The following is a 55,378-nucleotide window of genomic DNA, read 5'->3' as shown; positions in this document are numbered from 1 at the left end:
CATTGAATGTCCTTCTTTCGCTGCGTGTGGCGGACTCGGCGCGGCCGGGCGCGCGGTGGCGGCGCCGGGGCCGGACTCGTCGGCCCGTACGTGTCCTCATCTTAGTGGGGGCGGTGGCCGGATCGCACGCGCCCGATGTTCCGGCGGGGCGTGTCCGGAGCGGGCGGGCTTGTCACATGTGTGCACAGTGTGAGCTTTCGCTTCACAGGAGGCAGCGAGAGCGCTATGTTGGATGCGTGAGCCGGGTAACGATTCAAACTCCTCGGGGGGTGTCCCTGTCCGGGACCTTCACGCGCCCCGTGGACTGCCGCGACGCCGCGGTGATCTTTTCTCACACGTTTCTGTCGGATCGGCACGCGTCGGGCATGTTTGACATGCTGGGGCGCGCGCTGCGCCGCGCGGGGTACGCCACTCTCTCCTGTGATTTCTCGGGCCACGGCGAATCCGGGGACGAGATCATCGCGTTTGAGCCGCTGATCGAGGACTTCCGTTCGGCCTCGGGGTGGCTGGCCGACCAGGGGTTTGAGCGCCAGGTGTGCGTGGGCCACGAGTTTGGTGCCACCGTCGCCTTGCGTGCGTGCCCTCCAGCAGTCCAGACCTTCATCCTGGTCTCGCCGGTCCTGGGGCCCCTGTCCTACGACTGGAGCGTCGTGTTCTCCGAGGTGCAGCTGTCGGATCTGGAGCTTCACGGAACCACGAACGTCCCCGACGACTCACAGTCCGTGCGCCGCCAGTTCACCATCTCGAAGCGCACGCTGGCCGACATGTCGATGGTCTCGGCCGAGGAGGTGCTCAGTGGCCTCGACGTTCCCGTCCTCATCACGCACGACTCCTTTGATTCGGAGACCGGCCTGCTGGATCGCACGCGCGACGCGTTCCACATGCTGCCCGACGGGTCGGTCGTCGAGATGATCGCCGTGCCGGACTCCGTCGTTGATGGGTACACGCCGCCCGAAGGGGTGCCCGTCGCGGGCGAGGTCGTGGAACGGGCGCTGCATGCCTCCGACTCCGCGAACTTGCCCGACCTGCGTGACGTTGCCTCCCGGTGGGCGAGCCGCTGGGTGCCTGTCGGCAGGTAGGTCTCGCCGCGCCGGGTCCCGAGCCGCATCGTGATCGCGCGGGGCCGACTGGCCTGACGCGGGGCCCGTCGCCGCTACCAGCCGCGCACCAGCTCCTCCAGCTCCGGGGAAGCACGCCACCGCCTCGTCCCGAAGGAGGACACCGACACCCCGGCGACCGCCGAGGCGAAACGGATGATGGCCTCCGGGTCGGCGTCACCGGCGCGCTCGATGGCCCACGCGAAGGCCCCGTGGAACGCGTCGCCCGCGCCCAGCGTCGAGGAATCTTCGACGCGTCGGACCGGAACCTCCCCGCGCGCCCCGTCCCACCAGTACTGCACCGAACGCTCCCCGCGGGTGCGCACCGTCCGCGTGATGCCGAACCCGCGCAGGAAATCGGCGACCTGTTCCCCGTTCGGGCGCGCCATCACGGGCGGGCAGAAGTCTTCGGATACGACGGCAATGTCGACCAGGCCAAGGAGCGAGGTGAGCCAGTCCTTCCAGGAGCCGCCGTCGAGGATGCGCGGGTGGGGCACTTCCGCCTCAAGGAGCGCAAAGGGGGCGTCCTCTTCCACCCGCTCCATGCCGAGGGTCAGGGCCTCGTGCGCCAGGGAGGGATTGTGCCCGTCGACGAGGACCACCCCGACGCGTGTGGGAAGGAGCGGAGCGATGCGTGCGGCCTCCACGTCGAGCCGCGCGTTCGTGGAGGCCACCATCCGCCCCTCGGGATGCTCGATGATCGACGACACGGCGGGGACTCGCGCCGACGACGAGGCCGCAGCGGTGCCCTCGTCGTTCCCGTCCGAGGACGGCTGCGCGCGTGCGGTGGCATCCGCGACGCGCACCCCGGCGCAGGCAAGATCGGCGGCGAGAAAGGCAGCCACGGGTCCCTCCCCGAGCGCCGTGAGGAGAAGCGGCGCGTCGCCCGATTCCGCGCCTCGTTCGACACTCGGTTCGCTGGCGCGCGAGCCGGGCGCGACGCTTGAGGAGGGGCGCTCGGCAGAGGCGGCGGCGCGGCGGGATGCCGCACACAGCGCGGCGTAGGTGACCGCCGCGTTGGTCGCCGGCCCGCCCGCAGCCATCGTGAATCCGGTGGACGTCACCTTGACGGTCGGGTCGGGAGCGTGGTCGAGTCGATGCAGGACGTCCAGGGTCGTGAGTCCGGCGAAGAGAGCGGTCATGGGCCCATTGTCGCACCCGCACGCACTCCCTGAGGGCGGGCAAGAGATTGGCGTCTCATACCAGGATCAACGCTGTACCATGGTGAAGAACGACACCCATCGACCTCTTCGGACCGCCATGCACCCGCTAGACGCCTTGAACGATTCTCTGCCCGAGATATTTCGAGCTATTGACCTGATGGGCGTCCTCCTCAACGGCATCCTCGGGGGCAAGGTCGCGCGCGAACGCAACTTTGACGCCGTCGGCTTCTGCATCCTCGCGATCATGACGGCGCTCGCCGGTGGCATGATTCGCGACCTCCTCCTCGCCACGCGCTCCGGCGCCCCCGTGGCCATCACCGACCCGTACTACCTGGGATTTGCGATCGTCGGCGCCCTCGTTGCGATGGCCTTCCGCATGGATTCGCGCGCCTGGTCGGTGCTCCTGGTCATCGCTGACGGCATGGTGCTCGGCTGCTGGAGCGCGACCGGCGCGATCAAGACCCTCGACGCGGGCTTCGCGGTCATGCCCGCGATCCTCCTGGGCATGATGACCGCCATCGGCGGGGGCATGGTGCGTGACATCTCCGCCGGGCTGGTCCCCCGCGTCTTCGGGGGCAATAACCTGTACGCCACCCCGGCCTTCGCGTGCTCGGTCGTGACCGTCGGATTCTGGTTCCTCGGCCAGCCGGTGCTCGGCATGGGCGCCTCCATCATCGTGGGACTCGTGTTCACCGCCATGGCGCACTGGCGACGCTGGAGGCTCCCGCAGACCCGCGAGTGGACGATCACTCTCACGTACTCACAGCTCAAGGCCCTGCGTCGGGGCAGACGATAAAATGGCCGCGTGAATCCTGAGTCAACACCAGCCTCGTCGGTCGGCGTCGCACCCGTTGCGGTCGGCGAACGCAAGCCCTTCAAAACGTGGCATCTGTCCATGATGGCCCTCGGCCTCGCGATCGGGGCCGGTTTCTTCCTGGGGACGGGATCGGCGATCCACCAGGCGGGACCCGCGGTCATCGTGTCCTACCTCCTGGCTGCCGCCATCGTCGTGTCCGTGATGCTGGCCCTGGCCGAGCTCGCGTCCTCGCTGCCGACGACCGGTTCTTTCTCCTCCTACGCCGAGGCCGGGATCGGCCGGTGGGCGGGATTCACGATCGGGTGGCTGTACTGGGTCATGCTCATCATGGTGACCGGCATCGAGGTCACGGGCGCCGCGACGATCTTCGTCGACTGGTTTCCCGCCGTGCCCCAGTGGGTCGTTGCCCTGGTGATCGTCGTCGTCATCGGCGGCATTAACCTGCTGTCGGCCGGGCAATACGGTGAGATTGAGGCATGGCTGTCGATGGTGAAGATCGCGGCGATCGTCGCCTTCCTGTGCGTGGGGGTGTGGCTTGTCGCCCGAAGCGCCGTCGTCGGCCCGTCGCCCGGTCACGCGGGCATCTGGCACAATATCGTCGGCAACGGTGGTTTTGCTCCCAACGGCATCCCCGGCATCGCGGTCGGCTTGCTCGCGGTCATCACCTCTTTCGGTGGCCTCGAGATCGTGACGATCGCGGCGGCCGAGGCCGAGGACCCCAGGGAGGCGATGACCAGCGCGATTCGTTCGGTCATCACCCGCATCCTCGTGTTCTACGTCGGCTCGGTGGTCCTGTTGATCGCCCTGCTTCCCTGGGACAGCGACGAGATGAAGACAAACGCCTTCGCGGCCGTCCTGTCGATGGCGGGCGTGCCGGCCGTGGGAACCATCATGAACGTCATCATCTTCATGGCCCTCATCTCGGCGTTCTCCGCGAACATCTACGCCTCCTCCCGCATGGCCTACTCCCTGTCCGCGCGCGACATGGGGTGGCGCTGGCTCCTGGGGGCCGAGGCCTCGCAGTCCGGCCGCCTGGGTCCCTCCGCCCAGGCCGTCCTGCGGGGAGACGAAGAGGGCCTGGGCGCGGAGATGGTCGGCGACATGGAGGCTGGACGCACGCCGACACGCGCGGTCGGGCTGGTGGTGGTCCTCGCGCTGCTCGCGGTCCTGGGCAACTGGTTCCTTCCCGGGGCGATCCTCACGATTCTCATCAACGCGATCGGCATGGTGCTGCTCATCGTGTGGACGTTCATCATCATTTCGCTCATGCGCCTGCACCCGTCGCTGGAGCGGTCCGGGAACCTGGCGATCCGCATGCCCGGCTGGCCGTGGTTGCCGTGGGTCGTCCTCTCGGGGCTCGGAGGCATCGGGGTCCTCATGCTCATGAGCGACGAGGGGCGCGCTCAGCTGGTGTCGATGGGTGCGCTGACGCTCATCATCGTGTGCGCGTACTTCGTCCGTCAGCTCGTGCGTGCGCGCTCGCGCTCCTAGCCTCTGTCCACAGGCTACCCGTCGGCGGACGCCAGATGCGGGCGCCCCGGCGCATCATGGGAGAGGCCGGGAACGAGGCGCAGCGCCGCGGCCCGACGTGAGGGAGGAGGAAGCCGCGTGAGTCGTCGACGTCGCTGGAGCGTGGGAGACGCGATGGGTGTGGTCATCATCGTTGCCGCCCTGGTGTGGGCGTTCGCGCCCGGTGTGGGATGGGATCTGCTGGGCCTGCGTTCGCGCCTGGGGTGGCCGCCGCAGCGCAGCGGCGAGGCCCTGTCCTCGCTCCCCGACGGCGAGGCGGCCCGTCAGCTGCGCGCTCTGACGGTGCGCGACCACGACGTGGAGAGCGAGACCCCCGACTACGATCGCGGCGAGTTCGGCCAGCGGTGGGCCGACACGGACCACAACGGGTGCGACACGCGCAACGACATTCTTGCCCGCGATCTCGCGCGCCCCACGTTCAAGGACGGCACCCGAGGATGCGTGGTTCTCAGCGGCACGCTGGCCGAACCCTACACCGGCAAGACGATCGAGTTCCGCAGGGGGGAGAAGACCTCGTCCCTGGTCCAGATCGACCACGTGGTCGCCCTGGCGGACGCGTGGCGCTCGGGTGCGTGGCAGTGGGAGGCGGGGCGACGCCAGGAGTTCGCGAACGACCCGGACAATCTCCTGGCCGTCGACGGGGACGCCAACGAGGATAAGTCGGCCTCCGCGGCCGACCGGTGGCTGCCGCCCAACGCCGCTTTCCGGTGCGACTACGTCAAGCGCCAGATCTCGGTCAAGAGCAGATACGGGCTGAGTGTGACCCGCTCCGAGCAAGACGCGATGGCGCAGCAACTGTCAATCTGTCCAGGCTGAGCCCGCCCGGTTTCTTCGCGTGCACCTGCGGCACCGGATGTGGAAAAGTGACCAACCGTAACCGGGTGATTTTCGGGCACACTCTCGCAGTGTGTCCATCGGCTGTGGGACTCCCCGCATGGGCGTGACTCGACCTGGAATTGGCGGTATTGTTCCCCTCAGCGAGGGGGATGACATGTACACGGCAATGAACTGGGCGTGGGACCTGGGGCTCTACGCCACCGTCTGCGCGATCACCTGCGCGCTGTGGTGGATGCTCGGGCGTCGCGGGAACCCCAGTGTCACCGCGGGGCGTGCCGAGGCCTCGACCGACTCCGCCCAGAGCGCCGGGCGGGTGAGCCGCGCACGCCTGACCGTCGCTCAAGCACTGCCACTCATCTACCGGCGCTCGAAGCGCACGGGTGCGCTCCTGCCTCGCGAGGAGCACCCGGACACACCGACGACGGCGGAGATCCCCGTGGTCACGGCCCCCTCCTCGTCGAGGTGGAGGCTCCCGCGCGCCCTGCCTCTCGCCTGGATCCTGTATCTCGCGGGCCTGCTGATTTTCACGCTGCTGCCGCTGCCCTCCGACCCGGTGGCTGCGTGCGCCGGGATCATCCACTGGGACAACTACACGCCGTTCGGGTCCTTCGTGGCCGTCGCCGACCAGTTCCGCGACGGGGAGAACCTGCGCGGGACCCTGTACGCTCTGTCGATCCTGCTGAATATTGCTCTGTTTGTGCCGCTGGGTGCCCTCGCGGAGACCACCTGGCGTATCCGGCGCATGCGCCGCGCACCCGAGGGTGCGCCCGCCGACGGGTCTCGCCTGGCCCCCTCGATCCCGCACCGGCGCGTCCTGGCGTGGGTGGTGATCGGCTGCGCTGTCTCCTGCCTTATCGAGGCGACCCAGTACACGGGCCTGTTCGGTGTCGTTCCCTGCACCTACCGTGTCGTCGACATCGACGACGTCATCATGAACACGCTGGGCACCTACGTGGGCGTGCGGCTCCTGCCTCGCGTGGCGCGCAGGTCGTGGTTCATGCGCGCGTAGGCGTCCATTCCGACAGCGTGGCGCAGACTTGTTCAAGCGTCACGTCAGAGGAGGCGACGGCGATAACGAGCTCGTACACGTCATCGTTGGAGACCGACTCGTTGATGACGGCTGCGTTGAGGGACAGGAAAACGGAACAGGCCGCCCATGCAAGGCGCTTGTTTCCGTCGACCAGCGCGTGGTTTTTCGTGAGCGATTCGAGTAAAGCTGCGGCCTTAGCGGCGGTGGACGGATAGGCGTCCTGGCCCATCAGCGATGTTTGGGGGCGTAGTGCTGCTGCATTGAGGAGGCCGAGATCCCGGACGGGACCGATTTTCAGTGCGGATACGATATCCAGGAGGTCCTCAAGTGAGAGAAACTCGCACGGCATGGTGTTACTGGCCGAGTCGCTCAAGTGCGTCCCCCCAGCGCTCAACGGTTTGGTTGAGTGCGTCGGTGACGCGCTGACGGTGGGTCATGCGGTTGAATTTCTCATCGATGGCGCGCAGCACTGCATCGTGTTTTGACGTGCCGGAACGCCGGGCGAGCTCGTCGAGCTTGCGTGCGTGTTCCTCGTCGAGTCGGAGTGTCATAGCCATATCGGCATGGTATCACTCTGATACTACTCACGTGCCCGTCTACAGCCAGCCGGCCGACCGCGCCAGGGATGCCGCCTCGGCGCGCGTGCGCGCATCCATCTTCAGCATCGCCGAGGACACGTGATTGCGGACCGTCCCCTGGCTCAGGGTCAGCGCGTGGGCGATGTCGGCGATCGTGCCACCCCCCTCGACCTCGCGCAGCACGTCGGTTTCACGCGCGGTGAGCGGGGAGGCCCCCGCGGACAGCGCGTCGATCGCCAGGCTCTGGTCGATCGTGCGGCCACCGGCGGCGACCGTTCGCACGCCGTCCACGAGATCTTCAACCGGCGCATCCTTCACCATGAAGCCGGAGGCTCCCGCCGCCAGCGCCCGCTGGAGGTAGCCCGGGCGCCCGAAGGTCGTGACCACGAGGACACGCACGCTCGGGAAGCGCGTGCGGATCGCCTCCGTCGCCGTGATTCCATCCATGCGCGGCATCTCGACATCGATGATGGCAACGTCCACGGGCGTGCGGGTGCGCGGCGTGGTTTCCTCGACGGACAGGCGCGCCAGCTCGTCGAGGGCCTCGACGCCGTTGGCGGCCTGCGCGACGACCTCGATGTCGGTCTCGAGATCCAACAGGCCCGCCAGGGCGCCTCGAATCATGGCCTGGTCGTCGATCACCATGACGCGGATCGTCACATCGCCCTCCCGTCCGTACGCATCTCGGACATAAGGGTAGCGCAGGTGCCGCGCCATGACCGGCAGCGGCGGACGGGCGACGCGCTCACCGGGGCTTGTTTGCCTCGGGAATCTCGTCAGGCGCGGCGGCCGCGTCGGCCTCGGGGAAGGACAGGGCGAGCGTCCACTCCTTGCCCTCGGGTCCCCACGACAGCTCGCCCTCGTCGCCGACCAGCTCGGCGAGGCCGTGGAGGCCCGACCCCGATCCGGCGGTGGACGCCGCGTAGTCGGGGGAGTAGCCGTCGCTGAGGACCCGCACGCCCGCAGGGGACAGGGTGATGCTCACGCGCGTGGGCTTGGAGTGCAGGAGCGCGTTGGTCACGCCCTCGCGGATCACGTGGGCGGCGGCACTGGAGCGCGGCCCCGAAGGTGGCTCGCCCTCGTTCGTGATGTCGGCGTCAATGCGCGCGATCTCGAGCAGCGAGCGCGCCTCGTCGAGCTCCTCCGCGGGGGACAGGGCCCGCGTGGCCGCCACGATGCGGCGGACGTCGGCCAGGGCCTCCTGCGACTGGGCTGTGATCGCCTGGATCTGCTGGCGCGCCTCCGCGGTGCGTCCCGCGTCCAGGAGGCGGCCCGCCAGCTCCGAGAGCATCGAGATCCCCGTGAGCGAGTGCCCGAGGATGTCGTGCAGGTCCGTGCTCAGGCGCGCTCTCTCGCCGACCTTCGCGCGCTGGATCGCCTCCTGGCGGCGCAGTCGCTCGCGCACCGAACGCTCCATGCCTGCGCGTGCCCCGCCGACGAGGACCCCCAGCAGTGCCAGGTACGCGAGCATCCACAGCGGGGTTTCTTCCGCGAGCGCGGTGACGGCCGCGAGGACGCCGATCGGGACGATGCCCGGGAGCAGGTAGCGCAGGGGGGCTTGGAAGATCCACGCGACCAGCAGGTAGGAGAACATCATGTAGGCGTAGGGGAGCCCGATCCGCCAGGCGTAGAGGGCGTAGATCACGGAGACGGCGGCCAGGCACGCGTGAGAGATCACGAACGGCCTCGTGAAGGAGTTGCGTCCCGGAGGGGGATTCGTCAGCCACGTGGCCGCGTTGGCCACCGCGAGGAGCAGACACGCGCCGATGACGCCCGCGCCCTCAAGCCTGTTGGGCATGTCAAGGGCCGAGGAGATAGGGAACCCCATGAAGAGCATCCACGGGGCCGCCCACGCCAGGGAGATCAGTCGCTCTTTCATAGCCGCACCCTAGCGGTTCGTGTCGTGCGAGGCACCCCACCAGGCGATGAGCGCCGGGATGAGCGTCCATGCCGCGAGGTTGAGCCAGGCGGCGGTGCTCATCGGGTTCCCTCCGCTGACCGCGTAGACGGCCTGCACCACACCGTAGAAGGGCGTGAAGGGGGCGACGTGGGCGACGAAGGACGGCATCTGGTCGAGGGGCATGAACATGCCCGACGCGAAGGCGCTGAATACCATGATGAACGCCGAGGCGCTGTAGGCGTTCTCGCCCTTGATCGTGTAGCCGCAGGCCAGTCCGATGAGGGCTCCGAGCGCGGATAGCCCGATCACGACGGCGGCGCTTTCGGCCCAGATGGCGGCCGCCATGCGGGCCCCTGTGGCGATCCCGAAGCCGAAGGCGATGGCCGTGATGAACGCGCTCAGGACCATGAGGGCGCCGAGCCGGGCCAGGAGGATCACCCACGGTTGGATGGGGGTGAGGGCGTACATGCGTGAGATGCCGGTTGTGCGCTCCACGGACACGGTGGCTCCCAGCGATCCGCCCACCAGGAGGACGCCGTAGGTGGTCATCATGACGATCATCGCGGCGGCGACGTTGCCGCGCGCGGTGAGCGTGTTTCGGGCGGTGTCGGTCATGCCGAACATGGCGTACATGAAGAGGGGAAGAACCAGCGCGAAGGCCATGTTCCACGGGTTGAGGATGTGGGAGCGGAAGGTGGTGAACCACAGTCGTCCCGCGCCCTTGAAGGGGCCGGGGATGACGTGGTTGGTTGTGCGTGCGGGTGTGGCTTGAGCGGTCATGATTCCTTCTGTGGGTCTGGGGGCGAGGAGGTGGCCTCGTCCGGGGGTGCCTCGCGCGGTGGGACGCGTTGAGGTGAGCGGGGTGGGGGCAGTCGCGGCGTCACTCGGCGTCGGAGTGCGACGCGATGCGTTCGAAGACGTCCTCAAGGTCCTCGCCTTGGGCGACGACCTCCTCGGTGGGGGCGTCCAGGACGATGTGCCCCTCGTCGATGATGATGATGCGGTCGGCTTCCTTGCGCGCCTCGGTCAGGTAGTGGGTGGCGAAGAGGAGCGTGCGCCCGGAGGCGGTCTCTTCGCGCATCGTGTCCCAGAACTTGCGGCGGGCTAGGGCATCCATGCCGGCGGTGGGCTCGTCGAGGATGATGAAGTCGGGGTTTCCCGCCAGGGCGAGGGCCAGGCGCACGCGCTGGAGTTCGCCGCCGGAGAGCTTGGAGAGGCTGCGGGTGGCGAGTTTTGTCAGGTCTGTCCGCTCCAGGAGATCATCCGGGGGAACGGGGTTGGCGTGCATCGAGGCGACCAGGGCGATGGTGGAGCGAACGCTGCCGTCGCGGGGTAGTGACCCGGACTGGAGCATCGCGCCCACGAGCGAGCGGCGCACGGCCTCTCGCGGGCTCATCCCGTAGACGCTGACGTCCCCCGAGGTGGGGCGTGCCAGGCCGAGGATGATGTCCAGGAGCGTGCTCTTGCCCGCGCCGTTGACGCCCAGGAGGGCGACGATCTCGCCGGGGACGAGGGTGAGGCTGACGTCGCGGAGGGCGTCAACCGTGCCGAATGACTGGTGGAGGGAGTGTGCCTGTACGGCGGGTGTTGTCGTGTTCATGACATCAGTGTGCCCCCCGCCCCGCGCGCGCAGAAGTGCCCTTTGAGGCAGGGGGGTGGGTGACAAATGTCAGGGGTGCGTGTGGGGTGGTCTGTTGTCCGGGTAGGCTCGCTCGCGCATGCAATTCCCACGAGCTAGTTCTCTATGGTGTCCGAAAACGTTGGAATTGCAACGATGTGACTTCAATGTGTGAAAGGTTAACAGGGGAATTGCATGCGAAATTGCTTCGGTTGGTGGCTGTCGCTGTGGCTGTCCGCGTGCCCGTCACTGCGCACGTTGGCCCGATAGGTGGCGGCCTGGGCCCTTTGATGCGCACCTGGGCCCGATGACATGCACGTGGGCCCTCTCACCCGCACGTTAACCCGACGACATGCGCGTCGCACGCTCACGCAACTCCATCGAATACTTACGCTGGCCAGACATCCCAAACCTCCAATCCGGCCTAAGACACTCTCCACAATACCTGGGACACATCAGGGCCCACCTAAAAGCATGCACACCGTGCCAGACACCAATGTGCCCAAAACGCAGACCACCTCGCCAACAACACCCCGTTTTCACCGGTTTTTGCCGAGGTGGTCTGCACTCTGGCGAGCACATCGCCTCACGTCGTGGCCGCACTGCCGCCGCTCGGGGGGGAATTGCACTACATGAGCGTCCGACACGCCGGTGACACGCCCCCAGAGGGCTTCATGTAGTGCGATACCCCCATTGCTGCCCCGATCGGCAGCTATGCGTGACAAACGTCGTCAAACCAGCGCGATTTCAATCGCCTTGCGCGGACTCCTGTTACAAACGTCGTCAATCTGCGCCAAAAAACCTGTATTTTCAGCGAATAAGCCGTTGGATTGACGACGTTTGTAACAACCACACAGGAATCCACACAAAAACGCCTTGGATTGACGACGTTTGTAACAACGCACAGCCGAACATCCCGTCATCACTGCAACCACCCATCAGCACATCAGGCCCCACAGGTACGGAGGGCGCCGGAAGGCCAAGAGGGCCTGGCTGCGGTGCCCGTGGGCGGGGCCAGGAGTAAGGCTCCAAACAGCGACCCGGCCCCACTGGTGTGGAGGGACCGGAGGGCGCAAGAGGGCCTGGCTGCGGTGCCCGTGGGCGGTGGCGGGGCCTGGCCGGGCTTCGAGGCGACGCGCCGAGCGAAGCTCGCTGCGCGGACGGCTCGCGGGCGGGCCGCCGCCCAAGGCGCAGCCTGGCCCAGCGGGGCCACAAGCAAAGCCTGGAACAAAGACACAACAAACAGCGTGGGGCCCGAAGCGCCTCAGCGCCTCGGACCCCTTCCGTGTCAGTGGCTCACAGGTTGAGCTGAATGCCGCGACCGGGGACGGCCTCGATCAGCTCCCGCGTGTAGTCCTGAACGGGGTTGTGGAAGAGCTCGTCCGTCGTGTTGGCCTCGACGAGCTTGCCCTTCTCCATGACGATCACGTCGTCGGCGATCTGGCGGACGACCGCCAGATCGTGCGTGATGAACAGGTAGGACAGTCCCAGCTGAGCCTGCAGGTCGTTGAGCAGGTAGAGAATCTGGTTCTGGACCAGCACGTCCAGCGCGGAGACGGCCTCGTCCAGGACGATGACCTCCGGGTTGAGCGCGAGGGCACGGGCGACGGCCACGCGCTGACGCTGACCGCCCGAGAGCTCGTTGGGGTAGCGGCGCATGGCGCTGCGTGGCAGCGCCACCATGTCGAGGAGCTCCGAGGCGCGCGCGATGCTCAGCTTCTTGGGATTGAACTCGCGCTTCTCGGCGGCGCTCAGGGAACGCTTGGCGTCGGCTGCCTCAACCAGGACGCTCATCCATTCTTCGGGCTCGCGTCCCGTGGCCTCGGCGCGCTTGATCTCGGCCCGCGCGTAGTCCAGGGTCCCATATCCGTGGATCTTCAGGGGTTCCTCGATCAGGCGGTAGATCGAGAACATGGGGTCCAGGGAGCCGTAGGGGTTCTGGAAGACCGCCTGGAGGCGCCTGCGCAGTCGGAAGAGCTCCGCCTCGCTCATCGTCGAGGTGTCCTGCCCGTCGAAGTACACGGTGCCCTTCGTGGGGGTCAGCAGGTGCAGCACCATGTTGGCCGCCGTGGACTTGCCCGAGCCGGACTCGCCGACGACCGCGAGGGTCGTGCCGCGACGCAGCTCGAAGGAAACGTCGTCGACGGCGAGGAAGGTGTCGTTGCCCTTCTTGGCGCCGCGGATGTCGAACTCCTTGGTGAGGTGCTCGGCCCGGATGATGGCCTCCTTGGAGGTCGCGCCCTTTCCGGCTCCCGTGAGCTCCTCCTCGGTGACCTCGATGCCGCGCTTGTGCGCGGACTCGATGCGGGCCGAGGCCAGGGACGGCGCGGCGGCCACGAGGCGCTTCGTGTAGGGGTGGCACGGGTGCTGGAGGATCTCCAGGGCGGGGCCGGATTCCACGATGCGTCCGCGGTGCATGACGACCAGCTGCTCGGCGCGCTCGGCTGCCAGGCCGAGGTCGTGCGTGATGAACAGAACGGCGGTGCCCATCTCGCTCGTGAGCTTGCCGAGGTGGTCCAGGATGCGGCGCTGAACGGTGACGTCCAGGGCGGAGGTGGGTTCGTCGGCGATCAGCAGCTTGGGGTGCGCGGCCATGCCGATGGCGATGAGGGCGCGCTGGCGCATGCCGCCGGAGAACTCGTGCGGGAACTGCTTGGCGCGGCGCTCCGCGTCGGGCAGCCCGGCCTCCTCCAGGAGCTGGGTGACGCGCGCTCCCACCTCAGAGTGCGGCACGACGTTGTTGGCCCTGAGGGCTTCCTTCACCTGCGTGCCCACGCGGAGCACGGGGTTGAGGTTGCTCATCGGATCCTGGGGGACCAGGCCGATGCCGGAGCCGCGCAGCTCCACCCACTGCCTGTTGGTCAGGTGGGTGATGTCGCGGCCGTCGAACTCGATGGTGCCGCCCGCGACCTTACCCGTTCCAGGGAGCAGGCCGATGACCGCGGCGGCGGTCGTGGACTTGCCGGAGCCGGACTCGCCGACGATGGCGACGGTCTGACCGGGGTAGATGGTCAGGTTCGCGCCGCGTACGGCGGGGACGATCCCCGTGGAGGAGGTGAAGGTGACCTCCAGGTCCGTGATCTTGAGGAGGGGCTGGGCGTCCTCGGGGTGGATGTCGGTCGCGGCCGGGGCCGCGCTGGGGGCGACGGCCCGCTCGACGACCTCTTCCATCTGAGTGTCGGAGAGCTGGGGGGTGTTGGTTTCGCTCACTTGCGTGCCTTCGGGTCGAGGGCTTCGCGCACGGCGTCACCCATCATGATGAAGCTGAGAACGGTCAGGGCCAGGGCCGAGGCCGGGTAGAACAGGACCATCGGGTTGGTGCGCAGGGCTGTCTGGGCGGCGGAGATGTCGGCGCCCCAGGAGACCACCGACGGCGGCAGGCCGATGCCCATGAAGGACAGGGAGGCCTCGGAGACGATGAAGGTACCCAGCGCCACGGTCGCGTACACGATGATCGGCGCCATCGAGTTCGGGATGATGTGGGTCATGAGGATGCGTGCCCGCGACGCACCGGTTGCGCGTGCGGCGGTCACAAACTCCTCGTTCTTGGCGGACAGGACCGAGCCGCGAGTGATGCGGGCGATGGACGTCCACCCGAACATCGACAGGACGACGACAACCATGGCGATGGAGCGCGAACCCTTGAACATCTGCATGAAGACGATGGCGGCCAGCAGCAGCGGGATCGCGAAGAAGACGTCGGTGATGCGCGAGAGGAGGGCGTCGAACCATCCTCCGAAGTATCCGGCGAGGGCTCCGATGGTTCCGCCGATGAGGGAGACGGCGATCGTGGTGAGGATGCCGACCGAGACGGAGGCGCGTGCACCGTAGACGACGCGCGCGTAGATGTCGCAGCCCTGCTTGTCGAAGCCGAAGGGGTGGCCGGAGGTGGGGCCCGCCAGGGAGGAGGACAGCTCGCAGAACTTCGGGTCGGTGGAGGTGAAGAGCCACGGGAATATCGCCAGGAGGGCCGCGCAGGTGATGATGAATGCTGCGATCCAGAAGATCGGGCGGCGGCGCAGGCGCTTCCACGCCTCACCCCACACGGACGAGGGGGCGCCCTCGTCGGCGACGGCGTCGACCGCGCCGAGACCCGTCTCGTCGATGTCGGAGACGTAGTGGTCCTGCCCCGCGCGGGTCCGGGCGATGTTAGCGGAAGGAATCTGGTCACTCATAGCGGATCCTCGGGTCGAGCACGGCGTACAGGAGGTCGACGATCAGGTTCGCGATGATGTAGACCAGCACGAGCACTGTTGTCACCGACACGACGGTCTGGGGTTCGCCCTTGATGATGGCGCTCCACAGGGTGCCGCCGACGCCGTGGATGTTGAAGATGCCCTCGGTGATGATGGCGCCGCCCATGAGGGCGCCGAGGTCGCCGCCGATGAAGGTGGCGACGGGGATGAGGGAGTTACGAAGAATGTGGCGCGTCATCACGACGCCGCCGGATAGGCCCTTGGCGCGCGCGGTTCGCACGTAGTCGGCCGAGACGTTCTCCGACACGGACTGGCGGGTGAGTCGGATGACGTAGGCCAGGGAAACGCCGCCGAGCACCATGGCGGGCATCGTGAGGCTCCGTATGTCGACCACCTGCGAGGCGGTGGTGGGCAGGAGGGCCAGCTGGACGCCCAGGACGTACTGGAGGACGAAGCCCAGAACGAAGGTGGGGACCGAGATGAGGAGCAGGGAGACGACGAGGATCGTCGAGTCGAACCACTTTCCTCGGCGCATGCCCGCGATGACGCCCAGGGTGATGCCAAGGATGGTCTCGATGGCGAGGGCGTAGATGGCCAGCTTCGCGGTCGTGGGGAAGGCGTTGGCCATGATGGACGTGACCTTCTGACCGTTGAACGCGGTGCCGAAGTCGAGGGTGAAGACTCCCTTGAGGTACAGCAGATACTGCATCCAGAAGGGCTTGTCCAGGTTGTACTGGGCGCGGATCTGCGCGGCGGCGGCCTCGGAGAGGCCGCGGTCGCCGCCGAGTGCGGCGACGGGGTCACCTGGCATCAGGTAGACCATCGCGAAGATCAGAAAGGTGGCTCCGAAGAAGACCGGGATGGTCTGGAGGAGTCGCCGTCCGATGTAGCGGAGCATGGACAATCCTTTAGTGTTCGTGTCTGGGGATGGGGGGTCCCGATCCCGTGGGGCGCCTCCAGCGGGAGGCGGACTATGAGTTCATCATAGGGTAAAGATTGGGCAAATGGCGCGCGAGCGTCTCGATTTGTCTGTCGAACCGATGGCCACCGTTTGGTGCGGAGGCACGTTCTGCGGGAGAACCGCCTGATGGAGGTCCTTGCTGACGCCGATGAACGCCTGGAATGTGCGGGGGGCGGGCGGCTCGTGCCGCCCGCCCCCCGACGAGAGGTGAGAGTCTAACAACTCACTTCTTGGTGATCTGGTAGGCGACGGGCTGTCCCTTCCAGTCGAAGTTCACGTTGCTGACCTTCGTGGACCATGCGCCGTTGGCGTTGGTGTACCACAGCGGGACGACGGGCATGTCCTGGAGCAGGATGGTCTGGGCCTGTTGGAGGATCTTGTTCGCCTCGTCGGAGGAGGTCGCGGAGGACGCCTGGGTCAGCAGGGAGTCGAACTCCGGGTTGGAGTAGTGACCCTTGTTGGAGGAGCCGCCCGTGATGAACTGCGGCTGCAGGAAGTTGTACAGGGCAGGGTAGTCACCCATCCAGCCGTTGCGGAAGGCGCCGGTCATGGAGTCGGAGTCTTCGGCGTTGAGGAGGGACTTGAAGTCGGCGAAGGGGTTGCCTTCGGCCGCAATACCCAGCGTGTTCTTGATGGAGTTGGCCGCGGCGTCCACCCATTCCTTGTGCCCGCCATCGGCGTTGTAGGCGATGGTGAAGGTGCCGTCCCAGGGGGAGATGGCGTCAGCCTGTGCCCACAGCTCCTTGGCCTTGTCGGGGTTGTAGGTCAGGACGTCGTTGCCGGAGATGTTCGCGTCGTAGCCGGCCAGCGTCGGGGCGGTGAAGTCCTTGGCGGGGGTGCGGGTGCCGTTGAAGATGGTCTTCGTGATGGTCTCGCGGTCCACGGCCATGGAGATGGCCTGGCGGCGCAGGCGGCCTTCCTCGCCGCTGAAGTGATCCAGGTACTGCGGGATCGTGAAGTACTGCGAGCCGGCGTAGGGCTGGTTCACCGTGCGGCCCGAGAGTTCGGACTCGTAGGTGGCGAACACGGATGCCGGGACGGCGTCGAGGACGTCCACGGAGTCGGAGGAGAGGTCCTGGTAGGCGGCGTCGAGGCTGGAGTAGAAGATGAAGGTCACGCCTTCGTTCTGGGGCTTCTCGTCGCCGACGTAGTTCTCGTTGGGAATCAGGGAGATCTTGACGTTGTGCTCCCACGCGTCGGCCGAGGCGAGCTTGTAGGGGCCGTTGCCGACGGGCAGCTGGCCGCCGGCCTCCGGGTCGCTCAGCGTGGAGTCGGGAAGCGGGGCGTAGGCGGTGTATCCGAGGCGGGAGATGAAGTCCGAGGTGGGGTTCTTCAGCTTGGCGGTGAAGGTGTAGTCGTCGACCTCGGTCAGGCCGGTGATCTCACCGTTGCCCTCGTCGTCGGTGCCTTCGAAGAAGTCGAAGAACGTCGCCTGCGGCTGGTTGGCGGAGGTGACCAGGTTCCAGGCCTTGGTGAAGTTGTGGGCCTTCACGGGAGAGCCGTCGGAGAACTTGCGGTCATTGTGGAGCTTGATTGTCCACTCGGTGGCATCGCTGTTGGGCTCAATGGACTCGGCGACGTCGAGGACAGCCTTGCCGTCGTTCTCGTAGCGCACGAGCTCGCTGAAGACAGCGGTGAGGATCTTGCCGCCGCCGTTCTCGTTGGTCATGCCGGGCAGCAGCGGGTTCTGGGGCTCGGAGCCGTTGAGGGTGACGATCTTGTCGCCGGAGCCGGTTGACGTGCCGGTGCCACCGCAGGCGGTCAGGGCGAGTGCGGCGGCCGCGGGGATGACGAGCCATGCCTTCTTCAGGTTCATGGATTCTTCCTTCTGGTCGATGGTTGATCTGGGGGCGACGCCCTCAGCTATGGTCCGAGCCTAACCCGGTGCGCATGAAAGACTCCAAGGATGTCCATCATGTGCGCATTACATTTTGGTTACAAATGTAAAATGTAGGTCAAATGATGGTGTGTGTCACACAAAGTGGGTGGCTTGTGTGTCCGCCTCGAGACGCGGCGAAGCCGCCGGCGGGCGCGGGCGAGGCCAGCGGCCCTGCGCGCACCCGCCGAGGCGTCCAGGCGTCGTCAGGACGCGAATCCCTCCGAAGTCAGCCAATCCCGAGCGATCTGCGAGGCGGACTTCTGCTCCTGGGTCGAGGCCCTGTTCATCTCGATGAGATCCGACGCGTCCAATGCCGCGCTCACGGAGTTCAGCACGGAAGCGGCCTCGGCGCTCACTCGCGAGGACGCCAGAGGGACGACGTGTGAGGAGAGGAACAGCCCGGCCGGATCGGCCAGGACCGTCAGGTCCCCGTTCGCGAGCGAAGGATCCGAGGAATAGATGTTGGCCAGCTGGATCGTTCCGTCGGTCAGGGCCTTCACGGTCAGGGGGCCGCCGGAATCCTCAATCGGGGTGAAGGAGACCGTCACCCCGTAGGTCTGTTGGAGCCCGGTCGGGCCGTAGGGGCGCGTCTGCAGCTCCGAGTTGCCGCCCAGGACCAGGGGAGTGACGCCCGCGAGGTCGCCGATCGAGGCCACGGAGTGCTCGGAGGCGAAGGCGGTGGTCACCACGTAGGAATCCTGGTCGGTGGCCGCGGCCTGATCCAGGGCGCGCAGCCCGGAGGGGAGCGCGGCGGACAGGTCTCGGTACACGTCCTCGGAGGTCCTCGCCTGCGCGTCGGGCTGCAGGTACTGCAGCAGGTTGCCCGTGTACTCGGGGAACACGTCGATCGATCCGGCCGACAGCTCGGGCATGTAGACCTCGCGCTGGCCGATCCGCAGCTGGCGTTCGACCGTGAATCCGGCGCCCTCGAGCGCCTGGGCGTAGACCTCGGCCAGGATCTCGTTCGAGTAGTAGTCCTGCGATCCCACCACGATCGTGGTCGAGTCTGGGCTCCCTCCCTCCAGCGTGTTGGACGAGCCGCAGGCGGCTAACGCCAGTGCGGCGGCGCCGACGGCGGCCATCGTCATCATTGAGCGTTTCATTGGGACTCCTTTGGTGAGTGTTCCCCCGATTCGGGGAGAGAATGGGTGCGCGCCCGCAGCGCGCGGGTCAGGGTCGCCAGCGCCGCGTCGACCGCCAGAGCGAGCGCAACCACGACGATCGCGCCGCCGATCATCTGCGCGTAGTCGCGAGTCTTGAGGCCCGCGTAGAGGAAGCGCCCGAGCCCGTAGTCGGCCGTGTAGGCGGCGAGGGTGGCCGTCGCGATGACCTGCAGGGTCGCCGAGCGCACGCCGGCTGCCACGAGTCCGGCCGCGTGAGGGGCCTCGACACGCGTGAGGACCTGCGCCTCGGTCAATCCGATCGCGCGGGCCGCATCCACGGTTGCGCGCGGCGTCGAGGCGATGCCCGAGTAGGTGGCCGACAGCAGGGGAGGAATCGCCAGGACCAGGAGGGCGAGCGTGGGAGCGGCCAGCCCGATCCCCAGCCACAGGCCGACGAGGGTCAGTACGCCCAGGGTGGGAACCGCTCGCGCACCGCCCGCTGCGCTCACCAGCCACCGTCCTCGTCCCATGTGTCCGATCCACGTGCCTGCGGGGATCGCGACTAGTGCCGCGAGCGCCACGACGAGGGCGGTCAGGCCCAGGTGCTCCAGCGTGCGCGCGCCGATGCCCGCGGGACCCCACCAATTCGACGGGGTCGCCAGCCACGCGAGCGCGGTCATCAGGATGGTCATGCTCGGCCCCTTCCTACCCACGGGGTGAGAAGCCAGCCGATGCCTGCGATCGCCGCGTCGACGGCGAGCGCCAGGAGAACCGTCGCGGCCAGGCCGGCCACGACCTCGGCGACGATCCCCCGCTGAAACCCGTCCGTGAAGAGGGTGCCGAGCGACCGCACCCCGATGAATGCGCCCACCGTGACCAGCGAGACGGTCGATGTTGCCACGACGCGCGTTCCGGCCGCGATCACCGGTGTCGCGAGCGGGAGCTCAACCTCGGCGAAGCGCCGAAGGGCCGAGTAGCCGCACGCGCTCGCCGCCCTCAGGGTCGCGCGCGGGATCGCCCGGAACCCCTCCGACGCATGGCGCACGAGGACGGCGACCCCGTAGAGGGTCAGCACCACGATCATGTTCACGGGGGAACGCATGGCCGATCCGATGAGAACGGGGACGACCACCAGGAGCGGCAGCGACGGAATCGCGTAGAGCGCAGACAGGGCGGAGAGCACCCAGCCGCCTCGGCGCGAGAACGCCGCCCAGCGCGCGATGGGCACCGAGATGAGGACGGACAGGGCGACGGCTGGCAGGGCGATCCACAGGTGCGTGGCCGCGAGCTCGCCGATGAGGCCCCAGTTGGAACTCAGCCAGGTCACGACGCCGTCCCCTCGCCCCCGGAGCCGGGCGTCAGCGTCCCCACGGGGGTGCCTTCCTCGTCGACCAGGAGAGAACCCGAACCCGCCAGGCGAACGGGCCTGGCAGCGCGGGAAGCCCCGACGAAGTCCGCGACGAACTCCGAGGCGGGGGACGAGAGGAGGTCCGAGGGTGCCCCCACCTGTTCGATGCGCCCGCCGCGCGAAAGGACGGCCACCTGGTCGCCCAGGGTGAAGGCCTCGTCCACGTCGTGGGTGACGAAGAGGATCGTCGCCCCCAGCGCCGCCTGGATCTCCTTCAGCTCGCGCTGAAGGTCGGCTCGGACCAGCGGATCCAGCGCCCCGAAAGGCTCATCCATCAGCAGTATGTCAGCTCGGTTGGCGAGCGCCCTGGCCACGCCCACGCGCTGGCGCTGGCCGCCCGAGAGCTGGGCGGGGTAGCGCCTCGCCAGGTCCGGCTCCAGTCCGACGAGGTCCAGGAGCTCGCGGGCGCGCTCGCGGGCCTCGCGCGCGGGTGTGCCCTCCAGGCGGGGCACGGTCGCCATGTTGTCGGCGACCGTGCGGTGTGGGAAGAGGCCTCCCTCCTGCAGGACATAGCCGATAGAGCGGCGCAGGTGCACGGGATTCTCGCCGGCGACGTCGCGGCCGCGCACGAAGACCGTTCCCGAGGTCGGGGTGACCATCGCGTTGACCATCCGCATGAGCGTCGTCTTGCCGCAGCCGGAGGTGCCCAGAAAGACGGTCGTCGAGCCGCGTTCGACGGTGAGGGAAAAGTCCTCGACGGCGCGCGTGCCGCCCGGGTAGGTTTTGGAGACGTGGTCGAAGCGGATCATGCGTGAACCCCCTCGCTGGCCGAGGCGTAACGCCACACGGGGTCCCCCGACTGGCCGACGCTGGGCAGCATGAGTGCCAGCTGTTCTCGCTGGGGTGCGGAGAGCGCGGAGAAGGCGGTCTTCTGCGCGGCCTCGACGATCTGCGCGGCCGCCTCGAGGTGGGCCAGGCCCACGTCGGTGACCGTCAGGATCGTCGCTCGCCGGTCGTGCGTGCACCGGGTGCGGGTGAGCAGGCCGTCGCGGTGCAGGCGGTCCACGAGGCGCGACGCGGCGCCCAGCGTGATTCCCTGGCTGGAGGCCACCTCTTGAATCCGGCACGCGGGGGTGTCTCTGACCGTGCGTAGAACGAGAAACCTGCCCAGGGTCAGTGGGTTTCCCGCCCGGCTCAGGGCAGTCTCGACCGAGTTCCAGGCGCGTACTTCCGCGCGGATCAGAGCCGTAAAGAGCGAGGATGCTGACGTTGCCATGCGGATAGTGTCACACGACAATAGTTTCCATGTGAAGGGGATGTGAGGTGTCCCTCGCTGGGCTTCTTGACAACGGTGCGTCGCTGCTCGTGTCGTCCCGAGTGTTCGGGAGTAGTGTCAGGAGCACGCATGTCAAGACCATCGAGAGGAGCTGTTGTGCTCACTGTTGGAACGATCACGGCCCTCCTGGCGGCGGCCCTCCACGCCTCTGTCCTCCTTGATGCCTCCGCGCGCGTGCGCGCCCCGGGGCAGCGAGTGCGCATCGAGGAGGGGTGACGCGCGTGCGTGAACGTCTCTACTCCCTGGTGAACGGCGAGGAGGGGGAGGCGATGTGGTGCGGTCGCGTGATGACCGTGCTCATCGTGGCCAGCCTCGTTCCCCTGTGCTTCAAGGACAGCAATGCCGCGCTCGAGGCGGTCGAGTATGCGTGCGTCGTCGTGTTCATCCTCGATTACCTCGCCCGATGGGTGACGGCCGACCTCAAGCTGGGCAAGGGGGCACTGTCCTTCGTCATCTACCCCTTCACGCCCATGGCCATCATCGACCTCCTGTCGATACTGCCCGTTTTCCTCGCCCTCAACGACGCGTTCCGTACGCTGCGGGTGCTCCGCCTGTTCCGGGCGGCGCGGGCATTCAAGCTCATTCGCTACTCCAGGAGCGCCTCTGCCATCTCCGCCGTTTTCGAAAAGCAGCGGCAGGCCCTGCTCGCCGTCCTCTGTTTCGCCATCGCCTACATCCTCGTGAGCGCCCTCGTCGTCTTCAACGTCGAGCCGGACACCTTTCACACGTTCTTCGATGCGGTGTACTGGGCGGTCGTCTCCCTCACGACGGTCGGCTACGGCGACCTGTATCCCTCGACCGATGTCGGGCGCGCCATCGCCATGATCTCCTCGCTCATGGGCGTCGCGGTCGTCGCCCTGCCCTCGGGCATCATTACGGCAGGCATGCTCGATGAACTGCGCGGCGGCGAAAGTGAGGATGACTGATTGTGCGGGTTTCCCGTGTCCTTGCGGCGCCTGTGAGGCAAAACTCGTTCAGTCTTTGACGATCGTGCCGCAGCGTCCATGTTGGTCTGCGCCTATCGAGAGTAGGTTGGAATGCATTCAGTCGACTGTTTGCGAAAGATAACCCTGTGCTGATCCTCGGAATGATCGCAGCCCTCCTGGCCGCCGTCCTCCACGTCTTCATCTTCTACATCGAGTCCTTCGCGTGGACGACGCGCGCCCTGTCCGTCTTCGGCATGGACCGTGAGTCCGCCGAGGCCACCAAGGAAATGGCCTACAATCAGGGCTTCTACAACTTCTTCCTCGCCATTGAGGCATGTGCGGGTATCGCCGTCTACTTCCTGGCATCGCCGACTGTCGGCCTGGCCCTCGCTCTCTTTGGTACCGGCTCCATGCTCGCTGCCGCCCTCCTGCTCTTCGTCACGTGCCCCGACAAGCGCTCCGCCGCTATCAAGCAGGGCGCTCTTCCCCTCATCGCTGTCGCTGCTCTGGGAGTCAGCGCCCTCCTCTCACAACTCGCACGTAGTTCTCATCCGGTCACTTTGTGGGTGAGCCTATAATCCCTGGAATTCCAGGCATTGTGTTGATGAGATGTGTCAGGTGCCCGGGAATGACGTGCGGAATTCAGAGAGATAAACGAGGTCGGGACCTGACCCACCCCTCACCGTGCGATGAGCGAGTGGCCGGGCCCCGGCCTCGTCTATGAATGTGTTAGATTAAGCGCCAGTAGGTGTCACGCGTGCACTCAGGGCGGAAATGCGAGCAAGATATGTCGGTTCGGTGACCTCGGAAAACTCAGTTGGCTCAAATAGGCAAAGATTGAAGCCACTCGGGCAGAGAGTGCTATCATAGATCAATCCATGAACACCTTTAATTTTGAAATATTCACAGAATATCTGAGTGTGAATGTACCCGACTGGGTCATGGGAAGCAACAGGGCGGGCGAGAATTTCACTAATGTACTTAAAAACGGCAATCTTTTGAAGGTGTAGTTGAATAAAATGACGGTCCGGATAATATTCAAAATCGACAAAACTCAAAATCTTGGATGTTCGAAGATCGAGCATTAATGGATCGTTGCAAAGAGATACGTGTGCAATTGTGAAAAGATCCGCCGGTGTGGCGCGAACTTCTAAGGCGGCAGTTTCTTCGTTGCTGGCGAGATATAAAAATGAAAAGCCTGGGGGGTTGATACGCCCCCCTTTGCATAAATGACTCGGTGCTTCGCGCATTTGGGAGGCTGGAAATGGGATTGGATTACCGTACTTGTCCTGTTCTGAGCCGATCCGTGCGCGATATAGGTGCAAATCATGATTCATCAACTCTGGAATGATACTTGCGGGCGTAGCGGCTCCAATTAGCGAGTCCAGCATTTCGAAGATGAAGCCGAAATGATCATGTTTGTTGAAGAAATATCTCCGCCTACTCTTGAGTTCCTCGTGAAACTCGTCGATCCTATTCCTGTAGTTGACATCGTGCTTAAGTTGGAAATTTTGATGTGAGTCGAGCCCAAAAATGGATTGAATGATTTCCTTCTTGTCGTCCGGATTGTGGATATGAGACAAGAAATGAAAATCCCTACTCAAGCAATCTTGAAGCCTCTCACCTTGGGGTTCAAAGTCGTAGAATTCGAGAAAGGTGTCGGCTATTGACGAAATGATGTCGGCGTTGAGCACGATACCATCGCTGCCGGAATCTCGTGGGCATGGCGAAGGGATGAGAGGTTCGGAATCAAAAAATTCCGAAAATACATACCTAGCTTGGTCAATTGGTATTCCAAGACAATTAGAGCAAATGTGTTGGAGCATGGTTAGTGCCTTTAGAATGTTGCTTTCGTAATGTTAGGAATAGCTGTTCGAGCTTGGTCTAAGATGAAGTGTGCGCACTGGCCATTACGCAAAGATGGTGCCACATGGATAGCTTTTTAAGCATCCCAAGTCCTGGGTAGTGATTTGTTGAAAAATAATTGAGTAAGTGATTTAGTGCAGCTGTGCTTGGGAGGGGATGTGGGGTGGTTGAAAAGTAGTCATTGTGGAGCTTAGCAAGCGCTTCGTAGGTCTTTCCGCCGGGATCGTATGGTGAGTCATTACTGTCGGAGACATAGTGTCGTATCCATACGGCGTTGTCATCGTCTTTGTTAAGGTAGGTGAGATGTATGGCGACCGCATATGCAGGTCCGCCGCCCTCCCGGAATTGCTCACCTATCGTGAGATAGTCACCGAAGTGATCGTATCCAAGTGTTGCGTGACTAAAATGCAGATCCGAAAAAAACTCAAGCGGTGGATAGTCTCGATTGCGCATTTGTTGGAAGCCGTCTTCAATTATGACGCTATTGGCATTAAATTTGTGCCGGTATCGAGTTCCGGGATTCGTGAGAAAGATGTTGTATTTTGGTTGTATGGTTCGGGTATTCAGTTCTTGCTCTAGGAATGCGTGATCTTGATAGCCATTATGGATCAGTGCGAAGTGTCTATTTTGTGTATTATTGAAGAAATCGATGATGGCTGTGTTAGTGGTGTCAAAGTCGAGCTTAAAGCCGATGACTGTGTTGCTACCTGCGGGTATTTCATTTAGATACTCTAAGAGTACCGAGTAGTCCTCTGCATGATCTCCGGCAGAAGGGTTCGCTATGACGATATGTTCACTGCTAGCTTCGTTGAGTGCTTCAACGGTTCTTTTTAGTTGTTTGATATCTCTTCGCACTGGCGCAATTACTGGAATTTGGCGCTCACTTGCAAAAAATTCTGCTTGTTCACGTAGGAGGATTAGCTCAAACTGTTTTCCGCGAAAGTAAGGGAAATACATGGTGTTACAGACCTTCCTTGCTCTGAGTGGGTGTTGTTCCAAGTCGTTGTAATATCATTGTGAGTTCATCTGCTTTTTGCAAATGCGACACGGCAAATGATCTGAGTGGTCGAGGCACGCGGGTGATATTAGCTTGCGTTACTCTCGGCTTGCGGCTGATTTTCACTGTCGAAATAAAGGCTCGTGAACAGATTTGTGCCCCAAGTCCTTTGAATGTTTCATCGAGGGCGCGCCGAATAAGCATGTTCGGGACATTTGGTGCGGGGATGTCGAGATGTTCAAGTGCAGCGCAAGCTTCTGGGATTGTCATTGTGCGAGAAATTGCGATGGGGTCGATCAAATCCCAGTCAGTGGTTGCTTCGCGGACAGTCTGGAGTGTGTAGTCGCGTGACAGTGTTATGATGCCAACGTGCTCGGGTAGATCGCGTTCTAGACCTTGTGCTTTAGAGGCTGACGTTACAACGTATGTTCGTTCAAACACCTTTGCATAGTTCTTAATTTGCGATGCTAGACGCCTGAGTGTATCTCGTTCTGACTTGATTTCGTAGACAGTTGAAGTGCCGTTGAGTACAACGAGGTCTGCGAGTGATGATCCGACGCGGAACTCCTGAATTGGTGTTGCGGTGTTTATCGAGTGCCTGCCTATAACAACCTTATCTATGATCGCGTTTCTGTAAACGTAATCAGTTCTATTACCTTCGCGACGTAATATACTGTAGGTCTTATTGATTGTTTCGGAAAGAGTGCTGCTGGTAGATAGGTCTAGTTCGACTCGTAGTGCTTCGATCAGCTTTTCGTGAGGGGCTGGTGTGTCGTTATATAAGACCGACTTAAGTGTTGAAGGAGCAAAGAGCGCGGCCGCCATGTTTGCGACGTTCATGGGCCTTTCTCCTCTCCCAGGGTAACTAGGACAAGATTAGCAACCTATGAAATAGTTTGTGGTCGCACGCGCGGCGAGGGTCGCGTCGTTTGAAACGAAGCCGGGGCCCGACCCACCCCTCACCGTGCGGTTAGCGAGTGGCCGGGCCCCGGCCTCGTCAGTGAATGCGTCGGATCAGGCGTCGGCCTGCGTCGCCGGAGCGCGATGACGCGTCGAGTACGCCTCGCCCTCCAGCTCCGAACCCGACGGCGCGGACGCGGGCGACGCCGCCTCCAGGTTCGTGCCGCGCAGCTTCGAGATCAGGCGCATCCCGTGGTAGATGAGCAGCGCCGCCGCGGTGCCCAGCGCGATCCCGCCGAAGGTCATGTCGCCGATGACCCACGTGAAGTTCGCGATCGCGACGATGAGGGCGACCGCGGCGGTGTTCAGGTTCACCGGGTTGGAGAAGTCCACGCGGTTCTGCACCCAGATGCGCACGCCCAGCATGCCGATCATGCCGTACAGGACCGTGCCCGCGCCGCCGAGGACGGCGTGGGGGATCGCCTCGATGAGGGCACCGAACTTTGGCAGCATCGACAGGGTGAACGCGACGCACGCCGCGACCACGTAGGCCGCCGTCGAGTAGACGCGGGTCGCCGCCATGACGCCGATGTTCTCGGCGTAGGTCGTCGTGCCCGAGCCGCCGCCGCTGCCGGCCAGCATCGTGGACAGGCCATCCGCCATGAGCGCGCGGCCGGTGACGTCGTCCAGGTTCTCGCCTGTCATGGCGGACACGGACTTCACGTGGCCGACGTTCTCGGCGACCAGAACGAACACGACCGGCAGGAACAGGCCGAGGGTTGAGATGGAGAAGGCGGGGGCGTGGAACTCGGGGAAGCCAAACCAGGCGGCCTTGCCGACGCCGGAGAAGTCGACCTCGCCCTGGATGACCGCGGCCACGTAGCCGATCAGCACGCCGATGAGGATCGAGAGGCGGCCGAGAATGCCCTTGAAGAGGACCGTCACCAGGCAGATCGACACGATCGTCACGACGGCCGTGATCGGCCCCTCCTTGACCCAGTTCCACGCGTCAGGGGCCAGGTTCAGGCCGATGAGCGCGACGATTGCGCCGGTCACGACCGGAGGCATCGCCGCGTCAATCCAGCGCACGCCCGCGAAGTGGACGATCAGGCCGACGAGCGTCAGCGTTGCGCCCGTGGCGATGATGCCGCCGAGCGCGTAGGAGGATCCCAGAGTGGCCGACACCGCGGTGATCGGCGCGATCAGCGCGAACGAGGAACCCAGGTACGAGGGCAGGCGGCCTGCCGTGATCAGGAAGAACAGCAGGGTGCCGATCGCGGTGAAAAAAAGCGTTGTTGACGGGGGAAAACCTGTCAACAACGGAACGAGGAAGGTCGCGCCACACATCGCGACCACGTGTTGGGCGCCAATGCCGATGGTGCGCGGCCACGAGAGCCTCTCGCCGGGTAGGACGACGTCGCCGGGATTAATGGATGTGCCGTTGCCGTGAAGCTTCCAACGGAACAGCGAGGTCTTCGTTTCGCTCATAAGCGTCAAAATCCGATCAGTTGATGGGCGTGATTGGCCGTACCGGTCGGAACAACAGGGTAGCGCGTCCGGGCGTGGGAGCGGCGTCTTCGCCACGCGAAAAACGCACTTACGCACAAAGTGTGGTGGATGCCCCTTTCGCTGTGGGATAGTTGGGGCATGAGTGTGCCCGCGCCAAACCTCGCCCCCGCGCCCAGCGGCGCCCCGTCGGGCAGCCCGGCGGCCTACCCCGCCGCCCCCGGCTTCGTGGATCCGGGCGACCCATACTCCGGCGTCGCCGGTGACCGCTTCGGGTACGCGCCCGTTGCTCCCTCCGCCTCACCCAACGCCGAGAGGGCCTTCTTTCCGGGAACCGAATACGTCGACGTGGGTGCCATCTTCTCCGGGGGCCGCTACAACTCTCCCGATCCGATCACCAATCCGATCGCGAAGGTGGCGCTGTGGCTCGCCGTCGCCGGCGTGTTCCTCATTCCCATCCCGGTCAGCGTTGTCCTGGCGATCATCGGCCTCGTGCGCGCCCAGGACCTTCCGGATCGGATTGGCACCCACGAGGCGGTCGCGGCCCTGATCTTTGATGGGATACTCGTCGCCGTCGTGGGGATCATCTACGCCCTCGGCCTGTGAGCGTCGGCGGGCAGGTGCACGGTGTGTCGCCGTCGTGGGGATCATCTACGCCCTCGGCCTGTGACCTGCCCCATTGGGTTGGATTGGCGCGCGGGACGCGTCGTCGCTTATGATTGACGGGCACAGTGTGCACGGAGGATTCGCCTAGTGGCCTATGGCGCACGCTTGGAAAGCGTGTTGGGTGCAAGCCCTCGGGGGTTCGAATCCCCCATCCTCCGCCACGTCACCCCGGGACCGCCTCAGGTTCCGGGGTTTTCTTTGTGTTTGCAGGGAAAAGTCGGCTCGGTCTCGTGGCGAGCTGGCGCAATCCGCGCCTCGTTCGCGGCCTAGACCCCGAGGCCCTCGATGATCTCCGCGCCCGGAAGAGACGCCAGGACCTCGCCCGTCACGAAGAGCTTGGAGCGGCGTAGGCCGGAGCCGATGCAGTTCCAACCCGAGGCGCACGCAGAGTCGATGAGAAGCCTCCACGAGGCGGGCACCCCGACCGGGGTGATGCCGCCGTACTCCATGCCCGAGGCCTCGACCGCGCGCTGCTGTGGCCAGAAGCTTGCCTTGCGAACGTCCAGAAGCTTCTTGACGACGTGGTTGACGTCGGCGTTGGTCGTCGCGCGCACGACGCACGCGGCGATCCTCTCCTCTCCCGAACGCTTGCCTGCGACCAGGATGCAGTTTGACGAGAGTGACAACTCCATGCCGAACGCCTTCGTCATCTCCTCTGTGTCCGCGAGGCTGGGATCGATGGCGGCAACCAGGGCGGACGAAACGGTTGCGACCCCCCGCTCGGCGAGGGCGGATAGCGCCTGTGCGACAGGGGGAGCGAGGAGTTCCGGGTGGTCCAGTGCTGGACGTGGCTCCAGCGAGCCGACGCCGGGGATGGTGAGAGTGCTCATCCTCTCAGGGTAGATGTCGTTCGGTGGGAGGGAGAGAGCTGGTCGATGGGTAGACGCGTGTAACGGATGCGGCGGCGTTGCCCGCGGGCGGCTGTAGCCGAGTGGAGCGTCCCACATGGTGGGGACCGACGTGCTGGCGTTGCCCGCGGGCGGCTGAGAGGCCTGGCCGCTGCGCGTGAGAGCGGGAAGCGTGTATGCTGGGTTTCGGTCCTCCGCGTGACGGTATCATCCGAACCTCCCCAGGGCAGGAATGCAGCAAGGATAAGGGTGCGCTGCCGGGTGCGCGGAGGATCTCCGTATATGCTTCTCGGTCCTGGTCGAGAGCGAGACGCACCCCTTCTAAGTGGTTCACGTCACGCCGTTTGATTTTGTGTCTCGTCGCAGAGCGTGTAAGCTTGTACCCAGCCAAACGGCGTTGCGCCCGTAGCTCAATGGATAGAGCATCTGATTACGGTTCAGAAGGTTGGGGGTTCGAGTCCCTTCGGGCGCGCAGCGGCCCCCCTCGGTGCGATCCACCGGTGGGGGTTCTGCATTTATGGACAGCACCCCTGCGGGGGTGCTTTTCCATTGCCCGCCCGGCGCTTGCCGTCGTGCCCCGCCTGCTCGGTCCTGCCGCGTTCGACGCCGGTGCGCTGTCACATTCCGGGCTGGTGGGCTGGCTGGCGAAGCGGGCTGGTTGATGCGAGCGACGCGGAAGTCATCCACGTAGGTGAAACCTGGGCCGCCCGTGCCTTCCGAAATTGCCCTTCAAGCGGCGTGTGCCCTGCAGCGGGTCTGGTTTGGGTTTCAGCGGGGGGCGCGGGCGTGAAACCGGAGGCGCCCGTGCCTGGGTTGTTGTGGGCGTGTGTGAAACCGGAAGCGCCCGTGCCTTCCGAAATTGCCCTTCAGGCGGCGTGTGCCCTGCAGCGGGGGTGGTCTAGGTTTCAGCGGGCGCGGGCGCACCGCAGCCAGGGTGGTCTGGGTTTCGCGGGCTTCACCAACCGCGCCTTCCGTCCGAGCCAACCGCGCCCCCCGGTCGCTCACGGCTCCACCCGGATCAGGCCTGCCGCCCGATGGGCGGAGTCACCACCCACGGGTCGGTGGGCAGGGCGCGCAGGCCCTCGATCCCCAGCGCCCGCGCGATGTCACTCGCGCACCGGGCGCCCGAGACGCCCAGAGACTCGCCGATGAAGGCGACGACATCCGAGGCGGACCACCCCAGGTCTCGCAGGTCGCGCAGAGTCACCGCCCCGTCACGCTTGGCCAGGCGAGCACCCGAGCGGGAGAGCGCGAGGGGAACATGGGCGTACGTCGGCACGGGGGCACCCAGCAGGTGGGCCAGCTGTGCCTGAGCCGGTGCCTGGGAGAGCAGGTCGCAGCCTCGCACAACCTGATCGACGCCCTGGAAGGCGTCGTCCACCACGGCCGCCAGGTTGTAGGCGGGAACCCCGTCGGCGCGGCGAACGACGAAGTGGTCGACCGGCCCCGTGTAGTCGCCGTAAAGCTCATCGGTGACGGTCCAGGTCGGGCAGGGGGCAGCCAGGCGCAGCGCGGGTGCGCGACCGAGGGCCGCCAACGCCTCGCGCCGGGCGCGGCGTTCCTCCTCGCTCAGGGACAGGCATGTCCCCGGGTAGTGGCCGGGCGGCACGTGGGGCGCCGAGGCCGCCTCGCGGATGTCGTGACGGGAGCAGTAGCACTCGAAGAGCAGGCCGCGCGCGGCCAGCTCCTCCAGGGCGGCCTCGTGAGCGTCGGCCCGCGTCGTCTGCACGAGCGGATCCCCGTCCCAGTCGATTCCGATGGCCTCCAGGTCGGCTATCTGCCGGTCGGCGGAACCCGCGCGCGCCCGATCAATGTCTTCGATGCGCAGGACGAAGCGCCGTCCGCTCACGCGCGCCCACGCCCAGGCCAGGATGGCGGTACGCAGATTGCCCAGGTGAAAATCGCCCGTCGGGGAGGGCGCGAAGCGTCCGGTATTCGTCATGCCTGCCAGTGTAGGAGCCCCGCATCCCAGAAGTCGCTCGCTCAGGGCGTACAGTGGCGCCATGAGACGCACACGGATACCCGACTCTGTCGTGGTCGGAGCGGGCGGGGTCGCGGGTAGCGCCGCCCGCGCCGCGTTGGACCAGGTCGCGGCCATGTACCCGGCGCGAGGCCTTTTTCTTCCGTGGTCGACGCTGGCGGTCAACGCGCTGGGCGCGTTCGGCCTGGGGCTGCTCGGCGCGTGGGTCGCGGGCAGGATCGCGAGCGGAGCGGGGGATCCGTCGTCGCTGCGCCGCCTCAGGCTCCTGGCCGGAACGGGCTTCGCCGGGGCGTTTACCACCTACGGAACCTACATCATCGCCTCGGTGGGCTACGCCTCTCTCAACGGAGTCGCCGAGGCCGTCGCACAGTCCCTGGGCCTGCTGGCCCTGGGCGGGGCGTGCGCGTGGGCGGGCACGGAGGCTGGGCAACGGCTGGGCGATACCGGGCGCGCGGCAGCTGCACGGAGGGCAGGGGGCGATCAAGCGTGAACGCCGCCGTGTACGCGGCCGTCGCCCTGGCGGGAGGCGCGGGGGCGTGCGCGAGGTTCTGGCTGGACCGCGCGACGCAGCGGGGCCTGTCGGCCTGGGGTGATCCGGCGGCAGGGCGCCTGGGAATACTGGTCGTCAACGTCCTGGGTTGCTTCCTCGCCGGGGTGGCCACCCAGGCGGTGCCCGCCGAGATAATGCCGATCGTGTCAACGGGGTTCCTGGGCGGCTTCACGACGTTCTCAACCGCCGTCGTGGACTCGGTCACCCTGTGGGCGGACGGCTTCCGGGGGCGTAGCCTGGCGCTCGCGTTCGGCACCTGGGCGGCATCGTGGGCGGCCGCCGTGGCGGGCATCGCCCTCGCCGGGTGAGCGGGGCCTCGGCCGTGCGTCGCGCGTGGGACTGCCTCGGTGAGCGGGGCCTCGCCCGGGGAACAGCTGGGCGAGCGCGGCGCTGGGGTGCGTGCGGCGCCTCGCCCGGGTTTCGATGGTGCGAGGGCGGTGTACCGACCCCGCGAATGCGCGGCGTTACGAGGTATGTGCACTGATCGGTGAGGGTTTAGCCACGATACGAAGTTTTGTAACGGCATGCATGGCGCTCGCGTATCCGCCCCCCATATGCTGAACGTGCGGGCCGACCGGCCCAGTAACGGAGAAGCATATGATTGACCTCACCGGGGTGTCCAAGGTCTACCCCGTGAAAAACGGCGGCCAGGTTGTCGCGCTCGATGGGGTGAACCTGCACGTCGAACGAGGATCCATCCATGGGATCGTCGGCAGGTCTGGCGCGGGTAAGTCCACGCTCATCAGGTGCCTGACCGCGCTGGAGAAGCCCACCGATGGCCACATCGTCGTCGACGGGCGCGACCTGAGCGCGCTGGCCGGTGCCGACCTGCGTGCCGCTCGGCGCCGCATTGGCATGGTCTTCCAGGCCGCGAACCTGCTCGACGCGCGCACCGCGGCAGAGAACATCGGCTACCCGCTCAAGCTTGCGGGCGTACCCAAGGTCAAGCGGAACCAGCGCGTCGATGAGCTCCTCGAGCTCGTCGGCCTTGAAGGGCGCGGAAACTCCTACCCCTCCCAGCTCTCCGGCGGCCAGCGACAGCGCGTCGGCATCGCCCGCGCCCTGGCCGACGAACCCGCCGTCCTCCTGTGCGACGAGCCGACGAGTGCACTCGACACCGAATCGACCGCGCAGATCCTCGCGCTGCTGCGCCGCGTGCGCGGCGTCGCCGGTGTCACGGTCGTCATCATCACCCACGAGATGGCCGTCGTTCGCGAGATCTGCGATTCGGTGACCCTCCTGGGCCACGGGCAGGTCCTGCAGACGGGGAGCCTCGAAGAGGTCGTGGCCGACCCCGCCACGCCGCTCGCCCGCGAGCTCGTGCCCATGCCCGTCGTCGACACCGCGGACGTCCCCGCCGATGCCGGCTCCGGCGTCGTCCTCCTCGACGTCGTGTTCACCTCGCACCCGGGCGTGCCCACGGGAGCCACCGTCCTGCACCTGGCCTCGTCGATGGGCGCTGACGTGACCGCCGGAACCTTCGAGTCCCTGGGCAGCGTGCAGGTGGGCCGCCTGGCCCTGACCGTCCCCGCGTACCACGCCGACAAGATCATCGAGCAGCTGCGCAAGAACAACGTCCACGCGGAAGTGAGGGACCAATGACCGCCGCACACAACGCCGCCGCGACCGCCGCCCACGCGCTGGCGCTCCTGCCCGCGGGCAAGGGAGACCCCACGTGGCTGGACAACCCCGCGCTGACGGACAAGTTCGGCCCCGCGATCCTCGAAACCCTCATGATGACGGGCCTGTCGACCCTCTTCGCGGTCGTCATCGGCACCCTCCTGGGCCTCGTCCTGGTCCAGACCGGCAAGGGTGGGCTCACCCCCAACAAGGCCGTCTACCAGGGCGTCTCCTTCGTCGTCAACATCGTGCGGTCGCTGCCCTTCATCATCGGCATCATCATGCTGATCCCCCTGACGAAGCTCATCGTGGGCAAATCCACCGGCTCCCTGGCGACCGTCGTGCCGCTCGTGATCCTCTCCGCGCCCTTCTTCGCGCGCCTCGTGGAGACGAACCTCCTGGCCGTCGATCCGGGCAAGATCGAGGCCGCGCAGATGATGGGCGCGTCCAACCGGCAGATCCGCTGGGGCGTCCTCATTCGCGAGGCCCTGCCCGCCCTCGTCCAGTCGATCACGACGCTGGCCATCACCCTGATCGGCTACTCCGCGATGGCGGGCGCAGTCGGCGGCGGCGGCCTGGGCCAGATGGCCATCAACTACGGCTACAACCGCTGGCAGGACGACGTCATGATCTCCACCGTCGTCGCCATCATCCTCATCGTGCAGGTCATCCAGCTGGTCGGCGACATCATCTCCCGCGCCCTGGATCACCGGGCGCGCTGACAGACCCGGTGAGGCCACCCCGGCCTCGACCATCCATCCCATCACGAACCAAGAAAGAGAAGCACCATGCGTCACCGCACTCTCGCAGCCTTCGGCCTGGCGGCCGTCGCCTCCCTGGGCCTGGCGGCCTGCTCGGGCGGCTCCACCACCACCTCCCCCGACGGTTCCGGCGTCGTCACGCTGAAGGTGGGCGCCACGCCCTCGCCCCACGCGAAGATCCTCACCTACGTCAACGATAACCTCGCTGCCGCCGAGGGAATCAAGCTCGACATCGTTGAGTACACCGACTACGTTCAGCCCAATACGGCGCTCAACGACGGCGATCTCGACGCCAACTTCTATCAGACAGTCCCCTACCTGGAGAACGCGGAGAAACAGTTCGGCTACGACTTCGAGGCTGGCGAGGGCATCCACCTGGAGCCCCTCGGCGTGTTCTCCAACAAGCACAAGTCCCTGGACGAGCTGTCCGACGGCGGCACGATCGGCATCATCTCCGACACATCCAACCAGGCGCGAGCCCTGGAGCTTCTGGCCACGCAGGGCCTCGTCTCCATCCCCGAGGGCGACGGTGACGTCAACATCAACACCGTCACCAAGCTGAAGAACTTTGACTTCCGCGAGGTGGAGGGTCCGCAGCTGGTGCGCTCCCTTGACGACTTCGACTACGCGGTCATCAACGGCAACTTCGCCCAGGAGGGCGGCAAGAGCATCGCCAGCGACGCCCTGGTTGTCGAGTCGCCCGAGGGCAACCCTGCCGTGAACGTCCTCGTGTGGAAGAGCGGGACCGACAAGTCCGAGGCCATCGCCAAGCTTGAGAAGATCCTCCACTCCGAGCAGGTCAAGAAGTACATCCAGGAGACCTGGTCCGACGGCTCCGTCATCCCGGCCTTCTGATCCGAAGACGCCGACACGTATGTGCCCCGGAACCGACTGGTTCCGGGGCACATACGTCAGCAGGGTGCTCAGTTGGTGCGAGTCTCGAGTGGGAACTCGGCGTCCGGCTCGTGGGTGATCCGGTTGCGCATGTCGCGTCGGAAGACCTCGATGACCCACAGCCAGATGATGTGGCCGAAAAACTCGGAGAAGTGCTCCGCGAAGGGCTGATTCCACGGGGCGGGGACGGTGCCCATCAGCGGCATGAGGACCACGTGGAAGGCCACGTAGACGACGATGCCGAAGGCCGCGCCCTGCCACAGCTTGATCTGGGGGAATCGCTCGGCCAGGACGCAGTAGATGACGGCGAAGCCGATGGCGAAGGCGAAGTGGACGATGAAGGACACCCACGGCAGGCCCTCGTTGCCGTTGAAGGAGTAGCTCAGGTGCGTGACGCTCTCGGGCACGCCCAGCTGCTGGAGGAGCTCCTGCGGCGGGTTGGTCGCGTTGCGCTCGGGGGTGCGCGGGGGCAGAGGCACCTCCCACCCGAACTTCACGATGGCGGAGACGATGCCACCGAGGACGCCTGCGAGTGCTGCAACGCCGTACCGGCGGCGCTTGGGATTGGTCTGGATCAGTGCCATGCGATAAGCATGAGGTGAGGGTCAGCTAATTTCGAGGGACTTACATTACAACGAGCGCAAGGTCACAGTGTTCCCGGACCTGCGCAAACGCCTCGCCGATGGGCGAGGACGCGCGGCCAATGGCCAGTTGGGAGGGGAAAAGTGTGGGGAGGGAACGAATCCCTCCCCACATCGTCGCGTTCTCGCGCGGCTCCCCGGCCCCTCCCGGAGCGTCAGTCGACGATCCCGTAGAGGCGGTCGCCTGCGTCGCCCAGGCCCGGCACGATGTAGGACTTCTCGTTCAGGCGCTCGTCGACGGCTGCGACGACGACGTTGACGTCGGCGCGGTCGCCGATCGCGGACTCAAGCGTGCTCACGCCCTCGGGGGCGGCGAGGATGCACACGCAGGTCACGTCCTTGGCCCCGCGCTCGAACAGGTAGTTGGTGGCCGCGACCATGGTGTGGCCGGTCGCGAGCATGGGATCGAGCACGAAGCACTGGCGTCCCGACAGGTCGTCGGGCAGGCGGTTGGCGTAGGTCTCGATCTCAAGGGTGTCCTCGTCGCGGCGCATGCCCAGGAAGCCGACCTCGGCGGTGGGCAGGAGACGGGTCATGCCCTCAAGCATGCCCAGGCCGGCGCGCAGGACGGGAACGACGATCGGACGAGGTTCGGAGAGCTTGAGGCCGACCGTCGGCGCGACGGGGGTGTTGATCGCGGTCTCGGTGACGGCGACTTCGCGGGTCGCCTCATAGGCGAGGAGGGTGACCAGCTCGTCAACCAGCTGACGGAAGGTCGCCGACGGCGTCTCGCGATCGCGCAGGACGGTGAGCTTGTGAGTGATCAGGGGGTGGTTAGCTACGTGGAGGCGCATGGTTATAGGCTACCGCGTTCGCGCGGGGCCGCGCACCCCGGTGTACCGACCGCGCGGTTGGTGCTGGTGGGGCGGCGCGGAAAGGCTGCCAGCTCGCCACTTTCCCGAGGAATGGGAGGGTGTCAAGCTCTTGTGTCACATGAACCTCACCAGCCCCGCGGACTTCAATTACCCCAATGGTGCTCGGGCCGGTAAGCTAGGAGGGTGACAGTTAACGAACAGTACCGCGAAGCCATGGGCAAGGCCCTGTTCCTAGCCAATCGCGCGCGCGAAACGGGTGACGTCCCCGTTGGAGCCGTCGTCGTCGATGCCGGTGGCCGCATCATCGGGCGAGGGTGGAACTGTCGCGAGGGTCATCACGACCCAACCGGCCACGCCGAGGTCGTCGCGCTGCGCGAGGCCGGATGCGCGCTCGGCACGTGGCGCCTGACGGGCTGCACGCTCGTCGTCACCCTTGAGCCCTGCACGATGTGCGCGGGAGCAATCCTCGCCTCGCGCGTCGACCGTGTCGTCTTCGGCGCGTGGGATCCGAAGGCGGGCGCGGCGGGCTCCCTGCGCGACGTGCTGCGAGACGCTCGTATGCCGCACCCCACCGAGGTCATCGGTGGTGTCCTGGCCCAAGAGGCCGCCATGCAGCTGCGTTCCTTCTTCATCGGCCGCCGCTCCGCCAGTGAGATGCCCGTCGTGGCCGCCCCCGTCCACGAGCCCGAGGATCTTGCCGCGCAGGCGCCGACGCCTCGGGTCGAGGCCCCCGCCACGCACGCCTCCGGCGAGGGCGTCCCGGCCCAGCTGATCACCCCCGACGCTCCGGCGGCTCCCGCGGCATTCGTCGCTCCTCCCGCTTCTTCCGCGCCCGTCGTCCCCTCGGTGGCCCCTGCGGCACACGCCGCGCCGGTCGCGCCCGCCGCGCGCCCCCAGGGGCAGCCCGTCCCGATGCCTCCTCCCGCGGGACTGTCTCGCCATCGCGGTACCGAGGCCTCGCCCCTGCCGCGTCGAGCGGGCCGTCCCTTCTCTGAGCGCGTCTCCGGCAACGCGGACGACCCGGCAGACGTCCCCGCGGCGTCGTCGATCCTGCATGCGCCGGACGCCCCGCCGCTGCCGCCTTCGCGCCCGCCCGTCCGAGGGGGAGCGCCCGTCGCTTCCCCCAGCGCCCCCGAGGGCGCCCGCGGCCCCGTCACGAAGTCGGTTCCCCAGATCCGTCCCGTTCGCGTTCGCCCCACCGCGGTGGTGCCCGACGGAGCCTACACGCCGGCCCAGCCCGCTCGTGCGCCCGCTGCGCCCACGCAGCCCGCCGCTGCGCCTACTGCGGCACCCGCGCGCCCCGCTGCGCCGACACGCCCCGCGGCGGCCAGCCAGCCGCGCGTCGGTGAGGTCCTCGAACCGATTCCCGCCCCTCCCGCGTTCCCGCAGCGAGCCACCCAGCGCGTCACGGACGCGAGCCGCCGCCCGCTCCCGCAGGCCTTCGAGCCGGAACCCGCTCACCGCGTCGACTACGAACTCTCGCCCCGGCAGTTTAACGACGTCGACCCGGTTACCTCCGGTATTCGCGTGCGTCGGTCGGCGCGTCGGCGCGGAAGCGCGCGGCACTGACGTGACCCGCGCGCGCGTCATCACCGTCTCCGATCGCTGCTCGGCGGGCGAGGCGGAGGACCTCTCCGGCCCCCTCGCGGTGCGCCTGCTCGCCGACTACGGCGTCGACGCGACCCTCGTGGTGGTTCCCGACGACATCGACGCCATCCGCGGCGCTATCCGCGGCGCCGAGGCCGACGGCGCGCGCTTCATCCTCACGACCGGTGGCACGGGGGTGTCCCCGCGGGACGTAACCCCGGAGGCCACCGAGCCTCTCCTCTCCACGCGAATCGACGGGATGGCCGACGCGGTGCGGCGTCGCGGCGAAAACTCGGTGGCCTCGGCGGTGCTCTCCCGTGGCCTCGTCGGCGTCACCCGACGGAGCGGCGAGGGGGCACTCGTTGTCAACGCCCCCGGATCTCGCGGCGGCGTCGCCGACGCTGTCGCCGTCGTGGGCCCGCTCATCTCCCACGTTCTCGACCAGCTCGGCGGCGGAGACCACCCGCGCGCCTAGGCGGGGCATCCGGGAGGCGGCGCCTCGGCGCCTCGCCCGCAGCGCGTTTCGTCGGCCGCCGTTCGCTTCGGTGTCATTTGTCCTCCGGGGGCGCTCAGCTCTCCGGGGGCGCTCAGCTCTCCGGGGTTGCTCAGTCCTCCGGGTCCGCGGGGCGCACCCAATCCCCGCTGCGGCCACCCGACTTGGCGACGATCTTTGCGTCCCGGATCCGGGCGCTGCGATCCACACCCTTGACCATGTCGACGATGGCCAGGGCGGCCACGGTCACCGACGTCAGCGCTTCCATCTCCACACCCGTGCGGTCGGCCGTGCGAACCGTCGCGCGGATCGCCACGTGATCCTCTCGCAAAGACAGGTCCACCTCGCACCCGTGGACGCCGATCGTGTGGGCGAGGGGCAGCAGATCGGGAACGCGCTTGGCGGCGGCGATGCCAGCCACGCGAGCAACGGCCAGGACATCGCCCTTGGGCACGGTGCCCTCGCGCAGCGCCCGCATGACCTCCTCGGAACAGTCAACGCGGCACACGGCGCTGGCCTGCCGCACGGTCGGGGTCTTAGCGGTGACGTCCACCATGTAGGCGGAGCCCTCGTCGTTCAGGTGCGTGAACCTCATGGGTGTTCCTCTCGGACAGTAGGGACTCGGAGTGCCGAGCGCGGGCGAGCCTCAGCCCACCAGCGGGACAACCGCCAGCTCCTGGCCTGGCGTGACGGCCTCGCACTCGGGAGGTACGACGCCGACGGCGCGCGCGCGTGCCAGCGACGCGACGAGGTGCGACTTCGACCCGAGGGGATGGACGGGGGCGACCCAGGCCTCGCCGCCGCGGCGATCATACGACAAGACGTCGTCGGCCCTCTCGCCAGCCTCGTCGACGAAGCACAGGGGAATGAACTGTGTCTTGCCACGCGGCGAGTCCCATCCCACGCGGGCGCGCGCCGTGATCGCGCTGGGCGTCGTCGCACCGTGCTCGGGCGCGACCAGGCCGGACATCACCGCGAGCACGCCCGCGACGTACATGTGGAAGGTGGTGAACACGGACACCGGGTTGCCCGGCAGGCAGATGGCGGGGGTGTCCGCGCCGCTCGCCCCGACCGCCGTGGAGCCCACGCCCTGCGGCCCGCCCGGCTGCTGCGAGACGTGATGGAATCCCGCGTCCCTCCCGAGCGTCAGGCGTACCACCTCGTAGGCGCCAGCCGAGATGCCGCCGGCGGTCAGGACGAGGTCCGCCTCGGGGGCCTCGTCCAGCGCCCGGCGCAGCTCGCTGGGGGTGTCTCCGGTGCGCAGGTGTGCCACCACCCGTCCCCCGGCCTCCTCGACGAGGCCGCGCAGGAGAATGCCGTTGGAGTCGGGGATCTGCCCGCGCTGGAGTTCCTCTCCCGCTGCCCTGAGCTCCGTGCCCGTCGTGACGACGAGGACGCGAGGGCGAGGAAGTACGGGCAGGCTGCCGTGCCCCACCGAGATCGCGGCCGCCAGCGCAGTCCCGTCGAGGAGCTGGCCAGCCGCCAGGATGGGCGCCCCCTCGGCGAGTGCCTCGCCGGCGACGCGCACATTCGCGCCGAGCGCCGGGGCGATGCGGATTTCCACGGTGTTTGGAGCCTGGGCGACGCCCGCCGCGTGATCCGTGTGCTCGACCTTGACGACGGTGTCCGCACCCGCTGGGATCGGCGCCCCCGTCATGATGCGCCACGCGCTTCCCGCCTCCAGGTGGTTGTCCCGCGTGTCGCCCGCCGGAATGTCGCCAGCGACGGGCAGCGTCCACGGCCCCTCGCCCCGCAGGTCGTCCCGGCGCACGGCGAAACCATCCATCGCCGAGTTCGTGAAGGGAGGAAGGGATGCCAGGGCGGCAAGATCGAGCGCCAGGCGACGCCCCAGGCACTGATCGGCGGGCAGCACCTCGGGGGCCAGGATATGGCTGAGCGCGAGGGCCTCGATCAGCTCGCGGTGCTGGGCGGTTGACAAAGCGGGGTCATGCATGGAACCAGTGTAGGGGTAGGTCGGGTGCGAGAGACGTGCGCGCGGGCATCACGAGGGGAACGAGGTGGCGGTGGAGCGGGCATCACGAGGTGGCAGCGGCGCCGCGTGGTTGTGGCTTGCTCGGGTGGGCTGGCTGATCGGTGGGGGGCAATGTCGACGCCGGACGCGCGATACGGTGGTTCCCGCTGCGGCGAGGCCACGGGGGAATGCCTAAGCTGCCGTGGCCACAGTCCGGCGTGCGGCGACGCTCGGCCACGGGGGAATTTCTACACTACAGGCACGACACGCCGGCGACACGCCGCGGCGAGGCCATAAATGTCGCAAAACCCCCCGCCTCGTTGAGTGGCCGGAGCCGTTCTCACCCCACGCGCGCGGCGAGCGCGGCGTCAGGCAGCGTCGTCGCGTCGGCGCACGCGTTCTCACCCCACGCGCGCGGCGAGCGCGGCGCGAATCTGAGCGATCAGCTCCCCCGGGTGGTCAAGGTCGTGCCAACCGACTCGGATGATATGCCAGCCCTCAGCTTCGAGGCGTCGTTGCCTCTCGCGCTCGCGGGCAAGCGAGGAGTGGATGCTGCGGGCGTCGTCGCCATACTTGGCGCGACCGTCGAACTCGATGCCGACTTTTTCGGCGGGGAACGCGCAATCGATGAAGTAGCGGCGCCCGCGCGTGTGCACCTCGACCTGTGTGCGGATCCCCGTGAGTCCCGCGGCGCGCAACTCGTAAAGCACGCGAGCCTCTCCGGGGGAGGCGCACCCAGCGTCGGCGTGGGTGATCATCCAGCGAGCTTGCGCGCGCCCGCGAGCGCTCTTTCCGAGACCGGCGAGCTGCGCGCGCAGCAGCGTCTTCCAGTACTTTTCGTTCAGTCGGGAGTTCGTGAGGTGGAAGTTGTCGAAGTGGGTGAATTCGTGGCCGATCATGCAGAGCTGAACAAATGCGGAGCGCGGGTTGGGTGACGTGCGGGCAATCGTGACTTGAGCGCTCTGCGGAGTTTCGAGAAAGAGGTCGCCGACGTTTTCTGCGCTCGGAAGGCGGCAGACGTGGCGAGGCTTGATGGTGACCGACGGGAACCTGTGGGTGCCGACCGTGACGGCGGGCAGCCTGATGGGGGCGGATGGCGATGATGACGCGACGGTGATGGGAGGCAGTGGTGGGTCGCTCGGGTCGCCGTGCGCCCAGAGCGCGCATTGGCCGATGATCACCATGGCCCGGTGCGTGTGCGCGAGGTGACACAGCCGTGCGGCGAGCACGACCTCCGGCAGCTGCCTGGCGTCTATGTTCTCCAGACGCGCCAGGTCAAGGTACGTCCTGCCCGCGATCCGCGTCGCAGTCGGCACCTTCGTGAGGCCGTGGTGGCTGGAGCGCGGGACTCGAAGAATTGCACGCTCAACGATTCCAAGGATGAAGGGGGCCTCAATGCCCCCGTGGTTGGGATCCATGGATTGATTTTAGCGCGTTCGATATCGTTTCGTTCTTGTTTATATGCGATGAATTGGTCTGACTTTCTAGCGTGCGAGTATGCGTGTTTTTGTTGCGATGGCGTCGAACGAGGTTATGGCTGGGATTGGCGGTGACGGTGGCGACGGGCGAGAGAGAGGGGGAATTTCTACATCTTTGCGTCGACACGCCGGTACTCGCGGGGGTGTGGGAGCAAGATGTAGAAAAACCCCCTCCCGGGCGACTGACGGGACCGCCGCGCAGGCGGGACTGCCCGGATTGCGGCGCGACGCGGCACGTGTCGGCGGGGCTGGGACCCCCGCGCAGGCGGGGCTGGGACCGTCGCGGTGGCATGGGGGCTGAGGGGGTCTTCACCAGGGTGCCGTCCGCGAGGGGCGTGCGAGCGTCCTCGGCCTGCATGCCGCCGGCGCGCATGTTTCTCCTCGTGATTGGTGAATTGCTCGTAGGGCAACGGTAGCGTTCGACTCCAGCTGCTCGTCACTGCTGGCCACTGTTTCCTTTCTCTCAGTGCCGAGGCCTCGGCAGCATCGCGCCGTTCTTCCTTGTTTTTTCGAGGGGCGGACTCGGGACAAATGGCGATAGGGTTGCGCCATGTCTGTCGAGTTCGCCTCCGTCTCTGCCGCGGCTTCCCCCGCGATGCGGGACGCGCCCCTGCGTCTCGTCGACTCTTTCGGGCGCATCGCCCGCGACCTGCGCGTATCGCTGACCGACCGCTGTAACCTGCGCTGCTCGTACTGCATGCCGCCCGAGGGGCTCGACTGGCTGCCCACCGAGGACACGCTGACGGACGACGAGGTGGTGCGGCTGGTGCGCATCGGCGTCGAGGAGCTCGGGATCCGCCAGGTCCGCTTCACCGGCGGTGAGCCGCTCCTGCGACGAGGCCTGGAGGGGATCATCGCACAGTGCTCCCAGCTGCGCACCGACCGCGGGGACGTGCCCGACCTGGCCCTCACGACGAACGCGCTCGGTCTGGCCAAGCGGGCCCGGGGGCTCAAGGACGCGGGCCTGAAGCGCGTGAATATTTCGCTTGATTCGCTGGATGCCGAGCACTTCGCGGCCATCACCCGCCGGGATCGCCTGGGGGATGTGCTCGAGGGGATCGAGGCGGCGGCGAGGGTGGGGCTGAGCCCCATCAAGGTCAACACGCTGGTGCTGCGCGGCATGAACGAGGCCGACCTGCCGGACCTGGTCGACTACTGCCTGGACCGAGGCATCGAGCTGCGCGTCATCGAGCAGATGCCGATTGGTCCCGCAAACACCTGGGATCGACGCAGTATCCTCACCGCCGACGAGATCCTGCACATCATGAGCACTCGCCACACCCTGACTCCCGCGCCTCGCGAGGACCCGCATTCCCCGGCGGGGCGCTGGATTGTCGATGGCGACCCGAGTAAGAGGCTGGGCGTCATCGCATCCGTCTCCGCGCCCTTCTGCGGGGCGTGCGATCGCACCCGCCTCACCTCCGATGGGATGGTGCGATCCTGCCTGTTCTCCACCGAGGAAACCTCGCTGAGGGACCTGCTGCGTGAGGGCGGAACGGACCGCCAGATCGCCCAGCGCTGGGCGGATGCGATGTGGGCGAAACCGGCCGCGCACGGCCTGAATGTCGATGCATTCGCGCACCCCTCGCGCACCATGAGCCGTATCGGGGGATAGACCCGCCCTAATTCCGTAACGCCGGTGTGATGTAACGGCGTCCGATTGCCGGTATTTCAACGATCGGATGGTTACTGGGCGGAGGAGTTTTCGGCTACGTTTCAAGGGTGACGTACGTCCCAATGTGATCGCGGGGGGAATGGTATTTCCCTTGGTACTCTCCGTGTTAATGAGTGTCCGTCATATGAAATCGGACGCCCCTTGACAGACGAGGAGAGCCATGAGCGCGACCGAACCCGCGGCCAAGAAGAGCCGCTACTTGCTCACTGACTGGAACCCCAACGACGAGTCCACGTGGGACTCGAAGCTCGCGTGGCGCACGCTGTGGATCACGACCTACTCGCTGATCCTGGCGTTCTGCGTCTGGTTCCTGCCCAGCGCGATCGCGCCCAAGCTGACGCTTCTTGGCTTCAACCTGGATAAGTCCCAGCTCTACTGGCTCACCGCTCTGCCCGGCCTGGCCGCCGGCATCCTGCGCCTCATCTACATGTTCCTTCCCCCGCTGATCGGCACGCGCAAGCTCGTGGGCATCACCTCCCTGCTGTGCATCCTGCCCATGGCGGGCTGGTTCTACGCGGTCCAGGACAACACGACCCCCTACTGGGTCCTGCTGACCCTGGCCTTCATGTGTGGCATCGGTGGCGGCGCGTTCTCCGGCTACATGCCCTCCACCGGCTACTTCTTCCCCAAGCGCCTCTCCGGCACGGCCCTCGGTCTGCAGGGCGGCATCGGCAACCTCGGCTTGTCCGTCATCCAGCTGGTCGGCCCCATCCTCATGGGCTTCGGCCTCTTCGGCATTACCTGGCTGGCCCCGCAGACGCAGGCCACTGGCGACCATGCCGGTGAGCACATCTGGGTCTACAACGCCGCAGCCTTCTTCATCCCGTGGTGCATCGTCGCCGCGATCCTCGCCTTTATCTGGCTGCGCGACGTTCCCGTCAAGGCCAACATCAAGCAGCAGCTGGACATCTTCTCCAACCCCAACACCTGGTACATGACCATCCTCTACGTCATGACCTTCGGCCTGTTCTCCGGCTTCTCCGCAGTCTTCGGCCTGCTCATCAACAACCAGTTCGGCCGCGAGTCCTCCCTCGACCTGCCGGTCCTGGGCGCGACCTACGCCTTCCTCGGCCCCCTCATCGGATCGATCATCCGCATGTCCTGGGGCGTCTTCTGTGACCGCATGGGCGGCGCCATCTGGACCTTCATCTCCGGCGTCGGCATGGCTATCACCCTGGCCGGTATCGCCTGGGTCCTGTACAACCCCACCGGCATGGTGGACTTCAGGATCTTCCTGGGTCTCATGCTCGCGATGTTCCTGTTCTCCGGCTTCGGCAACGCCGGTACCTTCAAGCAGATGCCGATGATCATGCCGGCCCGCCAGGCCGGCGGCGCCATTGGCTTCACCTCCGCCATCGCGTCCCTCGGCCCCTTCCTCGTCGGCGTCGCTCTCTCCGCGGTCGGCACCGGCGGTGCATGGGCCTTCTTCCTGGGCTGCGCCATCTTCTGCTCCCTGTGCTCGGTCCTGTGCTGGATGATGTACGCGCGCAAGAACGCCCCGTTCCCCGGCTGATCCACTCCTCACTGCGCGGTGCGCAGTGGACCTGTCACTGCCTCGTCAATCGACTCTCAGGAGCACCCCATGACGAATCTCGAATCCGACATGACCTTCCCGACCTACGGCGGCGAGGTCAAGCCCGCGACCGGCGCGACCCTGTTTGCGCTCGGCTCGTGGCTGCGTCGCGGCAAGGCCTCCGCCGACGCGCGCCAGCTCTTCCTTGAGGGCGGGCGCGAAGGCGACTCCTTCTACCGCGAGCGCTGGAGCTACGACAAGATCGTGCGCTCCACCCACGGCGTGAACTGCACCGGTTCGTGCTCCTGGAAGATCTACGTCAAGGACGGGGTCATCACCTGGGAGACCCAGCAGACGGACTACCCGTCCACCGGCGCCGACATGCCCGAGTATGAGCCCCGCGGCTGCCCGCGCGGCGCCGCGTTCTCGTGGTACGAGTACTCGCCGACCCGCATCAAGTACCCCTACGTGCGCGGTGTCCTGCTGGACATGTTCCGCGAGGCCAAGAACCGCCTCGGGGATCCCGTGGACGCGTGGGCCGCGGTCGTGGAGGACCCGGAGAAGGCACGCGCCTACAAGTCGCAGCGTGGTCGCGGCGGCATGGTCCGCGTGACCTGGGAAGAGGCGATGGAGATTGTCGCCTCGGCCTACGTCCACACGATCAAGCAGTACGGCCCGGACCGCATCGCCGGCTTCTCGGTCATCCCCGCCATGTCGATGATCTCCTACGGGGCGGGCGCGCGCTTCCACGAGCTCATCGGCGCGACCATGCTGTCCTTCTACGACTGGTACGCGGACCTGCCCCCGGCCAGCCCGCAGGTGTTCGGCGACCAGACGGACGTGCCCGAGGCCGGCGACTGGTTCAACTCGCAGTACCTCATCATGTGGGGCACGAACCTGCCGCTGACCCGTACCCCCGACGCGCACTTCATGGCCGAGGCCCGCTACCACGGTCAGAAGGTCGTCGTCGTGTCCCCGGACTTCGCGGACAACACGAAGTTCGCGGACGACTGGCTGCGCGTCCAGCCGGGTACGGACGGCGCCCTGGCCCAGGCGATGGGCCACGTCATCCTCAAGGAGTTCCACGTCGGCAAGCGCGAGCCGATGTTCCTGGATTACATGAGGCGCTACACGGATTCTCCCTTCCTGGTGGAGATTGGCGAGGTCGGCGAGGGTGCCCACGAGGGTATCGATCCGACGACGCTGGTCCCCGGCAAGTTCCTCACGGCCGCCAAGATGCCCGAGGGCACGACCGAGCGCACCGAGAACAACGAGTTCCGTCCCCTCGTCATCGAGGCCGACGGCACGGTCAAGGACCCGGGCGGCACGCTGGCGGACCGCTTCGGCGAGGAGGGAGCGGGCCACTGGAACCTCAACCTCGACGGGGTCGAGCCGGTCCTGTCCGTCATGGACACGGACGAGTGGGAGGGCGTCGAGATCGCCCTGCCGCGCTTCGATCTTCCCGCAGCCCCCGGTCAGGCCTCCATCGGCGGCGGATACGTGCTGCGTGGCGTGCCCGTGCGCCGCGTGAACGGCCGCCTCGTGACGACCGTCTACGACATCCTGCTGGCGCACTACGCGGTTGAGCGCGAGGGCCTGCCGGGTCAGTGGCCCGCCGACTACATGGACGCCTCCACGCCGGGCACCCCCGCGTGGCAGGAGGAGTTCACGTCGGTACCCGCCGGGGCCGCCATCAAGATCGGCCGCGAGTTTGCCGCCAACGCGGTCGAGACGCAGGGTCGTTCCATGATCCTCATGGGCGCCGGCACGAACCACTACTACCACTCCGACGAGATGTACCGTACGTTCCTGGCGCTGACCGAAATGTGTGGCACCCAGGGACGCAACGGTGGCGGCTGGGCCCACTACGTGGGTCAGGAGAAGGTCCGTCCGATCATGGGTTGGGGTTCCTTCACCTTCGCCCTGGACTGGGCGCGCCCGCCGCGCCAGATGATCTCCACCGGCTGGTACTACATGACCACCGACCAGTGGCGCTACGACGGGGCCCCGGCCTCGGCCATGGCGAACCCGATCAAGTCCTCGCACCTGGACGGTAAGCAGCTGGTGGACACCCTGGTCGAGTCGGTTCAGCGCGGCTGGATGCCTTGCTACCCGACGTTCTCCAAGGGTTCGACCCAGCTGGGGCGCGAGGCCGCCGAGGCCGGCATGGCCCCCGCGCAGTACGTGTCCCAGGAGCTGCGTGAGGGTCGCCTGCACTTCGCGATCGAGGACCCGGACGCCCACCACAACGTCCCGAAGATCCTCGCGAACTGGCGGACGAACCTGCTCGGCTCGTCCGCGAAGGGCACCGAGTTCTTCCTGCGTCACATGCTGGGTACCGGTAACGAGGTCAACGCCGAGGAATTGGACGAGGGCAACCGTCCCGCGTCCGTCAACTGGCGCGAGGCTCACCCCGGCAAGCTCGACCTCATGTGGGTCGCGGACTTCCGGAACACCTCGACGACGCTGCACTCCGACGTCGTGCTTCCGGCGGCCACCTGGTACGAGAAGCACGACCTGTCCTCCACGGACATGCACCCCTTCATGCACTGCTTCGACGAGGCCGTGAACCCGCCGTGGGAGGCGCGCACCGACTTCGAGGTGTTCCAGACGCTGGCGCACCTCGTGGGGCGCCTGGCCGGCGACCACCTGGGGACGCAGACGGACGTCGTCGCGGTTCCGCTGGGTCACGATTCGCCGGACGCCATGACCATGGCGGATGGTGTTGTTCCCGAGCAGACGTGGACGCCCGGCAAGACCATGCCGAAGCTGGTTCCGATCGAGCGCGACTACACGCAGGTCGGGTACAAGTTTGACCGCATGGGCCCGCTCCTGGCGAAGGCCGGTCTGGCCGCCAAGGGCGTCGCGTACAACGTGCAGGAGGCGCTCGACCAGCTCGGCGACCTCAACGGACGTGCCCCCATGGACGGCAACGCCGGAGAGGGTGCGCCCCTGTGCGACACGGCGATCAAGGCGGCAAACATGGCGCTGCGCTTCTCGGGCACCACGAACGGCTCGCTGGCCGTTCAGGGATTCCGCACGCTGGAGAAGCGCGTCGGTAACGAGATGGCGTTCCTGGCTGAGGGCGACGAGGAGAAGAAGATCACCTACCAGGACACGGTCCTGCAGCCGCGCAGCGTGATCACGAGCCCCGAGTGGTCGGGCTCCGAGCACGGTGGTCGCCGCTACAGCGCCTTCGTGCAGAACGTCGAATGCCGCAAGCCGTGGCACACGCTCACGGGCCGCCCGCAGTTCTACGTCGACCACGACTGGATGATGGACATGGGCGAGGCCCTGCCGATCTTCCGTCCCCCGCTCGACCTGGCGCACATCTACGGTGAGCGCCCGGTGGGCGACCATCGTCCCGGCCAGCCGGGTCAGGCCGAGGTCGCGGTGCGCTACCTGACGATCCACAACAAGTGGGCCATCCACTCCCAGTACTACGACAACCCGTACATGCTGACGCTGGGCCGCGGCGGCCAGACGGTGTGGATGAGCCCGGCCGACGCCGAGAAGATCGGCGTGCGCGACAACGAGTGGATCGAGGCGAAGAACCGTAACGGAACCGTGTCGGCTCGCGCCGTTGTCTCCCACCGTATCCCGGAGGGCACGGTGTTCATGCACCACGCCCAGGATCGCCAGATCAACACCCCGCTGAACGAGGAATCCGGCAAGCGCGGCGGTACGCACAACTCGCTGACGCGAATCTTCATTAAGCCGACCCACCTGGCCGGCGGATACGCGCAGTTCGCCTACGCGTTCAACTACTACGGTCCCACCGGCAATAACCGCGACGAGGTCACGGTGATTCGCCGTCGCTCCCAGGAGGTGCAGTTCTGATGAAGGTCATGGCTCAGATCGCGATGGTGATGAACCTCGACAAGTGCATCGGCTGCCACACCTGTTCGGTGACCTGTAAGCAGGTGTGGACGAACCGCGAGGGCACCGAGTACATCTGGTTCAACAACGTCGAAACCCGTCCCGGCGTGGGCTACCCCCGCGGCTGGGAGGACCAGAAGAAGTGGAAGGGCGGCTGGAAGCGCACCGCCACGGGCCGCCTCGTCCCCCGTCAGGGTGGTCGCGTGGCGTCGCTCGCGAAGATCTTCGCGAACCCGACGCAGCCGACGATGAAGGACTACTACGAGCCGTGGACGTACGAGTACGACAAGCTGCTCCAGGCGCCCGCGAACTCCCGTGCGATCCCGACGGCCCGCGCGAAGTCCAAGATCACGGGTGAACACATCGACAAGCCCGAGTGGGGTCCGAACTGGGACGATGACCTCGGTGGTTCGATGGAGACCCTGGATCAGGATCCGGTCCTGCATCAGATGAACCTCGAGGTCGCCAAGACCATCGAGGACGCGTACATGTTCTACCTGCCTCGCATCTGCGAGCACTGCCTGAACCCGACCTGCGTGTCCGCGTGCCCGTCGGGCGCGATGTACAAGCGCACCGAGGACGGGATCGTCCTGGTCGACCAGGACCAGTGCCGAGGCTGGCGCATGTGCGTCTCAGCGTGCCCGTACAAGAAGGTCTACTTCAACCACAAGACGGGCAAGGCCGAGAAGTGTACGCTGTGCTACCCGCGCCTCGAGGTCGGCCAGCCGACCATCTGCTCGGAGACCTGCGTGGGGCGCCTGCGCTACATGGGCGTGCTGCTCTACGACGCGGACCGGGTCACCTGGGCGGCCTCCCAGGAGGACGAGCGTGACCTGTACCGCGCCCAGCGCGAGATCCTGCTGGATCCGTTCGACCCGCAGGTGGTGGCCCAGGCTCAGGCCAACGGCGTTCCTCACTCGTGGATCACGGCCGCGCAGCAGTCGCCGATCTGGAAGCTCATCACCGAGTACGAGGTCGCCCTGCCGTTGCACCCCGAGTTCCGCACGCTGCCGATGGTCTGGTATGTGCCGCCGCTCTCGCCGGTCGTCGACCAGGTGACCGCGTCCGGTAGTGACGGCGAGGACCACAGGGTCCTGCTCTCCGCCATCTCGCAGATGCGCATCCCGTTGGAGTACTTGGCTGGCCTGTTCACGGCCGGAGACACGGCACCCGTGGAGCTGGCGCTGCGTCGCCTTGCCGCGATGCGTTCCTACATGCGCGACGTCTTCGTCGACAACCCGACGAACGAGGAGATCCCGGCCTCCGTGGGCATGAGCCCGGAGAAGGTCAAGGAGATGTACCGGCTGTTGTCGATCGCCAAGTACGACGACCGCTTCGTCATTCCGACAGCCCACCCCGAGATGCCGCGCGGCATCAAGGATCTCGAGGGCTGCCCGGTGTCCTACGACGTCGAGGCATTCCACGGCATGGCGCCCGCCACGTCGAACCGCCCGATGGGTGGTTCCTCGCCGGAGGGACGCGTCATGCTTCCCCTTGAGGTCGTTCGATGAGCACCTTCGTCGGCATCCCGCGCATTCCCACGGCCGCTCCGAGCGAGGAGATGGACCCGCGGGACGCGCGCGCCGTGCGCATGGCGGTCTCGGTGCTCCTGGACTACCCGGGGGACGACTTCGAGGCCAAGCTGAACGCCGTCGAGGAGGCGCTGGCGGACCTGCCGGAGCCTGCCTCGTCGGCCCTGGCCTCGTTCGTGGCCCACGCCCGCGGCGCGGGCCTGCGCGCCATGCAGACCACGTACGTGGAGACCTTCGACCAGCGGCGCCGGTGCGCGCTGGGCCTGACCTACTACACGCACGGCGACACCCGCGGGCGCGGGCAGGCGATCCTGGCCTTCAAGGAGGTGCTGCGCCGCGCAGGCTTCGAGATGGAGCGCGAGGAGCTGCCCGATCACCTTCCCGTGGTCTTGGAGTTCGCCGCTTTCGACGAGACGGGGACGGCGGAGGCGCTGCTGCGCTCGAACCGCGAGGGCATCGAGGTGATTCGCACGGCGCTGCGCGCCGCCCACTCCCCGTACGCCCCGCTGTTGGAGGCGCTGGTGGCGACGCTGCCGGAGCCGGATGAAGAGACGATCCGGGGCTTCCGGCGGCTCATCAGCCAGGGGCCGCCCACCGAGCTGGTGGGCGTGGGTGACCTGGCCGCCACGCCATTCCCGACTTCCGATACAACGATGGGACGGTAACGTTCATGGAATCCGCACTGTTGCGCGCCTCTGCTTCGCAGACGCAGGCGCTGTCCTTCCTCGATATCGCCCTGTGGGTGGTCCTGCCCTACGTGGCCTTCGTGATCCTCATCGTGGGTCTCGCGTGGCGCTACAAGACCGACCAGTACGGGTGGACCTCTCGTTCCTCGCAGTGGAATGAGCCGACCATCTTGCGCTGGGCCTCGCCGATGTTCCACTTCGGCGTCCTCTTCGTCTTCCTGGGCCACCTGCTGGGCCTGGTGATCCCCAAGACGTGGACCGAGGCGGCGGGGGTCTCCCAGCACACCTACCACCTGGTGGCGACGATTCCCGGCACGATCGCGGGGCTCGTGACGATCATCGGCCTGGTTCTGCTGATCTACCGCCGCGTGGTGGTCAAGTCGGTGCGCGTGGCGACCACGCGCATGGACGTGGTCACCTACGTCATGCTCTCGATCCCGGTTGGCCTGGGCGCGGCGGCGACGATCGTGAACCAGGTGCTCGGCGGGCACGAGGGCTACGACTATCGCGAGACGATCTCGGTGTGGTTCCGCTCGATCTTCTACCTGCACCCGCAGGCTCACCTGATGGCGGACGTGCCGCTGACCTTCAAGCTGCACATCGTGGCGGGCCTCCTGCTCTTCTGCGTGTGGCCCTTCACCCGCCTCGTGCACGTGGTGAGCGCCCCCGTCGGCTACGTCGCGCGACCCCCGGTGATCTACCGGTCGCGCGACTCCCGCCGCGAGCATGAGCTGACGCGCGGAGGCATGTCGGACTGATCGGTGGCCGGTGGCCTCGGCCCGCGAGGCGCCGACCGAGATGCCGCGTGGCGGGGGCGGGCGCATGCTCGCCCCCGCATTTTTTCCAGACGCGCATCCTGACCTGCGCGCGCGTGGTGGCGCGACCCGCGTAATGGTGTTTCCTTCTGGTTTTGGCCGTGCGAAAAGCCGCCCGTCCGGCCTAGAATAAAAGCGCGATTTGTCAGTAACGTAATACCGCTACAGTCGTGTGGGACGATGCCGTCAGGCGCGTTACCGGCGATTATGAGGGAGAAGAGAGGAGAGGCGATGAGTGACGCCTCCCGTTCTCGGCCGCTGGCCGAAACACTCGCCGCGATGGCTACCCTGACCCCGGCACAGCACGCCCTGCTCGAGCGTATTTCCTACCACACCGCCCCGGTGACCGTGGCCGAGCTGGCCCAGGAGGCCGGCCTGCACGTCTCCAGCGTGCGAGAGACCCTCGAGGGGCTCTACGGCCTCGGGCTGGTAGACAAGCAGCAGCTGCCCTCGTCGGGGCGAGGCCGCCCCGCCCTCGGCTACTCGACGACGACCCCGGCGGACCCCTCTTTCGCCGCCCAGATGCTTCACCAGCTCACGTCTTCGCTGCTCGCGTGGCTGCGGGTGGACGCGTCGGACCCGGCGGCGTCGGTGCGCGAGATCGGGTCGCGGTGGGCGGATGCGGCCCTGGAGGCCATGGCGGTCCCCGATCATCATCACGCGGTGTCGCGGCGCGGCGTGCGCGACTCCTTCAACATCGCGGGGCACCTGGGCAAGGTGCGCCTGTTCATGAACGCGATGGGTTTTGCCTCGGTCCCGCACGAGAGCGATCCCCTGGCGGTCGTGCTGACGGCCTGCCCCTTCACCGAGCCGGGCGCGCCCGACGACCTGGCGCTGGAGCTGCGCCGGGGCATCGTCGAGCGGGTGTTTGAGCGGACGGCGACGGGATTGGCCTCGTGGTCGCTGGAGGCCGACCCCGTGGAGCCGCTGCGTCTGACGGTGTTCATCCGCCCCCTTCAGGAGGCTCATCCGAAGCCGCTGTCGACGACTCTGCACTTCTTCGGTGGGGCGGCCGAGGCGGCGGGCGGCTACGTGCGCGAGATCCCGTCGGCTCAGACGCCGGGCACGCTCGGCGAGCTGATCGCGCAGCTCGGGGACGACAATCCGGCGCTGGCCCGGATCCTGGACGTGTCGAGCTTCCTCGTCAATGAACGTTCGGCGGGCCCGGAGACCGAGCTGGTCCCGGGGGCGCGCGTCGACGTGTTGCCCCCGTTTGCGGGCGGGTGAGAGCTTGTAGTCAGTTTGCGCTCGTTGGTCGGGGTTTCGTGAAACTCTTGGCCGCTTCATCGTAGGATGAGGGAAAGCCTCGCCCGTCCTTGGAGGATCCCATGTCAGCTCAGATTGCAACCGGCATCACCGACGACCCCCTGGACTCCGGCGCGCTGATCGATAGCGCTCGCCTGGGCACGTGCGGTGCGGTCGCCTCCTTCATCGGTGTGGTGCGCAACCACGACGGGGGAGAGGCCGTGGAGGCCATCGAGTATTCGTGCCACCCGTCGGCTCGTCAGATTCTGCGGGAGATCGTCTCGGAGAAGAGCGACCGCCCCGGCGTGCATCGCATCGTCGCCTGGCACCGCGTGGGCCATCTGGGGATCGGCGAGGACGCGATGGTCGTTGCCGTGGCCGCGGAGCACCGCGCCCAGGCGTTCCGCGCGGTTGAGGCGATCGTCGAGGACGTGAAGGCGAAGCTTCCGGTGTGGAAGAAGCAGGAGCTGACGGACGGCTCGCACAGCTGGTCGGGGCTGTGAGATGACGATCGGCGACCCCTATTCGCGTGACGGCGCGGTGCGGGGGCGCGCCGTTGCGCTGCCCCTGCTCACCCAGCCCGTGCCATTCGAGGCCGGGGATCCCGCGCTGGAGCGCTATCGCCGCAATTGGCTGGTGTCGGGCCTGGGCGAGGCTGGGCAGGCCCGCCTCGCGGCCGCGCGCGTGCTCGTGGTGGGCGCCGGGGGCCTCGGCTCTCCGGTTCTCCTGTACCTGACTGCGGCGGGCGTTGGAACGATCGGCATCTGCGATTCCGACGTGGTGGAGGTGTCGAACCTGCAGCGTCAGCTGTTGCACGGCGAGGCGGACGTGGGGGTGGCGAAGCCGGATTCGGCTGTCCGCCACCTGAGCGCGCTCAACTCGTCGGTGCGTTTCGAGCGTTTCGGGCACGTGACCCGGGAGTGGTTGGAGGAGCACGGGCGCGAATGGGACCTGATCGTCGAGTGTACGGATAGCTTCGACGCGAAGTATCTCGTGGCCGACTATTGCGCGCAGTCCGGGGTTCCCCTCGTGTGGGGGACGGTCGTGTCGATGCAGCTGCAGGTGAGTGTCTTCTGGTCCCACGCCCCCGCCCCCGTGCCGCGCCTGACGCTGCGGAGCCTGCACCCGGTGCAGCCGGCGCCCGGAACGACGCCCTCCTCGCCCGAGGTGGGCGTGCTGGGGCCGGTCGTGGGGCAGGCGGGCACGGCGATGGCGACGGAGGCCATCAAGGTGCTGGCGGGCTTCGGCGAGCCCCTGATCGGCCGGGTCCTGATGGTGGACGCCGCCACGCAGCGCGCGGACGTGTTGACCTTCGCCCCGTGGGAGTAGGCGTGGCGGGGTTGAGCGCGGCGGGCCGTGGGGCGCGCCCGGATGTGGCCGCGATCGTCGTGGGCGGCGGGGGAGGGCAGAGGCTGGGGGGAGTCTCGAAGCCGGATCTTGTCCTCGGGGGGGTGCGCCTCATCGATCGCGTGTGCGCGGCGTTGACGGGGGCGTGCGGCGCTGGGTGCGTGGCGGTCGTGCCGCCCGCGGTGCGCGTCCCGGATGGGGTCGCGCGAACGCTTGAGGATCCGCCGGGCGGCGGGCCTCTGGCGGGGATCGACGCCGGACTGTCGGCGCTTAACCTCGGCGAGGGCGGACTCGCCGTCGTGGTGTCGGTCGATGCGCCGGGCGTGGGCGAGTTCGTGCCGCTCCTGCTGGCCGAGCCCCTGGGCGAGGCGGCGGATGGGCGCATCCTTCGGGGCGGTGAGCCCGAGCCCTTCGACCAGTACCTGATGGGCGTCTACCGGGCCGCCTCCCTGCGCCGCGCCATCGACGAGGCCGCGGCCGCCTACGGCTCGGTCCGGGGCGTGGGCGTGCGGCGGGCACTGAGGTCTCTGGCGTTGGAGCGGGTGGAGGTCGATGCTCTGGCCTGCCGGGACGTCGATACTCCCGAGGACCTCGCATGGTGGGAGGCTCGTCTCACGCGCGCGTTGCCGCGCGAGAATGCGGATTATGATGGCAGGAGCGGGGCGAGCCGCCGAGGCGTGATCACCCGGTGAAAATTCACAAGTGAAGATGCGAGACGAAGGGCCGTATCTTTCGTATGATTGACCAGTCTGAAAGTAGGAGTTGAAGATGTCTTCTCGTGTGTCGCGTCGC

Annotated in this window: 53 protein-coding genes, 2 tRNA genes and 1 other RNA gene (1 of these 56 cut by a window edge); 28 read left to right on the top strand and 28 right to left on the bottom strand. The window is 66.7% G+C overall.

Annotation, left to right across the window (positions count from 1 at the left end; translation table 11 throughout):
* Positions 1-3, bottom strand: partial view of a hypothetical protein gene (locus HMPREF9006_RS05960; RefSeq protein WP_009212671.1) — the 5' end (the start) only. 318 nt of this gene lie to the left of the window's left edge; only the first 3 of its 321 coding nucleotides appear in the window; it begins with the start codon at positions 1-3; its stop codon lies off the left edge, out of view.
* A gap of 233 nt (positions 4-236) precedes the next feature.
* Here HMPREF9006_RS05960 and HMPREF9006_RS05955 point away from each other — a divergent pair, with 233 nt between their 5' ends.
* A complete protein-coding gene (locus HMPREF9006_RS05955; protein WP_034231254.1) occupies positions 237-1,079 on the top strand; it encodes an alpha/beta fold hydrolase in 843 nt (280 codons plus the stop codon).
* A gap of 74 nt (positions 1,080-1,153) precedes the next feature.
* On the opposite strand, the gene HMPREF9006_RS05950 is transcribed toward HMPREF9006_RS05955, so the two are convergent.
* Positions 1,154-2,239, bottom strand: coding sequence for a PfkB family carbohydrate kinase (locus tag HMPREF9006_RS05950; RefSeq protein ID WP_009212669.1), 1,086 nt, complete (start codon positions 2,237-2,239; stop codon positions 1,154-1,156).
* A gap of 118 nt (positions 2,240-2,357) precedes the next feature.
* Between HMPREF9006_RS05950 and HMPREF9006_RS05945 the strand changes: the two genes are divergently transcribed.
* The 4 genes from HMPREF9006_RS05945 (at position 2,358) to HMPREF9006_RS05930 (ending at position 6,453) form a co-directional block, all read left to right on the top strand.
* Positions 2,358-3,056, top strand: coding sequence for a trimeric intracellular cation channel family protein (locus HMPREF9006_RS05945; protein WP_034232182.1), 699 nt, complete (start codon positions 2,358-2,360; stop codon positions 3,054-3,056).
* Between the two features lie 9 nt (positions 3,057-3,065).
* Positions 3,066-4,568 (top strand): amino acid permease, encoded by a 1,503-nt coding sequence (locus tag HMPREF9006_RS05940; protein ID WP_009212667.1) that lies wholly within the window; start codon positions 3,066-3,068, stop codon positions 4,566-4,568.
* 117 nt (positions 4,569-4,685) lie between these two features.
* On the top strand, positions 4,686-5,423 hold the full coding sequence (locus HMPREF9006_RS05935; RefSeq protein WP_009212666.1) for an HNH endonuclease family protein: 738 nt from the start codon (positions 4,686-4,688) through the stop codon (positions 5,421-5,423).
* Between the two features lie 175 nt (positions 5,424-5,598).
* Positions 5,599-6,453, top strand: a complete 855-nt coding sequence (locus tag HMPREF9006_RS05930) for a VanZ family protein (protein WP_009212665.1) — start codon at positions 5,599-5,601, stop codon at positions 6,451-6,453.
* On the opposite strand, the gene HMPREF9006_RS05925 is transcribed toward HMPREF9006_RS05930, so the two are convergent.
* The 15 genes from HMPREF9006_RS05925 to HMPREF9006_RS05855 all read right to left on the bottom strand — a co-directional run bounded on the left by HMPREF9006_RS05925 (position 6,440) and on the right by HMPREF9006_RS05855 (position 21,333).
* Positions 6,440-6,823, bottom strand: coding sequence for a type II toxin-antitoxin system death-on-curing family toxin (locus HMPREF9006_RS05925; protein WP_009212664.1), 384 nt, complete (start codon positions 6,821-6,823; stop codon positions 6,440-6,442). The two genes, HMPREF9006_RS05930 and HMPREF9006_RS05925, sit on opposite strands and share 14 nt — an antisense overlap.
* A gap of 4 nt (positions 6,824-6,827) precedes the next feature.
* Positions 6,828-7,031: a type II toxin-antitoxin system VapB family antitoxin gene (locus tag HMPREF9006_RS05920; RefSeq protein WP_009212663.1), complete on the bottom strand. Its 204-nt coding sequence runs from the start codon at positions 7,029-7,031 to the stop codon at positions 6,828-6,830.
* A gap of 39 nt (positions 7,032-7,070) precedes the next feature.
* The gene (locus HMPREF9006_RS05915; RefSeq protein WP_034231247.1) at positions 7,071-7,712 is read right to left on the bottom strand and encodes a response regulator transcription factor; all 642 of its coding nucleotides are present in this window, start codon (positions 7,710-7,712) and stop codon (positions 7,071-7,073) included.
* 85 nt (positions 7,713-7,797) lie between these two features.
* Positions 7,798-8,931, bottom strand: coding sequence for a sensor histidine kinase (locus HMPREF9006_RS05910; protein ID WP_009212661.1), 1,134 nt, complete (start codon positions 8,929-8,931; stop codon positions 7,798-7,800).
* A 9-nt stretch (positions 8,932-8,940) separates the two neighbouring features.
* The gene (locus HMPREF9006_RS05905) at positions 8,941-9,732 is read right to left on the bottom strand and encodes an ABC transporter permease (protein ID WP_009212660.1); all 792 of its coding nucleotides are present in this window, start codon (positions 9,730-9,732) and stop codon (positions 8,941-8,943) included.
* A gap of 100 nt (positions 9,733-9,832) precedes the next feature.
* Entirely contained in the window at positions 9,833-10,552 is a 720-nt protein-coding gene (locus HMPREF9006_RS05900) for an ABC transporter ATP-binding protein (RefSeq protein ID WP_009212659.1), read from the bottom strand.
* A gap of 1,314 nt (positions 10,553-11,866) precedes the next feature.
* Entirely contained in the window at positions 11,867-13,780 is a 1,914-nt protein-coding gene (locus tag HMPREF9006_RS05895; RefSeq protein ID WP_009212658.1) for a dipeptide ABC transporter ATP-binding protein, read from the bottom strand.
* Positions 13,777-14,745, bottom strand: a complete 969-nt coding sequence (locus HMPREF9006_RS05890) for an ABC transporter permease (RefSeq protein WP_009212657.1) — start codon at positions 14,743-14,745, stop codon at positions 13,777-13,779. Before HMPREF9006_RS05890 ends, HMPREF9006_RS05895 begins: the two co-directional genes overlap by 4 nt.
* On the bottom strand, positions 14,738-15,664 hold the full coding sequence (locus tag HMPREF9006_RS05885) for an ABC transporter permease (RefSeq protein ID WP_009212656.1): 927 nt from the start codon (positions 15,662-15,664) through the stop codon (positions 14,738-14,740). Before HMPREF9006_RS05885 ends, HMPREF9006_RS05890 begins: the two co-directional genes overlap by 8 nt.
* 286 nt (positions 15,665-15,950) lie before the next feature.
* Positions 15,951-17,543 carry a peptide ABC transporter substrate-binding protein gene (locus HMPREF9006_RS05880; protein WP_009212655.1) on the bottom strand — a complete coding sequence of 531 codons (1,593 nt, stop codon included), beginning with the start codon at positions 17,541-17,543 and terminating at the stop codon, positions 15,951-15,953.
* Between the two features lie 266 nt (positions 17,544-17,809).
* Entirely contained in the window at positions 17,810-18,709 is a 900-nt protein-coding gene (locus HMPREF9006_RS05875; RefSeq protein ID WP_009212654.1) for an ABC transporter substrate-binding protein, read from the bottom strand.
* Positions 18,706-19,401 carry an ABC transporter permease gene (locus HMPREF9006_RS05870; RefSeq protein WP_009212653.1) on the bottom strand — a complete coding sequence of 232 codons (696 nt, stop codon included), beginning with the start codon at positions 19,399-19,401 and terminating at the stop codon, positions 18,706-18,708. Before HMPREF9006_RS05870 ends, HMPREF9006_RS05875 begins: the two co-directional genes overlap by 4 nt.
* Positions 19,398-20,036 (bottom strand): ABC transporter permease, encoded by a 639-nt coding sequence (locus HMPREF9006_RS05865; protein ID WP_009212652.1) that lies wholly within the window; start codon positions 20,034-20,036, stop codon positions 19,398-19,400. Before HMPREF9006_RS05865 ends, HMPREF9006_RS05870 begins: the two co-directional genes overlap by 4 nt.
* A complete protein-coding gene (locus HMPREF9006_RS05860; protein ID WP_009212651.1) occupies positions 20,033-20,866 on the bottom strand; it encodes an ABC transporter ATP-binding protein in 834 nt (277 codons plus the stop codon). Before HMPREF9006_RS05860 ends, HMPREF9006_RS05865 begins: the two co-directional genes overlap by 4 nt.
* Positions 20,863-21,333, bottom strand: coding sequence for a MarR family winged helix-turn-helix transcriptional regulator (locus HMPREF9006_RS05855; RefSeq protein ID WP_009212650.1), 471 nt, complete (start codon positions 21,331-21,333; stop codon positions 20,863-20,865). The genes HMPREF9006_RS05860 and HMPREF9006_RS05855 overlap by 4 nt, the downstream gene beginning before the upstream one ends.
* A gap of 281 nt (positions 21,334-21,614) precedes the next feature.
* Here HMPREF9006_RS05855 and HMPREF9006_RS05850 point away from each other — a divergent pair, with 281 nt between their 5' ends.
* Positions 21,615-22,319: an ion transporter gene (locus tag HMPREF9006_RS05850; RefSeq protein WP_034232177.1), complete on the top strand. Its 705-nt coding sequence runs from the start codon at positions 21,615-21,617 to the stop codon at positions 22,317-22,319.
* Positions 22,320-22,465: 146 nt separating this feature from the next.
* A complete protein-coding gene (locus HMPREF9006_RS05845; RefSeq protein ID WP_009212647.1) occupies positions 22,466-22,897 on the top strand; it encodes a DUF1304 domain-containing protein in 432 nt (143 codons plus the stop codon).
* Positions 22,898-23,053: 156 nt separating this feature from the next.
* Here the strand turns inward: HMPREF9006_RS05845 and HMPREF9006_RS10330 are convergent, their stop codons facing one another.
* The 4 genes from HMPREF9006_RS10330 to HMPREF9006_RS05835 form a co-directional block, all read right to left on the bottom strand.
* Positions 23,054-24,013, bottom strand: coding sequence for an RES family NAD+ phosphorylase (locus tag HMPREF9006_RS10330; RefSeq protein ID WP_009212646.1), 960 nt, complete (start codon positions 24,011-24,013; stop codon positions 23,054-23,056).
* Between the two features lie 190 nt (positions 24,014-24,203).
* The gene (locus HMPREF9006_RS10595; RefSeq protein WP_009212645.1) at positions 24,204-25,142 is read right to left on the bottom strand and encodes a sce7725 family protein; all 939 of its coding nucleotides are present in this window, start codon (positions 25,140-25,142) and stop codon (positions 24,204-24,206) included.
* A 4-nt stretch (positions 25,143-25,146) separates the two neighbouring features.
* A complete protein-coding gene (locus tag HMPREF9006_RS10590) occupies positions 25,147-26,022 on the bottom strand; it encodes a sce7726 family protein (protein WP_009212644.1) in 876 nt (291 codons plus the stop codon).
* Between the two features lie 174 nt (positions 26,023-26,196).
* Positions 26,197-27,570, bottom strand: coding sequence for a uracil-xanthine permease family protein (locus HMPREF9006_RS05835; RefSeq protein WP_009212643.1), 1,374 nt, complete (start codon positions 27,568-27,570; stop codon positions 26,197-26,199).
* Between the two features lie 159 nt (positions 27,571-27,729).
* On the opposite strand from HMPREF9006_RS05835, the gene HMPREF9006_RS05830 reads away from it, so the two are divergent.
* Positions 27,730-28,194 carry a hypothetical protein gene (locus HMPREF9006_RS05830; protein ID WP_034231221.1) on the top strand — a complete coding sequence of 155 codons (465 nt, stop codon included), beginning with the start codon at positions 27,730-27,732 and terminating at the stop codon, positions 28,192-28,194.
* 133 nt (positions 28,195-28,327) lie between these two features.
* Positions 28,328-28,415: transfer RNA gene (locus HMPREF9006_RS05825), tRNA-Ser, on the top strand.
* 105 nt (positions 28,416-28,520) lie between these two features.
* On the opposite strand, the gene HMPREF9006_RS05820 is transcribed toward HMPREF9006_RS05825, so the two are convergent.
* Positions 28,521-29,084: a YbaK/EbsC family protein gene (locus tag HMPREF9006_RS05820; protein WP_009212641.1), complete on the bottom strand. Its 564-nt coding sequence runs from the start codon at positions 29,082-29,084 to the stop codon at positions 28,521-28,523.
* A 203-nt stretch (positions 29,085-29,287) separates the two neighbouring features.
* Here HMPREF9006_RS05820 and ffs point away from each other — a divergent pair.
* An RNA gene (ffs, locus tag HMPREF9006_RS10325) (signal recognition particle sRNA small type) lies at positions 29,288-29,383 on the top strand.
* A gap of 118 nt (positions 29,384-29,501) precedes the next feature.
* Positions 29,502-29,574 (top strand) — tRNA-Arg (locus HMPREF9006_RS05815).
* Between the two features lie 546 nt (positions 29,575-30,120).
* Here the strand turns inward: HMPREF9006_RS05815 and gluQRS are convergent.
* Entirely contained in the window at positions 30,121-31,044 is a 924-nt protein-coding gene (gene gluQRS / locus HMPREF9006_RS05810) for a tRNA glutamyl-Q(34) synthetase GluQRS (RefSeq protein ID WP_009212640.1), read from the bottom strand.
* A 61-nt stretch (positions 31,045-31,105) separates the two neighbouring features.
* Between gluQRS and HMPREF9006_RS05805 the strand changes: the two genes are divergently transcribed.
* The 5 genes from HMPREF9006_RS05805 (at position 31,106) to HMPREF9006_RS05785 (ending at position 34,869) form a co-directional block, all read left to right on the top strand.
* A complete protein-coding gene (locus tag HMPREF9006_RS05805) occupies positions 31,106-31,573 on the top strand; it encodes a CrcB family protein (RefSeq protein ID WP_009212639.1) in 468 nt (155 codons plus the stop codon).
* On the top strand, positions 31,570-31,941 hold the full coding sequence (locus HMPREF9006_RS05800; protein WP_009212638.1) for a fluoride efflux transporter FluC: 372 nt from the start codon (positions 31,570-31,572) through the stop codon (positions 31,939-31,941). The genes HMPREF9006_RS05805 and HMPREF9006_RS05800 overlap by 4 nt, the downstream gene beginning before the upstream one ends.
* A 289-nt stretch (positions 31,942-32,230) precedes the next feature.
* Positions 32,231-33,235, top strand: coding sequence for a methionine ABC transporter ATP-binding protein (locus HMPREF9006_RS05795; RefSeq protein ID WP_009212637.1), 1,005 nt, complete (start codon positions 32,231-32,233; stop codon positions 33,233-33,235).
* Positions 33,232-33,975 carry a methionine ABC transporter permease gene (locus HMPREF9006_RS05790; RefSeq protein WP_009212636.1) on the top strand — a complete coding sequence of 248 codons (744 nt, stop codon included), beginning with the start codon at positions 33,232-33,234 and terminating at the stop codon, positions 33,973-33,975. The genes HMPREF9006_RS05795 and HMPREF9006_RS05790 overlap by 4 nt, the downstream gene beginning before the upstream one ends.
* A gap of 66 nt (positions 33,976-34,041) precedes the next feature.
* The gene (locus HMPREF9006_RS05785; protein ID WP_009212635.1) at positions 34,042-34,869 is read left to right on the top strand and encodes a MetQ/NlpA family ABC transporter substrate-binding protein; all 828 of its coding nucleotides are present in this window, start codon (positions 34,042-34,044) and stop codon (positions 34,867-34,869) included.
* A gap of 68 nt (positions 34,870-34,937) precedes the next feature.
* On the opposite strand, the gene HMPREF9006_RS05780 is transcribed toward HMPREF9006_RS05785, so the two are convergent.
* Together HMPREF9006_RS05780 and upp are read right to left on the bottom strand one after the other, a co-directional pair.
* Positions 34,938-35,492, bottom strand: coding sequence for a YagU family protein (locus HMPREF9006_RS05780; protein WP_009212634.1), 555 nt, complete (start codon positions 35,490-35,492; stop codon positions 34,938-34,940).
* 212 nt (positions 35,493-35,704) lie between these two features.
* Entirely contained in the window at positions 35,705-36,343 is a 639-nt protein-coding gene (gene upp / locus HMPREF9006_RS05775; protein ID WP_009212633.1) for a uracil phosphoribosyltransferase, read from the bottom strand.
* Between the two features lie 204 nt (positions 36,344-36,547).
* Between upp and tadA the strand changes: the two genes are divergently transcribed.
* Positions 36,548-37,933, top strand: coding sequence for a tRNA adenosine(34) deaminase TadA (gene tadA / locus HMPREF9006_RS05770; RefSeq protein ID WP_198002543.1), 1,386 nt, complete (start codon positions 36,548-36,550; stop codon positions 37,931-37,933).
* A 1-nt stretch (position 37,934) separates the two neighbouring features.
* Positions 37,935-38,426, top strand: coding sequence for a MogA/MoaB family molybdenum cofactor biosynthesis protein (locus HMPREF9006_RS05765; protein ID WP_009212631.1), 492 nt, complete (start codon positions 37,935-37,937; stop codon positions 38,424-38,426).
* Between the two features lie 130 nt (positions 38,427-38,556).
* Here the strand turns inward: HMPREF9006_RS05765 and moaC are convergent, their stop codons facing one another.
* The 3 genes from moaC to HMPREF9006_RS05750 all read right to left on the bottom strand — a co-directional run bounded on the left by moaC (position 38,557) and on the right by HMPREF9006_RS05750 (position 41,834).
* The gene (gene moaC, locus HMPREF9006_RS05760; protein WP_009212630.1) at positions 38,557-39,039 is read right to left on the bottom strand and encodes a cyclic pyranopterin monophosphate synthase MoaC; all 483 of its coding nucleotides are present in this window, start codon (positions 39,037-39,039) and stop codon (positions 38,557-38,559) included.
* A 51-nt stretch (positions 39,040-39,090) separates the two neighbouring features.
* A complete protein-coding gene (locus HMPREF9006_RS05755; RefSeq protein WP_009212629.1) occupies positions 39,091-40,398 on the bottom strand; it encodes a molybdopterin molybdotransferase MoeA in 1,308 nt (435 codons plus the stop codon).
* A 419-nt stretch (positions 40,399-40,817) separates the two neighbouring features.
* Positions 40,818-41,834 carry an endonuclease domain-containing protein gene (locus HMPREF9006_RS05750; RefSeq protein WP_009212628.1) on the bottom strand — a complete coding sequence of 339 codons (1,017 nt, stop codon included), beginning with the start codon at positions 41,832-41,834 and terminating at the stop codon, positions 40,818-40,820.
* A gap of 610 nt (positions 41,835-42,444) precedes the next feature.
* Between HMPREF9006_RS05750 and moaA the strand changes: the two genes are divergently transcribed.
* From moaA to mobA, 10 genes are all read left to right on the top strand, one after another.
* The gene (moaA, locus tag HMPREF9006_RS05745; RefSeq protein ID WP_009212627.1) at positions 42,445-43,509 is read left to right on the top strand and encodes a GTP 3',8-cyclase MoaA; all 1,065 of its coding nucleotides are present in this window, start codon (positions 42,445-42,447) and stop codon (positions 43,507-43,509) included.
* 220 nt (positions 43,510-43,729) lie between these two features.
* Complete coding sequence (locus tag HMPREF9006_RS05740) at positions 43,730-45,082, top strand: MFS transporter (RefSeq protein ID WP_009212626.1); 1,353 nt, start codon at positions 43,730-43,732, stop codon at positions 45,080-45,082.
* 69 nt (positions 45,083-45,151) lie between these two features.
* The gene (locus HMPREF9006_RS05735; RefSeq protein WP_009212625.1) at positions 45,152-48,922 is read left to right on the top strand and encodes a nitrate reductase subunit alpha; all 3,771 of its coding nucleotides are present in this window, start codon (positions 45,152-45,154) and stop codon (positions 48,920-48,922) included.
* On the top strand, positions 48,922-50,472 hold the full coding sequence (gene narH / locus HMPREF9006_RS05730) for a nitrate reductase subunit beta (RefSeq protein ID WP_009212624.1): 1,551 nt from the start codon (positions 48,922-48,924) through the stop codon (positions 50,470-50,472). The genes HMPREF9006_RS05735 and narH overlap by 1 nt, the downstream gene beginning before the upstream one ends.
* The gene (narJ, locus tag HMPREF9006_RS05725; protein ID WP_009212623.1) at positions 50,469-51,158 is read left to right on the top strand and encodes a nitrate reductase molybdenum cofactor assembly chaperone; all 690 of its coding nucleotides are present in this window, start codon (positions 50,469-50,471) and stop codon (positions 51,156-51,158) included. Before narH ends, narJ begins: the two co-directional genes overlap by 4 nt.
* Positions 51,159-51,163: 5 nt before the next feature.
* A complete protein-coding gene (gene narI, locus HMPREF9006_RS05720) occupies positions 51,164-51,937 on the top strand; it encodes a respiratory nitrate reductase subunit gamma (RefSeq protein WP_009212622.1) in 774 nt (257 codons plus the stop codon).
* A 288-nt stretch (positions 51,938-52,225) separates the two neighbouring features.
* Positions 52,226-53,221 carry a MoaD/ThiS family protein gene (locus tag HMPREF9006_RS05715; RefSeq protein WP_034231215.1) on the top strand — a complete coding sequence of 332 codons (996 nt, stop codon included), beginning with the start codon at positions 52,226-52,228 and terminating at the stop codon, positions 53,219-53,221.
* Between the two features lie 101 nt (positions 53,222-53,322).
* Positions 53,323-53,742: a molybdenum cofactor biosynthesis protein MoaE gene (locus HMPREF9006_RS05710; protein WP_009212620.1), complete on the top strand. Its 420-nt coding sequence runs from the start codon at positions 53,323-53,325 to the stop codon at positions 53,740-53,742.
* 1 nt (position 53,743) lies between these two features.
* Positions 53,744-54,568, top strand: a complete 825-nt coding sequence (locus HMPREF9006_RS05705) for a HesA/MoeB/ThiF family protein (RefSeq protein WP_009212619.1) — start codon at positions 53,744-53,746, stop codon at positions 54,566-54,568.
* Between the two features lie 2 nt (positions 54,569-54,570).
* Positions 54,571-55,278, top strand: coding sequence for a molybdenum cofactor guanylyltransferase (gene mobA / locus HMPREF9006_RS05700; protein WP_232209837.1), 708 nt, complete (start codon positions 54,571-54,573; stop codon positions 55,276-55,278).
* The last annotated feature ends 100 nt before the right edge of the window (positions 55,279-55,378 follow it).

Origin of the sequence: Actinomyces sp. oral taxon 180 str. F0310 (assembly GCF_000185285.1) — a bacterium.
In the GTDB taxonomy this organism is placed as follows: Bacteria; Actinomycetota; Actinomycetes; order Actinomycetales; family Actinomycetaceae; genus Pauljensenia.
Note: the sequence above shows the minus strand (reverse complement) of the source record. Positions and strands in the feature narration are given on the sequence as shown.

Excerpts from the sequence above, each read along its gene's own strand:
- HMPREF9006_RS05950 (WP_009212669.1), bottom strand. The coding sequence starts at position 2,239 with ATGACCGCTCTCTTCGCCGGACTCACGACCCTGGACGTCCTGCATCGA.
- HMPREF9006_RS05945 (WP_034232182.1), top strand. The coding sequence starts at position 2,358 with ATGCACCCGCTAGACGCCTTGAACGATTCTCTGCCCGAGATATTTCGA.
- HMPREF9006_RS05930 (WP_009212665.1), top strand. The coding sequence starts at position 5,599 with ATGTACACGGCAATGAACTGGGCGTGGGACCTGGGGCTCTACGCCACC.
- HMPREF9006_RS05925 (WP_009212664.1), bottom strand. The coding sequence starts at position 6,823 with ATGCCGTGCGAGTTTCTCTCACTTGAGGACCTCCTGGATATCGTATCC.
- HMPREF9006_RS05920 (WP_009212663.1), bottom strand. The coding sequence starts at position 7,031 with ATGGCTATGACACTCCGACTCGACGAGGAACACGCACGCAAGCTCGAC.
- HMPREF9006_RS05910 (WP_009212661.1), bottom strand. The coding sequence starts at position 8,931 with ATGAAAGAGCGACTGATCTCCCTGGCGTGGGCGGCCCCGTGGATGCTC.
- HMPREF9006_RS05905 (WP_009212660.1), bottom strand. The coding sequence starts at position 9,732 with ATGACCGCTCAAGCCACACCCGCACGCACAACCAACCACGTCATCCCC.
- HMPREF9006_RS05900 (WP_009212659.1), bottom strand. The coding sequence starts at position 10,552 with ATGAACACGACAACACCCGCCGTACAGGCACACTCCCTCCACCAGTCA.
- HMPREF9006_RS05890 (WP_009212657.1), bottom strand. The coding sequence starts at position 14,745 with ATGAGTGACCAGATTCCTTCCGCTAACATCGCCCGGACCCGCGCGGGG.
- HMPREF9006_RS05885 (WP_009212656.1), bottom strand. The coding sequence starts at position 15,664 with ATGCTCCGCTACATCGGACGGCGACTCCTCCAGACCATCCCGGTCTTC.
- HMPREF9006_RS05880 (WP_009212655.1), bottom strand. The coding sequence starts at position 17,543 with ATGAACCTGAAGAAGGCATGGCTCGTCATCCCCGCGGCCGCCGCACTC.
- HMPREF9006_RS05875 (WP_009212654.1), bottom strand. The coding sequence starts at position 18,709 with ATGAAACGCTCAATGATGACGATGGCCGCCGTCGGCGCCGCCGCACTG.
- HMPREF9006_RS05870 (WP_009212653.1), bottom strand. The coding sequence starts at position 19,401 with ATGACCATCCTGATGACCGCGCTCGCGTGGCTGGCGACCCCGTCGAAT.
- HMPREF9006_RS05860 (WP_009212651.1), bottom strand. The coding sequence starts at position 20,866 with ATGATCCGCTTCGACCACGTCTCCAAAACCTACCCGGGCGGCACGCGC.
- HMPREF9006_RS05855 (WP_009212650.1), bottom strand. The coding sequence starts at position 21,333 with ATGGCAACGTCAGCATCCTCGCTCTTTACGGCTCTGATCCGCGCGGAA.
- HMPREF9006_RS10595 (WP_009212645.1), bottom strand. The coding sequence starts at position 25,142 with ATGTATTTCCCTTACTTTCGCGGAAAACAGTTTGAGCTAATCCTCCTA.
- HMPREF9006_RS10590 (WP_009212644.1), bottom strand. The coding sequence starts at position 26,022 with ATGAACGTCGCAAACATGGCGGCCGCGCTCTTTGCTCCTTCAACACTT.
- HMPREF9006_RS05835 (WP_009212643.1), bottom strand. The coding sequence starts at position 27,570 with ATGAGCGAAACGAAGACCTCGCTGTTCCGTTGGAAGCTTCACGGCAAC.
- HMPREF9006_RS05830 (WP_034231221.1), top strand. The coding sequence starts at position 27,730 with ATGAGTGTGCCCGCGCCAAACCTCGCCCCCGCGCCCAGCGGCGCCCCG.
- HMPREF9006_RS05820 (WP_009212641.1), bottom strand. The coding sequence starts at position 29,084 with ATGAGCACTCTCACCATCCCCGGCGTCGGCTCGCTGGAGCCACGTCCA.
- gluQRS (WP_009212640.1), bottom strand. The coding sequence starts at position 31,044 with ATGACGAATACCGGACGCTTCGCGCCCTCCCCGACGGGCGATTTTCAC.
- HMPREF9006_RS05805 (WP_009212639.1), top strand. The coding sequence starts at position 31,106 with ATGAGACGCACACGGATACCCGACTCTGTCGTGGTCGGAGCGGGCGGG.
- HMPREF9006_RS05795 (WP_009212637.1), top strand. The coding sequence starts at position 32,231 with ATGATTGACCTCACCGGGGTGTCCAAGGTCTACCCCGTGAAAAACGGC.
- HMPREF9006_RS05790 (WP_009212636.1), top strand. The coding sequence starts at position 33,232 with ATGACCGCCGCACACAACGCCGCCGCGACCGCCGCCCACGCGCTGGCG.
- HMPREF9006_RS05785 (WP_009212635.1), top strand. The coding sequence starts at position 34,042 with ATGCGTCACCGCACTCTCGCAGCCTTCGGCCTGGCGGCCGTCGCCTCC.
- HMPREF9006_RS05780 (WP_009212634.1), bottom strand. The coding sequence starts at position 35,492 with ATGGCACTGATCCAGACCAATCCCAAGCGCCGCCGGTACGGCGTTGCA.
- upp (WP_009212633.1), bottom strand. The coding sequence starts at position 36,343 with ATGCGCCTCCACGTAGCTAACCACCCCCTGATCACTCACAAGCTCACC.
- moaC (WP_009212630.1), bottom strand. The coding sequence starts at position 39,039 with ATGAGGTTCACGCACCTGAACGACGAGGGCTCCGCCTACATGGTGGAC.
- HMPREF9006_RS05755 (WP_009212629.1), bottom strand. The coding sequence starts at position 40,398 with ATGCATGACCCCGCTTTGTCAACCGCCCAGCACCGCGAGCTGATCGAG.
- HMPREF9006_RS05750 (WP_009212628.1), bottom strand. The coding sequence starts at position 41,834 with ATGGATCCCAACCACGGGGGCATTGAGGCCCCCTTCATCCTTGGAATC.
- moaA (WP_009212627.1), top strand. The coding sequence starts at position 42,445 with ATGTCTGTCGAGTTCGCCTCCGTCTCTGCCGCGGCTTCCCCCGCGATG.
- HMPREF9006_RS05740 (WP_009212626.1), top strand. The coding sequence starts at position 43,730 with ATGAGCGCGACCGAACCCGCGGCCAAGAAGAGCCGCTACTTGCTCACT.
- HMPREF9006_RS05735 (WP_009212625.1), top strand. The coding sequence starts at position 45,152 with ATGACGAATCTCGAATCCGACATGACCTTCCCGACCTACGGCGGCGAG.
- narH (WP_009212624.1), top strand. The coding sequence starts at position 48,922 with ATGAAGGTCATGGCTCAGATCGCGATGGTGATGAACCTCGACAAGTGC.
- narJ (WP_009212623.1), top strand. The coding sequence starts at position 50,469 with ATGAGCACCTTCGTCGGCATCCCGCGCATTCCCACGGCCGCTCCGAGC.
- narI (WP_009212622.1), top strand. The coding sequence starts at position 51,164 with ATGGAATCCGCACTGTTGCGCGCCTCTGCTTCGCAGACGCAGGCGCTG.
- HMPREF9006_RS05715 (WP_034231215.1), top strand. The coding sequence starts at position 52,226 with ATGAGTGACGCCTCCCGTTCTCGGCCGCTGGCCGAAACACTCGCCGCG.
- HMPREF9006_RS05710 (WP_009212620.1), top strand. The coding sequence starts at position 53,323 with ATGTCAGCTCAGATTGCAACCGGCATCACCGACGACCCCCTGGACTCC.
- HMPREF9006_RS05705 (WP_009212619.1), top strand. The coding sequence starts at position 53,744 with ATGACGATCGGCGACCCCTATTCGCGTGACGGCGCGGTGCGGGGGCGC.